The organism is Acidobacteriota bacterium, assembly GCA_026393675.1.
Lineage (GTDB): Bacteria > Acidobacteriota > Vicinamibacteria > Vicinamibacterales > JAKQTR01 > JBAXOX01.
In genome coordinates this window covers 288,357-346,027 of the sequence record JAPKZQ010000045.1, presented here as the reverse complement: position 1 = coordinate 346,027, position 57,671 = coordinate 288,357, and the positions used below count along the sequence as shown (strand labels likewise).

The following is a 57,671-nucleotide window of genomic DNA, read 5'->3' as shown; positions in this document are numbered from 1 at the left end:
TGATGAGCCCCATTATCGCTTCGCCCGCGATCAACCCCGATGCCGCCAACACGCCGGCATTCTCGACGCGCGCCTTCTGCGCCGCGTTGTAGTCGCGCCTGGCGGCCATCTTGTCGACGATGCCGCGGAGCATGCCGCCGATGAAGATGGCGAACGTCGTGCCGAGCGGCAGGTACATCCCGACCGAGAAGAGCATTGGGCTGCGCACCTTGATCAGGATGAGCGAGATGCCCATGGCGATGCCGACAATCACGAGGGGCCACGGCATGTCGCCGCCGACAATGCCTTGTGAGAGCGCCGCCATCAGGCCCGCCTGCGGCGCCGCCAGCACGCGGCCGCCGAGGCCGCCGCTCGCCACCTCGGAGTTGTGCAGCACGTAAATGGGGAAGAACATCACGAGGCCGGCCACCGCGACGCCAATCATGTCGCCCAGCTGCATCTTCCAGGGTGTGCCGCCCAGGATGTGCCCGACCTTGAGGTCCTGCAACATTTCGCCGGCCACGGCCGACGACACGCATACGACCGCGGCCACCGCCAGCACGGCCGCCACGCCTGCCGTGCCCTTCACGCCCACGATCACCATCGTCAACGCCGCGACAATCGTGGTGGCGAGGGTCAGGCCGGAGATCGGGTTGTTCGACGACCCGATCATGCCGACCAGATTGCCCGACACCGCTGCAAAGAAGAACCCGGTGATGAGCATGACGATGGCCGCGAAGATCGCGCCCGAAATCATGTTCGTGAAGTAGAAGTAGACCGCCGTCATCAGCAGGAACACGAGTGCGATGCCGAAGAGGACAACCTTGAATGAGAGGTCCTGCTGCGTGCGCTTGGTTGCGGCCGCGGCCACGGCCGACTTCTTCACATCCGCCACGCCGCGCTTGATGCCGAGGATGAGATTCTTCCGCATCTTGAAGAGCGTGTAGCAAGCGCCCACCAGCATGCCGCCGACCGCGATCGGGCGGACGATGAAGCGGTAGAGGTGGCCGACAAGGCCGCTCCAGTTCTGGACGCCCTCGGGCGACGTGTACTTGTCAATCAGGCTCGGCCCGAGGAAGAAGACGAGCAGCGGCACGAACAAGCCCCAGGCCAACAGGCCGCCGGCGAAGTTCAGCGCGCCCAGTTCGGGGCCGATGATGTAGCCGACGCCCATGTAGGCCGGCGTGACGGCCGGTGCCGCGATGGTGGTGAAGCCGCCGGCTGCGATCTCTCTGGCGTCCGTGCCGAGGCCCAGCTTGACCACGCTCTCCTTGAGCTTGCCCACCGCGAGTTCGAACGTGTTCCCCGAGAAGAAGATGCCCAGGCCGTCCTTGGTATCGACGTCGGTGCGTGAGATCAACCGGATGATCGCGCCAACGCCCATCGCCTGGAACAGCTGCAGGGCCGCGGCTGCCCCGCGCTGGCCGGCCTTGTGAATCTCGGCGGCGGCCACCGACTCGGGGAAGGGCAGGCCCTTGTCCTCGACCATCACGCGCCGGAGGATGGTGACAAACAGGATGCCCAGCATGCCGCCCAGCACCATCAGGGTCGAGGCCGTCAGGTACTCGGTGTACATGTTGGCCTTGTCGAACTTCCACAACCCGAGGATGACGAACGCCGGCATCGTGAAAATGGCGCCTGCCGCCACCGACTCACCGATTGAGCCGACGGTTCGGGCGAAGTTCTCTTCAAGGAGGCTGCCCTTCATCAGGCGGAGGACGGCCATCCCGATGACGGCCGCCGGGTAGGTGGCCGCAATGGTCATCCCGGCCCGGAGGCCGAGGTAGGCGTTGGCCGCTCCAAGGATGACGCACATGAGCAGGCCGAGAATCAGGGCGCGTACCGTGAACTCCCGCTGGTCGGAGTTGTCGGATACGAACGGCTTGAAGCCGTCATCGGGGGCGGTTTGTTTAGTCGGTTTCACACTCATGCGGCGCATCTTAGCATGACACTCAACTGCAACTGTTGATTCGAGCGCGGGGCCCGTCATTCCGGCAAACACGGGAATGCAGGACTGGACCCCGGCGAGAAAACGGATCTCACATCGAGGCAGAAAGAACTCCTTCGACGTCGATTGGGGTTGGAGGGCCGCGCAGGCGAAAACGAGACGGTGTACAGTAGGCCGGCGGACGTGGCCGGTGGATGCTCCCTGGAGGCGAATCGTGGGACGAACAGCGCTCAAACAGCTTGCGGCTCTTGTCATTCTCTATCTCGCGGTCGGACCGGTTCCGGTGCTGACCCAGTCGCCTTCGACACCAGCCCTGGCGCCCGTAAAGGCCGCGGACTACGGCAAGTGGGAGACGCTTGGCGGCGCCGTGCTCGCGGATAACGGGAAGTGGATGGCGGTGCCCATCACACGCGTGGAGGGCACGAGCGAACTGAACGTCTACCCCGTGCCGCAGGCCTCTGGCGCCACGCCCGCGAAGCCATGGCACGCGGCCGTCGAAGGGAGCGCGCCCGCATTTTCGGCCGATGCGCAGTGGCTGGCGTACCGGATCGGGTACTCCGAGGCCGATCGCGAGAAGATGCAGGACGACAAGAAGCCGGTTCGCGACAAGCTGGGCCTGGTTCGTCTGGATGCCGGCGCCGCCACTCCGGCCGAGCCCATCGTCGTGTCCGACATCACCCGATTCGCGTTCGCGCCCGCCGGGCCGTACCTCGCGATGCTGCGTTATCTGCCCGAAGGTGTGAAGCGCAAGGGCGCCGATCTGCTGGTGAGAAACCTCGTGACCGGCGGCGTCATGACATTTGGCAACGTGTCGGAGTTCACGTGGCAGGACGAAGGCCGGCTGCTGGCGCTCGTGATCGATGCCGAGGGCAAGGCCGGCAATGGCGTGCAGCTCTACGACCCGCAGACTGGCGGGTTGCGGTTGCTCGACTCGGGCGATGCCAGCTACACGGGCCTCACGTGGCGCGCGAAGAGCGACGACCTGGCCGTGTTCAAGTCGCGCACTGATGACGCTCGCGAGGAAGACACCAACACCGTGCTGGCGTGGCGCGGCCTTGCGGCGGCTGGCGAGAAACCGCCGCGGACCTACGATCAGGCTGCCGACAAGGTGTTTCCGCAGGATATGCGGATTGTGACGTTCCGGCGGCTGCAATGGTCGAAGGACGCCAAGACGCTCTACTTCGGCGTTCAGGAATGGGATCGCAAACCGGCGAAAGAAGGCGGCGACAAAGCCGGAGAGAAAGCCGGGGAGAAGAAGATTGTAAAGCCCGCAACCGTGGACGTGTGGCACACGAAAGACGAGCGCATCATCCCGATGCAGCGCGTGGACAAGAGCCGCGATCTTGAGCGGAACTACCTGTCGCTCTGGAACATCGACGGCGGGAAGTGGCTGCGCATCGGGACCGACAAGGACGAGCGCGTCGCGATCGTGGAGGGCGATCGATTCGCGACCGAGACCGATCGCAAGCCGTACATGTTCGACAACATGTTCGACCGGACCAGGCAGGACGTCTACCTCGTCGATCTGACGACGGGCGCACGCACGAAGGTCGTTGAAGGCGTGTGGTACTTCCAGGGCGACAGCCCGGCCGGCAATTACCTCCTGTATTTCAAGGGCGACCAGTACTGGACGTACGACATCCGGTCGGGCAAGGCGACCAACCTCACGGCGGCGCTCAAGACGAGCTGGACCGACCCGGACTACGACACCCCGGTTCGCGTGCAGAAACCGCCGTCGGGCGTCGGGGGCTGGCTGAAAGACGATGCGGCGGTCCTGCTGTATGACCAGCACGACATCTGGCGCGTGGCGCCGGACGGATCAGGTGGCGTCCGATTGACGCGTGGCGCCGAGGACTCGGTCGTGCACCGATACGTACGCCTCAACCGAGACGAGGAGTTCATCGATCCGGCTTCTCCGGTGTACGTGAGCCTCTATGGTCGCTGGTCGAAGAAGTTCGGCTACGCGCGCGTGCCGACCGCGGCGCTCTCCGCCGGGGCGGTGCCGGCCGTCGAACGGCTAGTGTGGTTCGACAAGAGCGTAGGGCGGCTCGCGAAGGCGAAGAAAGCCGATATCTATGCCTACGTCGTCCAGGACTTCGACGACTCGCCCGACTACATGGCGGGCGGGCCGACGCTCGCGGACGCCAGGCAGGTGACCGCCACCAACGCGTTCCAGGCGAAGTACGCGTGGGGCCGTTCGTCGCTGGTCGAGTACAAGAACGTGAAGGGGGAGCGACTCCAGGGAGCGTTGTACTATCCGGCCGGCTACGAGCCCGGGCGCAAGTACCCGATGATCGTGTACGTCTACGAGCGGCTGTCGCAGGGTGTCCATGGCTACGCGGTCCCGTCGGAGCGCTCGCCCTACAATGCGGCGGTCTTCACGGCCAACGGCTACTTCGTGCTCCAACCCGACATCGTGTTCCGGCCGCGCGATCCCGGCCTCGCGGCCGTCGATTGCGTGACTGCGGCCGTCAAGGCCGTGCTGGCCACGGGCGCCGTCGATCCGAAGCGCGTCGGGCTGGTCGGTCATTCGTGGGGCGGCTACGAGGCCAGCTTCATACCGACGCAGACCAACATATTTGCAGCGTCGATCGCAGGCGCCCCCATCACTGACTTCCTGAGCTTCTACGGCGCCATCCACTGGAATCAGGGATTGCCAGAGCCACAGCACTTCGAAACGGGGCAGGCCCGGATGGACGTGCCGTACTGGGTTGATCTGCAGGCCTACATCCGCAACTCGTCCACGCTGTTTATCAACAAGCTCGAGACGCCGATGATGATCTTCTTTGGCGACAAGGACGGGACCGTCGACTTCCGGCAGGGCGTCGAGATGTACAACTACGCGCGGCGTGCCGGCAAGCAACTGGTGATGCTGGTCTACGCGGGAGAGAATCACAGCGCGCGCGAGAAACCGAACCAGATTGACTACCACCGGCGCATCCTCCAGTGGTTCGATCACTACTTGAAGGGCGCGGTCGCCCCCGACTGGATCACGAAGGGCACGACTGTCATCGATGCCGAGAAGGCACAGAAGGCGGGGCGCTGACGTGCCGGCCACGAAGACGATCCGCCGGACCAAGAAGCTGTCGCACGTGGACGCCCGCGGGCGCGCCCGCATGGTGGATGTGAGCCAGAAACCGGCGACGGTGCGCGAGGCTTTGGCGCGCGGGTTCGTGAAGATGACTCCGGCGACGCTCAGGCTCATCGGCTCGGGCAGGATCGCCAAGGGCGATCCGCTGGGGGTCGCGCGGCTGGCCGGCATCATGGCCGCCAAGAAAACGTCCGAAATCATTCCGCTGTGCCATCCGCTGGCGATCAGCCACTGCGAGGTGGAGTTGCGCCGGCGCCGTACGGGATACCAGATCGAGGCTCGCGTGCAGACGGTGGGGCCGACCGGCGTGGAGATGGAGGCATTGACCGCGGTTGCGGCGGCGGCGCTGACGCTTTACGACATGGTGAAAGCCGTGGACCGTGCCGTCGTCATTGGCGACATCCTGCTGTTGGAGAAGCGCGGCGGCCGATCGGGCGTTTGGAAGCGCGGGGAATAAAGATGCAGGTTCTCGTCGCCATCTACAGCCCGAGTGAGGTGTGGACGATTCCGGCGTCGCAGGTCGACGTGCTGCGCCGGAGGTTTCCCGAAGTCGTGTTCTTGCACGCCCAGACCGACGCCGACGTGATTCGGCTGATCCCGGAGGCGGACGTCGCCTTCACCTCCGTGCTGACGCCGCAGGCTTTTGCGGTGGCGCACCGCCTGCGCTGGGTCCACAGCTCGGCCGCGGGCGTCGGCAGCATGCTGTTTCCCGCCATGCTGGCAAGTAAGGTCGTGATGACCAATTCGCGCGGCATGAGCGCGGCGTCGGTCGCGGAGCACACCATCGCGCTGATCCTGGCGGCGCTTCGACGGATTCCAGAGACGATCCGTGCGCAGGATGGGCGGCGCTGGATTCAGACTGAACTATCCGGCTTGCCGACGCTCGATGGACAGACGTTGGGCATTGTCGGCCTGGGTGCGATCGGGTGCCGGGTCGCCCGAATCGGTGCCGCGATAGGGATGAAAGTGATCGGTACCCGCCGCGAGACCGACTGGCCCGTGCCGGATGGGGTCGCCGAGGCGCTCGCACCGTCGGACCTTTCGCGCCTGCTTGAGCAATCCGACGTCGTCGTCTTGTCGGCGCCGCTCACAGCCGAGACGCGCGGGCTGATTGGCGCGCCAGAGCTTGCCCAGATGAAGCGCACCGCGTGGCTGGTCAACGTGGCGCGCGGGAAGCTCGTCCAGGAGGCGGCACTCATCGAGGCTCTGCGATCCGGGACGATTGCCGGTGCGGCGCTCGATGTGTTCGAGCACGAGCCGCTTGGTCCCGCCAGTTCGCTGTGGGCGATGCCGAACGTGCTCGTGACGCCCCACGTGGCCGGTTTCTGCGGAGACTACTGGGAGGCCGCCACCGATTTGTTCAGCGACAACTTACGGAGGTTTCTGGCGGGCCAGCCGCTCGTGAATCTGGTCGACAAAGGCGCCGGGTATTGACCGGCGCGCCGAACTGGTCTACGGTAAACACCTTACGGGCAAGAACGCTACTGCATGACCGCGCCATCAAGCGCATACGACGACGTTCGCACCCTCGCCGCCCTGCCGTTCTATGTCGCGGCTCGGTACGACAGGCCTGCGCACGTACGCCGGTGCGAGGGCGACCGGTTCGTTGAGCTGTCCAGCCGCGACATTCTCGAACAGATCCGCGCCTTCAGCCTCGGGTTGCAGGCGCTCGGCGTCCGCGCGGGCGATCGCATCGGCATCGTGTGCGAGAGCCGCCCTGAGTGGAGTCTGGCCGATCTGGCCATCCTGACGGCGCGGGCCATCACGGTTCCCGTATATCCGACGCTCTCGGCCACGCAGACGCGCTTCATCCTGAACGACGCGGGCGCCAGCGTGGCCATCGTCTCAGACGCCGTGCAGTTGGCGAAACTCCAGGAGGTCGCGGCCACGCTGCCGGGACTCCACTTGGTGATTGTCGTCGTCGCGCCGGAGCCTGTGCACGAATCGGCCGGTGGCGGACCGGCGATCCTGACGATGGCTGATGTCGTGGCGGACGGACGTCGCCAGCTGCAACAGGACCCCGGACTCGAGGCGCGATACGAGGCGCAGGCTCGCAGCGTCGTGCCCTCCGACATCGCGACCATCATCTACACATCGGGAACAACCGGCGCGCCGAAAGGCGTCGTGCTCACGCACGACAACATCATGTCGAACGTCGTCGCCACTAATGCCGTGCTTAAGATGAGCACCGACGATGTGGCGTTGTCGTTCCTGCCGCTCAGCCACACGTTCGAGCGTACGGCGACGTATATCTACCTGTTCGCCGGCGCATCGGTGGTGTTTGCGGAATCGCTGCAGACCGTCGCACGCGATCTCGCTCGCGTGGCTCCGACGGTCATGGCCGGCGCGCCGCGCGTGTTCGAGAAGTTCCATCACGCCGTTCTCGACAGCGTGGCCACGGCCACGCCGCTGAAGCGGCGCTTGTTCGGATGGGCGGTGGGCGTGGGGCGATCGATCAGCCAGGCCAGGTTCGACGGCCGGACGCCCTCGTTGCTTGCGATGATCCAGGCGCCGCTGGCAGATGCGTTGGTGTTGCGCAAGGTGCGGGCGAGGACCGGCGGACGCATCAGAGCGATGGTGTCGGGCAGCGCGCCGCTGGCGCGCACGACGGCGGAGTTCTTCTACGCGATCGGACTGCCGATTATCGAGGGCTACGGTCTGACCGAGAGCGCGCCTGTGATTACCGTCAATCCGCTGGACCGACCGCGGCTGGGGACCGTGGGCCGGGCCATCCCGGGCGTCGAGATCCGGATTGCCGACGATGGGGAGATACTCGTGCGTGGTCCGAACATCATGCGGGGGTATTACAACCGGCCGGCCGATACCGCCGCCGTGCTGGTCGACGGGTGGCTGCACACGGGCGACATCGGCCGGCTTGATGCGGATGAGTACCTGTCCATCACCGATCGCAAGAAGGACCTGATTGTCACGTCTGGGGGCAAGAATATCGCGCCGCAGCCCATCCAGATGCGGTTGAAGTCGAGCCCGCTGGTGTCAGACGCCATCATCATCGGCGATCGGCGCAAGTTCCCGGCCGCGTTGATCGTGCCAGACTTCGTCGCGGTCGAAGCGTCGCTCCGGGAGCACGGCGCGCCATCAGGCACGCGCGAACAACTGGCTGTACGTCCTGACGTGCAGGCGCTCTTCCAGCGGGTGCTCGATCAGATCAATCTGGAGTTGGCGCAGTTCGAGAAGATCAAGCGGTTTGCGCTGCTGCCATCAGAGATGACGATCGAAGGCGGCGAGCTGACGCCCACGCTGAAACTGCGCCGCTCCGTGGTCGAAGAGCGGTGGGCGGCTGTCATCGAGCAACTCTACGCGACCCGCGAGCCCGTGGCTTCTTCCTAGAACACCCTCGCGGCGGGGACGGGCCACCAGCGCACCTGCACCTTGCCGATGATGTACTTCTTCGGCACCAGGCCCCAGTGGCGGCTGTCGGAACTGTTGTTTCGGTGATCGCCCATCACGAAATAGTACCCCTCGGAAATCACCTGCGGACCCCAATCGTCGTGGCTCCGGAACTCCGAAAGCACGTAACTGTCGTCGAGGGGGATGTCGTTGACGTACACGCGGCCGTCGCTGATGCGGACGGTGTCGCCTTCCTCCGCGATCACGCGCTTGACGAACGACTTGTCCGGGTTGACGGGGTAGTAGAGCATGACGATGTCGCCACGACGGGGCGCGCTCATGCGGTAGACGAACTTGTTGACGATCAGGCGGTCCTGGTCGGCCAGCGTCGGCGCCATGCTCTGGCCCTCGACGCGTGCCACTTGGAATCCGAACGTCACAATCAGGGTGGCGTACACGGCCGCTGAGGCGAGCGTCCTGATCCACGCGAACAGTTCCTCGCGGAACATGGCGAGCTTGCCGGGCCCGGCCGGCCGCTGGCCGGGGACGGACGCCGGAGGCCAGACGGGGCCCGAAAACACCGGCGGGTCGATCGGCCGTGGGTCGTTGTAGAGATCTACAGTTTCAGGTATTCCCGAAGCCGTTTGGTCTGCGACCGGCTCACGGGAATCTCCGAACCCTTCGCGTCTCTCATCCTCAGCATGAAATTCCGGCTGAACCAAGGCACTATCTCCTTGATCTTGTTGATGTTGACCAGATGCGACCGGTGAACCCGCCAAAACACGTCAGGATCGAGGCGAGCCTGCAGCTCATCGAGCGTCCTATAGTTTGCCGTGCCGGAAGCCTGTCCGGTTGCAATATGAATTGTATCGCCTTCCACCGACGCGAAGATGATTTCTTCGGCCTGCACCAGCAGAAACCGGTCGTTTACCTTGACGGCGAGTTGGTGGCGCTGCCGCTGTCGATCCGCCACCATCCGCACCAGCCGTTCGAGTCCGTTGTCGCCGGCGGGGTCCGCGCTGACGCGCTGCCGGATCCGCTGGACCGCCAGCTCCAGCCTGGCCTTCTCGACCGGCTTGAGCAGGTAGTCGACCGCGTTCACGTCGAACGCGTCGATCGCGTACTGGTCGTAGGCCGTGACGAACACCACGTGCGACGGCGAGCGCTTCTCGATCAGCACCTGCGCGACCTCGAAGCCGGTCAGGCCGGGCATCTGGACGTCGAGAAACGCCACGTGCGGCTCGGCATCGCCGATGAGCGTGAGGGCGGTGACGCCGTTGTCGGCCTGGCCGACCACCTTGATGCCGTCCATGTGGTCCAGCAGAAAGCAGAGCTCTTCCCGGGCGGGCTGCTCATCATCGACGACTACGGCCTTGAGTTCCGGCGTCATGAGGTCACCCGATCCGGAACTGGTGCGACCGGCAGTTCGATGCGCGCCACCGTGCCGCGCCCGGGTTCGCTCGTAAGGGTCATCGTGAAGTTGGCGCCGTAGATCACCCGGAGCCGCTCGTTGACATTGCTCAGGCCGATGCCATCGGTCATCGCCGATCGCAAGCGCTCGTCCGACATCCCAAGACCATTGTCGTCGATTTCGATGATGGCCCTGCCGTTCTCGCGCCGCGTCCTGATGACGATACGGCCGCCGCCGATTTTCGGCGCGATGCCGTGCTTGATCGAATTCTCGATGAGCGGCTGCAGGATCATGCTCGGCACGAGCACGTCGAGCATGTCGGCCTGCAGCTGCTTCTCGACGGTCAACTGCGGGCCGAAGCGCACGACCTCGATGTCGAGGTATTCGTCGAGCGACGTCAGTTCTTCACGCAGCGGGATGAAGTGGTCCTGGCTGCGCAACCGCCGGCGCAGGATGTTGGACAGCTTGAAGATCAGCATCCGCGCGGTTTCCGGCTTCGTGCGGATGAGCGACGAGATCGAGGCGAGCGTGTTGAACAGGAAGTGCGGGTTGATCTGGCTCGACAGCGCGTCGATGCGAGCCCTGAGCAGCAGCTTGTCCTGTTCGTGCAGACGGTGCTCAATCCGCGCGTTGTTCCAGATCTTGAGCGGCGTGGCCACGCACAGCACCGTCATCACGAACACGACGGCGGCCGTCCACGGCGAGTCGGGCTCGAGACAGAACATCCTGAGCGGCCAGCGCCGGCCGAGCAGTTGGTGCAGCAGTTCCAGGCCAATTGGCGCCGAGAGCAGGACGACCTGCCATTCGAGGCCAATCGATCGGAGCATCCGCCACAGATAGCGGGGAAGGTCGGCGACGATGAACGGCGAGAACCGCCAGATCTCTTCCTTCGGACAGGCCTCGCGCAATCCGCCGCCCGCGAATCCGCAGCCCACGGCAAACGGCAGCGCGGCCCACTCGTAGTGCAGCAGCGCCGGCGTGCCGATCATCAGACCGACCAGCGCACCAGCCCAGGGGCCGGTGATGAGCCCGGCGAGAAACGCGCCCTCGAGCGTGAGGTCGGCGGCGTCGTAGTGCAGCAGGATGCGGGCCGTCACCCCGGCGGCGAGCGGAACGCCAAGGCCCACGGCAAAAAACAGCCGCGCCGGCCATTCCCGCCGCTCGCTGATGAGCAGGTCGCGGAACCGGTGATAGCGGACCAGCATCGTGGCCAGCACCGCCACGATCGCGACCCTCACGACCAGCGTCGTCAGCAGCTGTTGCGTCGACAGGAGATGTGCTTCCTGGACCACGGGTTACACGAGACAACTCACGAAGAGGACGCGGACTTCGCGCGTGGCACTTCGACTCGGATCGGGCTTGATATGCGGCAACGATACGACTATACCGGCCGCTCTCGGAGGCTGTCAAACCGCTGAGGATGAACGTGTTATGATGAATCGGCCTTTTCTTGGGGGCCCTCTCTGGCGCACCCCGGCGGGTGCGAAGGCAGGTCGAATGATTCGTCCGCTGATTGTCGGTTTCGCGACGACGCTGAAGCACATTTTCAAGAAACCCATCACCGTGAATTATCCGGACCAGAAGGTCCCGGTGTTTCCGAAATATCGTGGCAAACAGGTGTTGATGCGCGACGAGAACGGCCTCGAGAAATGTGTCGCATGCGGTCTGTGCGCGGTCGCGTGTCCGTCTGACGCCATCTACCTCGAGGCGGCCGAAAACGACGGGAGCGTCGCGGCCGGCCCGCGGTTCGCCAGCACGTATCAGATCCACAAGACGCGCTGCATCTTCTGCGGCTATTGCGAAGAGGCCTGCCCGGTGTCGGCCATCTTCATGGGCAAGGACTACGAGCTGGCCGTCTACAGCAAGAACGACTTCATCTGGGACAAGCAGGATCTGCTGGTGCCGGCCCAGGCGGCTCGCGCGGCGGGGCGCTAGCGACCGATCGGCCATGATATTGGGCGCTCTGGGCGACGTGCACGGCGATTTTGTGTCGGTCCGTGCGATTATGCACCGTCACCCCGACGTACGCTGCTGGGTGTCGGTGGGCGATCTCGCCGACGCCAGCGGCGTGTACGAGTCTCCACTCTCACCGCTCTACTGGATCAAGGGCAACAACGACAACCTCGAGTTCGTGGCCGGATTGGTGGCGGGCACGCTCGACCCGCTGCCAAATCTGCACTACATCCCCAACGGTATGGCGATTCAGGTCGGTCCCATCATCGTGGCGGGACTCGGCGGCACGATGGCGCCAACGTGGTACGATAGATTATCGGTTGATATCCCGCGTCCGAGGCTGGCGCCGTCACGGGGCGCCTTCCCGGCCATGGCGCGTGACGACAAGCGCCGGCACTTTCTCCGCGTCGAGGTGGATGCCCTGCGGGCGCTCGACCGCATCGATCTGTTCGTCTCGCACGAAGCGGCGAGACCGTTTTACATGGAGGTGCGCGGGCGCCGGCAGGATGTCGGCAAGACGCCGATCAACGAAGTGCTCGCCTCGGTCCGTCCGAAGATGCACCTGTCCGGACATCACCACGTCTATCACGACGACGTGCGGCAGGGTGTGCGGTCGATTGGACTGGGTCCGGTGGACGAGTCGTACCTGCTCATCGATCTCGACACCTGGAAGTACGAGCGCCTCGAGACATATCCGGCCAGCGTCGGCGCCGCTGGAGTGCTTGCCGGGAGTGGCCGAGCCACGCTATGATTTTCGGCGGTTATCGGAAAATATTGCCATGAGCTTATTCGACATTGACGGTCACCACGTCCATCAGGAACTGCTGACACACGGCGATGCTGCGGCACCGGCCTTATCGGCGACACCGGTCGAGAAGGCGTTCATGTCCGATGTGTACGCCAACATCGCGTCCTCGTACGACGTGTTCTTCGGACCCCCGCTTCATCCGGGACGCGTGCGCGCCATCGAACGGATGGACCTGCAGCCCGGTGATCGCGTGCTCGAAGTCGGCGTCGGAACGGGCATCAGCCTGCCGCTCTATCCGCGGCATGCGCACATCACGGCCATTGACTTCTCGGCGTCGATGCTGGAGAAGGCGCACGAGAAGGTGGCGAAGCACGACCTGACGCACGTCCGCCTGTGCGAGATGGACGCCAGCGCCATCCAGTTCCCGGACGACTCGTTCGACGTCGTGTACGCGCCCTACTTGATCAACTGCGTGCCCGATCCGATTACCGTGGCGCGCGAGATGCGCCGGGTCTGCCGGTCCGGTGGCCGAATCATGTTCCTGAATCACTTCCGGAGCGCCAATCCGGTGATGTCGACGATCGAGCGGTTCTTCACCCCGCTCACGCTGTACATCGGCTTCAAGGTCGACCTGGACCTGGAGGGGCTACTGCACCAGACGGGCCTCAAAGCCGTGTCGGCTGAGAAGGTCAACTTCCCCAAATCGCTGTGGCTGCTGGTGACGTGCGTCAAGTGACCGACGTCTGACCCCATTCAGTCTTCACTGCCGCCCGCGCAGGGGGGCCAGCTTGGAACTGCAGAATGTGTCGCGCGGCCTCGTCGGCGCCGTTAGTGGCGGGCCGGGTCGGCGGCGCAGGCTGCGCCAGCAGGCGATCGAGATGGGGCTGCCAGCGCCCCGAATAGAGATCGTCGTGATCGATGAACCGGCATCGCAGAAAACCGGGCATGGCCGCCACCATGACGTCGTACTCCACGAAATGGCCGCGAGAGGTGTAAAGCACCGCCGTGTCGTTGGCGAGGCATTCGGCCAGGATGCCGTACCCGGGCTTGGTGACGACGACGTCGGCGGCGCGCACGAGATCTTCGTAGCGCAGCCCGGCGGCATAGACGTCCGCGTCGTCGAGGAGCACGACGCGGTTGGGGAGGCTCCCCGCCAGTCCGAGCGCGTGCCCGGTGGTCACGACGGTGTAGCCATCCACGTGGGCGAGTGGTTCGAGATTCAGTCCCGCAATTCCGAGTCCACCGAACGAGGCGAGCACCATGCGGTCACCGTCTGGCACGCCGATCCTGGCGCGCACCTCTGATGGGTCGCGAGATGAGCACCGCGCCACAAACGGCACATCGACGACGGGGCAGCAGAACCCCTCGAAGCCACCCCACATCGGGAGGCGTACCACGAGCGACGCCAGGCCATGTGAACGCCTAATCGTCGGAACCAGATCCGGCGCGCCCGCCACGCCCTCCGGGTAGCCGGTGTAGATCCAGTCCCACGTGAAGTTACCCATCGCCACCGACGGGATGCCCGCCTTGTCGGCAGCGACAAACGCGAGCGGCGGCATGTCGGCCACGACCAGATCGACGCGTCGTTGGCGAAGGAACCTGGCTTCGTCCTCGGCCCGGCCGTCAAGGCCGGCGTAGAAGTGGGACGCTTCTCGAAACGTGCCCGGAATGTCGAGGTGCAGGCTGTCGGTCTGCAGGACACCGACGTCGCAGACGACGTGGTGGTATTCGGCCGCGGCGCGGAGCGTGACGTCGAAGAGCCACCTGGCGGCCGCGGTGCGGACGATGATGGTCGTCGATGGCGCCAGCGCCGCCACGGCGTTGATGACTTCGATCACCCGGGACGCGTGACCGAACCCGTGCCCGGAAATGTAGAACGCGATCACGCGTGCACCACGGGCTGTCAAGGGAGGCGGTCGTTCGCTCACTGGCCTGACGGATTCGGGCTGGCCGTTGGCACCAGATCCGGCACCGGTTCGGTTGCAGGGCTGGGCTGGTCAGTGGCCGCAGGAGCGTTTGCGTTCGCGGGAGTGGCCGCCGCCGCGTCGGGCTTCGGCGGAGGCGCTTCTGACGGAGGTAGCGCCAGCGCGAGCACTTCGTCGAGCGCGGTCACCGGCACAAATGTCATATTGCGGCGGACTTCTTCCGGCAGCTCGGGAATGTCCCCGGCGTTCTGCTCGGGCAGAATAAACGTCGTGATGCCGTAACGCCTGGCCGCGAGCGCCTTCTCGCGGATGCCGCCGACCGGCAGTACGGTACCGCTCAACGTAATCTCACCGGTCATCGCGACGTCGGATCGCACGGGTTGTTTGCGAATCGCCGAGAGGATCGCCGTGGCCATCGTCACGCCCGCCGACGGGCCGTCCTTGGGGATGGCGCCTGCAGGCACGTGGACGTGGAGATCGTTCTTCTTGAACAGATCAGCCGGCAGGCCCAGCTCCTCTGCCGCCGCGCGGAGGTGACTGACGGCAGCGCGAGCGGATTCCTGCATCACGCTGCCAAGCTGCCCGGTGAGCGTGATCTGGCCGTGGCCGGCGGGCATCAGCGTCGCCTCGATATAGAGCACATCGCCGCCGCTTTCGGTCCAGGCCACGCCCGTCGCGACGCCTGGGCGGGCGGTCCTGAACTTGACGTCGCGGCGGAACCTCGGCGGTCCCAGGTAGCCCTGCAAATCGTCGACGCCAACAGTCGCCAGCACCTCGCCCGGCGCGATCGCCGTCACGTCGGTATTGTCGGTGGCCACGCGCGCAGCGACCTTGCGCGACACGGTGCCCAGATGCCGCTCGAGGTTTCGCACGCCGGCCTCTCGCGTGTACTCGCCAATCACGCGCAGCAGGGCCGCGTCTTCAATAGTGACCGACACGGCGGGCAGGCCGTGCTCGCCAATCTGCCGAGGAATCAGGTAGCGCCGCGCGATCTGACGCTTCTCCTCGTCGGTGTAGCCGGTCAGTTGAATCATCTCCATCCGATCGAGCAACGCGGGATGGACGGTGCCCAACTGGTTGGCGGTGGCGATAAACAGCACACGCGACAGGTCGCAGGCGACCTCGAGATAGTGATCGCGGAACGTATGGTTCTGAGCTGGATCGAGCACTTCGAGGAGCGCCGAGGCGGGATCGCCCTGGTAGCCGACGCTGATCTTGTCGATCTCGTCGAGCATGAACACCGGGTTCACCGACCCCGCCTGTTTCAGGCCTTGCACGATGCGGCCCGGGATGGCGCCGATGTAGGTGCGGCGATGCCCCCGGATCTCGGCTTCGTCGCGCACGCCGCCAAGTGAGATGCGGACGAACTTGCGGTTCATCGCGCGGGCGATCGATTGGCCCAGTGAGGTCTTGCCGACGCCGGGCGGGCCGACAAAGCACAGGATCGGCCCCTTCATGTCGCCCTTGAGCTTGCGGACAGCCAGGTATTCGACGATCCGGTCCTTGACCTTCTCGAGATCGTAGTGATCCTCGTCGAGCACGCGCCGGGCCTCGACCAGATCAAGGCGGTCCTCGGTGGTCACCGACCACGGCACCTCGAGGATCCAGTCGAGGTAGGTCCGGATCATGTGGTACTCAGGTGAGGCGGGCGTCATCCGGTCCAGCCGCGTCACCTCGCGTTCGGCCGCCTTGACGACATGCTCGGGCAACCTGGCGCGCTTGATGCGATCGCTGACCTCGCTGGTTTCGGCGCCCTCGCCTTCGCCCAGTTCGTCGCGAATGGCCTTCAACTGCTGGCGCAGGTAGTACTCGCGCTGGGCGGCGCTCATCTCCTGCTGGGTTTCGGTTTCGATCTTGCCTTTCAGCTCGAGCACGGCTACTTCGCGACCGAGTTCCTTGGCCACTGTCTGCAGCTTGATCTCCAGCCGATCTTCCTCGAGCAGCTTCTGCTTGGCATCGCCCTTGAGGTCGAGCATGCCGGCAATCACGTAGCAGAGGCGCAACGGCTGGTCGATGGCCGCCACCATGCCTCTGATATCGGCGGACAGGCCCGTGGCCAGCGTCAACGCCTTCTCGCTCAGCTCCCGCAGGCGGCGGACGTACGCATCGACTTCCGGGCCGGCTGCTGGTTCCTCGGGAAGCGGTTCGATTTCGGCCTGCAGCGTGTTGTCGGTTCTGGTGATGAAGGTGGCACGTGCCCGCGCGATGCCTTCGACCACAATCTGGATGGCGCCGGGGTTTTTGGCCATCTGCCGGATGACGGCAACCGTGCCGACGGTGCGGAGGCCATCGGGGCCTGGATCCTCGGCGTCGCCGATCTGCTGCAGCAGAAGCACCATCCGGTCCCGCCCGAGCGCTCGATCGATCGATTCGACCGAGACGGGCCGGTTGACGGCCAGTGGCTGCAGCGTCAGCGGGAATACCACCGTGTCGCGCAACGGGACGACCGGCAATTCAGACGGCAGCAGTGGAACCGTGGTGAGCGAGGATTCGGACATGGATCAGGATCGCCTGGAGGCGCGTATATTCTCTCATATTCACGACGCTCGAATTGCGGATGGAGATCCCGGGGACGCCGTGCGGACCGGCGCTCCCCGGGCGACTGCCACTACTTCGTGGCTGCTGCGGGAAGCGTCCGTCGGAAGTAGGCCGTCAACGTCATGGTCTGGTTGCCGCGCACCACCGTGAACACTGCGGCGTCAGCCCACCGCTTCTCCGCCATCAGCGTGTTCATGACCTCGCGGCTCTTGAGGGGCGTGCCATCCATCGCCTGCATCACGTCGCCAACCTTGAATCCGGCGAGCGCGGCGACCGAGTCCTTGGGCACGTCGATCACATCGAGTGGTGCCTCGCCCTTGTTGTCGCGCGTCGACAGGCCAAGCGACGGATACACCGGATCGTCTTCTTTCGGCAGACCCCACAGGTAGTCGGCATAGGACGCCTGGACGTTGCCCATCGGCCGGCCCCCGCTATCGGCGATGGCCACGGGAATAATCGACGCCATCTTGCCATCGAACCAGAGCGCGGCCTGACGCTGGATGCCCAGCCCATAGGCCACGTGGCCCGAGCCGATCAACACGACCATCACGCTCTTGGGTCCCCCGAACTTCTTCAGCGCCTGCACGGCGTTGAAGCCCATCGAGGCATCCCACGTGCACTGCGCGGCAAACATGCCGTCGAACATCGCGCCGCTCATCGTGTGCATCATGCTGTCGTCGCTAGCGAAGAAGGCGCGAAACAACTGCTTGTGCTCCTCGTTCGACGTGTCGACCTTCGACGGGATGCGCGCGGCCTCTTCGGGCGTCAGGTTCTGGAAGCCCTTCTTGCGGACGGCCGTCACCACCTCGCGCGGCGTGTTGACGGCGTACATCTTCATCCCCTTGTCGCGGGCGAGCAGGAAGATGTCGCGGTAGTACTGCCAGTGGTAGCCCCAGTTCTTGTACCACTGCGACGCGGCGACGAAGTCGTTCTCGCTCTCCTTGCCCTGGTTCCAGATATCGAGTGACGCCTGCTGGGTGTAGGGGTACATCTCGAGGCCAACGAGGACATCGCGCCCGCGCTTCTGCAGTTCCTGGATGACCTGCAGTTGCACGCGGTGGAATGCAATATCGGTGTGGCTCTCGCCGATAAACACCACCTTCACATCGTCGAGCTTCGCCGCCAGTTCACCCGTCGTCAGCAGCTTGCCCGCCGCCGTGTCGAGGATGCCGTCGAGGACCAGGACGACGTCGCGGTCCTTGCGCGCCGGGTCGCCAATTTTCAGGCGCCACGATGAATCCTGGGCCGCCGTCATGGCCGGCACCGCGAGTGTCAGAACAAGAACCACCGCCGCTATCGATCGTCGTGACATGAATGCTCTCCTACCCCGAACCCCGAACCCCGACCCCCGAATCCCGTCTCTATCTTTCCACCAGCGTGACGGCCAACGTCTGCTCCTTGCCGTCGCGACTGATCACCACCTGCACCGTCTGGCCCGGCGCCAGCGTGCGAAGCACGTCTGAGAATCCCTGCAGGTTGGCGACCGGCTTGCCATCGATCTTCAAGAGTGTGTCGCCTTCCTTGATGCCTGCCTTCGCGGCGGGGGAGTCGGGCACAAGCCCGCTCACCTTGACGCCGGGGCCCTCGAACGCGAAGTCCGGGACCGTGCCAAAGCTGACGCGTCGCGCGGTTCCTGGCTGGCCTCCGGTCGCCGGCTGGGCGGGTGTTGACGAGGCTGCCGTCGCGGCCCCTGCTGCCGGACGAATCGTGTTGGTCAGGGGTTCCGGCCGCTCGGCCAGATAGACGATGCCTTCCTTGACGAAGGTCGCGACTTTCGCGAGACCGGCGACGTCGATCTTGTCCGGCGTGTCGGTGGTCCGGTGATAGTCAGCGTGGGCGGCCGTGAAGATCTGCACTGCGGGCACGCCCTTCTCGATGAAGCTCATCTGATCGGATGATTCGATCGATTCCGGCACGTTCCGGCTCTCGACCCCCGTAACAAACGACGCGCCACGGAAGATGTGCTGCCACTCGGTGGCGGTGCCCGTCCCGAGCGCCGTCAGCTTCTGCGTGCCAAGCCGTCCCACCGTGTCGAGGTTGATCACGCCTTCCATCTTGTTCAGCGGGAACAATGGGTGCTCCGCGTAGTACTTCGAGCCGAGGCGGCCGGCTTCCTCGCCGGTGAAGGCCGCAAAGACAATGGTACGCGGCGGTTTGTCGCCCGAGCCCAGCGCACGCGCCATCTCGAGCAGCACAGCCACGCCGCTTGCGTTGTCGTCGGCGCCCGGATGGACCTTGCCTTCGTCTCCCTTGCGGACGTCGGGCCAGCCGAGGCCCAGATGATCGACGTGCGCGCACAGCATCGCGCTCTGGTCCTTCCAGTCGGCGCGCGCACCCGGCAGCACGCCAATGATGTTCACGACCTCGTGCGGCTGCCCGTCCTCGCCTTTGGCGACCGTGAACTTCTGGAAGTACGTGCCGGCATCACCGCCCGGCGCCAGACCGTACGCCTTGAACTTGTCAGCGACGTACCTGGCGGCGGCGTCGAGTCCGGCAGTGCCGAGACCGCGTCCCTTGAGTTCAGGCGACGCGAGGTACGTCACGTGATCGCGCAGCGTCTGCTGCGAGAACACGGGCGGCAGTTCGGCCAGCGCCTTGCGCACCTCTGGCGCGAGCGCCGCGAGCGTGGCGCTCGACTGGCCGGCCGGCCGCAGATCGGCGCGGAGCGGAGAATCCGACTGTTGCCACTGGCCTTTGATCGTGTTGACCGGTTCGTCGCCCTCAAACCCGAGATACGAGTACTTGCCGTAGTGGGGCAGCTTGCGGCCCAGACCAGGCATGGCCGCCACCGGGTCGGCCACGATCCAGCCCACCGCCTTCTCGAGCGTGGCGGGATGGCGTGCGGTGACCACCAACGTGTGGCCGGCCAGCGCCATGTTCTCGCCGTCGAGATCGACCGCGTCGGCGGCCAGCTTCAATCCCTGCTGGTGGCCGAAGACCGCGTTGGCGAACCGATTGGTCCGACCGAGCAACCACACGGCCTTGGTGGCCGGAAGCGCCGTGACTGCGGCGTCGCTTGTGATCTCGATGGCGTGACTGTCGCTTTGCCATCCCTTGAGCAGCGCACGATAGCCGTCGAGTTCGGCCGCGCCGGCTCTCGACGGCAGGATGGCGAGGATGGACGATTCGCCAAAGATCTGGCCGATCGACGGCGGCGTTTCGCGCGCGTCGAGCCGGCGGAAGATGTCGAACCGGGGATCCACGTGCAACGCCAGAGGTCTGGCGTCGGTCGTCACGGAGAAGGTCTGCGCGGCCTTCTCCATACGCACGATGGACGGCGTCGTTCCCCGTTCGGTTTGCACCAGGACAGGCACGTCGACGACGAACGGCGCACCAGCCTGCGTCTGCCGCAGCATGCCTGAGACGACAAACTTGTCGCCCTCCTGGCGTACGGCCACAGTAGTGCCCGCGCCGGCCGGGCCGCTTACCTGAAATGTCGGCGCACCCACGCGCGTGATGAGATCGTCAAAGAGCCACGCGAGCGATTTGCCGCTCACCGCTTCGGCGGTGCGCTGGAAGTCGCGGAACGTCGCGCGCTTGCCCTTGAATTCGCGGTAGAACCGCGCCACCGTGCTCCGGAACGCCTCGTCTCCGATATGGCGCCGCAGCATGTGAAAGCCCATCAGCGCCTTGCCGTAACCCACCGCCTCGGTGGCTGCGCTGAAACGATTGCGAAATTCGGCCAGCGGGAAGTCGCGCCCGGTCTTCACGTAGTCCCGGTACTTCTGCAGCGTCGACCGGCGGTACTCATCGGCCGTGCCGCGCTGTTCCTGGATCAGGTGGTCGGCCATGTACGCCGTCAGGCCCTCGCACCAGTTGCCGGCGGCGGCGTCGACAAACACCGAATTGCCCCACCAGTTGTGCAGGATTTCGTGCGGGTACGACGAGTTGATGATGAACGGAAACCGGATGATCTGCGGGCCGAGCAGTGTGAAGGTCGGCATGCCGTAACCGGTCTCCCAGAAGTTCTCGACCAGCGCGAACTTGCCATAGGGATACGGGCCGATGAGCGTCCGGTACATCTCGATATACTGCGCGGTCGCGGCCAGGTACTTACTGGCGATCGAGGCGTCCCGTTCGTGCAGGTAGACAAGCGTCTCGACGGCGCCAGCCGAGTCCTTGAACACATTGAGCGGTCCGCCGACGAGGTAGATCTCGTCCATCGGTCCGTTCGAATCCCACCGCGCCCGGCCATCGTCTCCGCGCGAGGTGCCGTTGCCCTGGCTGATGAGGTGCCAGCCATCTGGTGTCGCCGCATCCAGCCGGAAAGTCACGAACTCCTCGTCTACGCGCGGATACCAGACCGAGCTGCCGGCAAGGTACACGCCCTCGGGGCCAACCAGCCCAGAGGTTTCGCGGAACCCGCGCGTGTATTCCTCTTTCGGATCCGACAGCGGCCGGTCGATGACGCCCTCGTAAGTCAGCTTGAGAACAGGCGAGCCGGGCGTGCGCATCACGCGATAGCGCTTGACCGGGACCGGGCTCCCCTGGTCAATGCCCACGGGACGCGCCGTCGCAGGCGCGATCACTTCTTCGACCTTCGGGTCAGACGCGGTGATCCGCAGCTTGCCGTTCAGCACGAAGGTCAATGGCGACGTCGTGTTGTCGGCTGGCCACGCGATCTCGTCAGTGACGGCCACGGTGTGCCGGGTGGGATCCAACCTCACGTTGAGCACGTGATGAATGAAAGAAACCGCGGCCGGCTTGGTCTGTTGGCCGCCGAGCGCCGCCACCAGGCACACGACGGTAATGAGGCTGAGCACCAGGGAAGTTTTTCTCATGAGGAATCCGGTCACCTGTGGCCTTCCATCCTACCCGAACTCAGACCCCGGCACGCGGGCCTGCCATCAGGGGTTCCACCATTCGACGCGCATGCGCTCGGGACGCTTGAGAAGGAATGCGGCAGCGGCTCCTGACGCGATTCCTGCGGCCAGCTGCACGAGCGCCAGACCGGGGGACCATCCAGACAGCATCGCGTTATGCGTCAGGCTGTTTCCCAGCTGGGCGACAACCCAGAGACCGGCCACCATGACGGCGGGCACATCGCCGACGTCCAGCCCGTGCGCCACCGGTATGAGCACGAGGATGCGCGCCTTCGGATAGAGCGCGGCGTGCGCGCCAATCACCCCGCCGACCGCGCCAGGCAGCAGCACGACGGCGGTGGCCGACAGCGTGCCAATCGCTGCCACGGTCGCCGCAGCCGCGGCCGCGCATCCGACGTACAGCACGACAAACCGGCCGTGTCCCACGCGGTCCTCGACGGTCGGTCCGAACAGCCAGAGTGCGACAGCGCATGCGACGCCCTGAAACCAGCCCGACGGTCGAACCAGCGAAAGCGTGGCCAGCAGCCATGCGACGGGGCCGGGAGCCACGCCAGCTCGGCCGATGTCGGCGAGCGCGGAGGTCCCGAGTTGACCCGTCTGCAGCAGGCTGAACAGGAGCGTGACCGCGGCGCTGGCCGCGACAAGCGCCAGCGTCACGATCGGGCGAGTGCGCGCGGGTACGGCATCCCGGATCGGGATCATGGCAGCAGTATACCGAAGGCCTGCTGCACCACGGGCTGCTAGCGCGTGCGGGCCGGGGGCACGTATAATCTGGCTTTTAGACCCTGAGCTCACCTGGGCGGCGAAACGTCGCACCCTGCTGGGACGGCTGCGATAAGGCGGTGCGGTGCGCCACACAACTCGGGTCGAAGGGCAGGATTCACACGACGTGACGTGCATACATTGCGGGACGCCAATCGCCGACAAGGCGTTGATCTGCTACCGATGTGGTCGATCCACGACTGAGCCGCAGGGGCCGGGATCGTCGAGCCGGCGAACCACGCGGCGGCCCTTGTGGCTGGCGGCGCTTGGCCTGGCGGTGCTGGTCGGCGCCGGATTGTTCATGGCGAGCGCGGCCGCTGGCCGCGTACCGGAATGGCTGCGTTGGACCATTGCCGGCTGCGCGGTCATCGTGCTGGTGTCGCGCCTGGCTCGGAGGATCAGACGATGACGGCACGTTTGGAAGTGATCGATCCGACCGGCCGTCGCGTCGTCAGCATCGAGGACGCGGTGACCACGCTCGGGCGGCGCACCGAATGCCATGTTCGCCTGTCCGGCACCGACGTGTCGCGCGATCACGCGGAAATCGTCAGCGACGGTGAGCGATACGTGATTCGCGACCGGGGATCGCGCTTTGGCACCTTCGTCAACGGCGAACAGGTCGCAGGCGATCGCGAACTGAAGAACGGAGACACGGTCCGCCTGGGGCAGAGCAACGAGAGCCAGGTGATTTTCCAGATCGACTCCGGCAGCACCGCGTCGGTTGATCGGGCCACCTCGGCGGCTGGTGACCTGCGACAGGTGGCCACACTGCTCGAAGGTCTCCGGGCGCTCGGGAGCGGCCGCGTGCTCGACGAGGTGCTGGCGATGGTCATCGATTCGGCCATCGACGTGGCGAGCGCCGAGCGCGGGTTCATCATGCTGGCCGGACCCGACAACCGACTCGAGTTCAAGATGGGCCGGGCGCGCGGCCGCGTGACGCTGCCGGGCAAGTCGTTCGAAACGAGCCGCAAGATCCCCGAGCAGGTGTTCGAAACCGGCGAGGCGCGCATCGTCGCCGACCTGCTCGATGGCGATTTGGCCAACTCCCACGTGGGCACCGTCGCGCTGGGCATTCGCCACGTGCTCTGCGTGCCCCTGGTATTGGTCCGCTACGTTGAACAGGCTGAGGCCGACCTCGACCAGAAGCGCATCGGCGTGCTGTATCTCGACAGCCGGGAGCGCGGGTCGATCCTGTCGCCGGTCACGCGCGGTGCGCTCGAAACGCTGGCGACCGAAGCGGCCGTGGCCATCGAGAACGCCCGCCTGTACCGCGAGGCGGCCGAGAAGACGAAGCTCGAACAGGAGCTGAAGATCGCCGCCGAGATTCAGCAGGCGTTGATGCCGGAAGGCGAACGTCGCGGCGGGTTCTTCGAAGCCACGGGCACGTCGGTTCCGTGTCGCGCGATTGGCGGCGACTTCTTCGAGTACCTCGACCTGCCCGACGGACGGTTGGGCTTTGCCCTTGGTGACGTGTCGGGCAAGGGCGCTCCGGCGGCGCTGCTGACGGCCATGGTGCAGGGGATGTTCACGGTGCAGGCGGCGGCCAGTTCCGGGCCGGCCGAGGCGCTCGCGCAGATCAATCAGGCCTTGAAGCGCCGGTCGGTCGAGTCGCGTTTCGTGACGATGTTCTACGGTATCGTCGGCGCCGACGGGACGCTCAGTTACTGCAACGCGGGGCACAACCCGCCGGTGCTCGTGAAGAAGGATTGCGTGGTGCGGCTCGAGACGGGCGGCATGATCCTGGGGCTGTTCGATTTCGCGACTTACGATCAGGAGACCGTCCAGCTGGATCAGGGCGACACGCTGGTGGTGTTCAGCGACGGCATCTCCGAGGCACAGAATACGGCCGGCGACGAGTACGGCGACGATCGGTTGATCGATTGTCTGACAGCCAACCGCGGCGCGACGCCAGCCAGTATGCGCGAGGCGCTGCTCGCTTCAGTGCGCACCTTTACCGCGGGCGCCAGTCAGAGTGACGACATGACGGTGCTCATCGTCCGCCATGGCCAATAGCCGGCGGTGGATCATCGCGCGCCGGGCGGCCGTTGTGTTGTGGTTCGTCTTCGGATTCGTGCTGTGGAACGATGTCTTTGACGCGACCGTCGCCCAGGGCGCACGCGACTACCTCACCCGGCAGATCCTCCACGAACAGGGCAAGGGGCCTGGCGCGACCATTCACGGGGTGATGGACGAGGCCGTGGTGCGCGGCGCGTGGATGGCGACCGCCATTGGCGGCGGCGTGTGCGCTGTCGGCCTCTCGCTGGTCTGGGTGGCGGCGAGCCGCCGCCGGGCCGGCTCACTACCGCGCGGGACCGAGTAGCCTCGATTCAATCTTCGGCAGCGCGGCCACCAGCGTCCGTCCCACCGCTTCGATGTTGCGCGCGCTCACCTTGTCCAGCGTGTCGTCGGGCGTGTGCCAGGGCGCGTAGTCCAGGTCGATGATGTCGACGGCGGGCAGCCCGGCCTGCAGAAACGCCATGTGATCGTCTTCGACCGCCATGCCGTCGGACGGGAAGTTGTCGCCGTATCCGTTGGCACGAGCGGTTGACCAGATGATGTCGGTCATCCACGAGGTCGAATACGTTTCGCGGCGGATATTCAGATTGCGGTCACCGATCATGTCGACCAGGATCATCGCCTTGATGCGCGTCAGGTCGTTCGTGCGCTTTGCCTGATCCACGTAGTGGCGACTGCCGTACGTGTGGTCGTTGCCGGTCCAGTCGGGCAGCGTGGCTTCTTCGCCGTCGAAGAAGACCAGCTCAATGGTCAACGGGTTCTTGCGTCCCTTCAGCACCCGCGCCAGTTCGATCAGAAAGGCCGCGCTCGATCCACCGTCGTTGGCGCCCACAAACCGGAATTGTCGGAAGAACTTCGTATCGTAATGCCCTGTGATGAGCAGCCGTTCGGGCCGCGTCCCCGGGATCGTGGTTCGGAGGTTCACCATGTGGATCTTGCCGATCGGCGTCTCGACGTCGAAGGCCTGGTCCTCGGTCTTGAACCCGAGCGCCGTCATCTGCGCCCGGATGTACTTGCGGGTTTCTTCGAGCGCGGGGGAGCCGGCCGGCCGCGGCCCAAAACCGACCATCGCCCGCACATGCTCGTAGGCTTTCCCGCCGTCAAAGGCTGACAAGTCGGTGGGCTGAACGGCCATCACCGAGCAGCCAGTCAGGGCGATCAGGCACGGGAGCAGGGCGAGTCGAAGCGTCGTGGTCATGAGTCGTAGTATACGCCCGTGCCGGCTGCCGGTTACCGGCTGGTGGCCGCGCCGCTCTGGCGAATTGCGCGGCGTCGCGCTCGCGCGCCCGCAACGAGGACCGGCACGCTCAGTTCCTCCGCCAGCGGTCCGATGTTGCGCTGGGCCGCCCAGATTTCAAGCTCGAGGTCTCCGCGCCCGATGACGCGCATCCTCCACCCGTCGTCGTGTTCCGTGAGCGTCAGGCGTTCGACCAGTTGCGCGCGGCTGCGGTCGAGGCTTTCGGCCACCCGCAGCATCGCCGAGAGCCAGCGGACCGCCCGGCGTACGGGCCGCGGCAGGCGCGCGAAAGTCGGATGGCTCTTCTTCGGCGTCCCGCGCCGGTGGTAGCGGGTGAGCAGGGCAATCACTTCGACCTCGTCTGGCTCGAACCCGCGCAGATTGCCGTTCTTCACCATGTAGTACGAGTGGCGGTGGTGGTCTTCGTAGCTGATGTGTTCGCCGATGTCGTGAACGATCGAGGCGAGTTCCAGCCACTCCCGCGCCCGCTGGTCCAAACGATGTTGCCGCTGTGTCTGGTCGAAAATGGCGAGCGCCATGCGCGAGACCTGCTGCGCGTGCTCGGCGGCGTGCGTGCCCCGTTGCGCCAGCTCCATCACGCTGCGTCGGCGGATGTCCGGGTACCGTTCGATACGCTCGATGGCGACGCGATTCCGACGGACGTAGTCGAGCACCGCGCCTTCCCGCAACGACAGTCCGCACAGCGTGATCTCGACGGCTCCGAGCTGCCGCAGGATGATGTCGAGCAACACGGCGCCCGACACCGCCAGATCCGCGCGCTTCGGATCGAGGCCGGGCAGGGCCAGTCGACGATCGAGCGACAGGCCCGTCAACTGGTCCCGCACGCGCCGGATGCCGCGTGCCGGCACACGCCGGTGGTGAAGCGTGAACTCCGCGGCCGTACCAGGCGTGCCGAGGGCCAGCGCCCCGAGACTCAGAATCGTGCCCGACGTGCCAATAACGCGCGCAAAACCCCCCTTGGCCAGCGACTTGAGGTACCCGCCGAGTTCTCCCCGGATATGCCGCACCATCCGCCGCTCGTCAGCCCGGCTGAGCGGGTCGCTTGTGCCGAATCGCTCGGTCAGGCGGATGACGCCGAGCCTGAAGCTGCGTGCCTGTTGCGCACCGGCTGCCGTGCCATACGTGATCTCGGTACTCCCGCCGCCGATGTCGATGACGACGGCCGTGCCGGCGCCGACGTCGACACCGTGCACGGCCGCTCGATGAATCAGCCGCGCCTCTTCGATGCCGGTGATGACGCGGGCCTGGATGCCGGTGTGTTGCCGAACGCTCGCGAGGAAATCGCCCCCGTTCGGCGCTTCCCGCACGGCACTGGTCGCCACGGCAATGATCTCGTCCACGGCGCGGGAGTCGGCCAGCCGCTTGAATCGGGAAAGCGTTTGCAGGGCCGCCGTCATGGCCGCGTCGCCGAGCGGGCGCCCCTCCAGGCCGCCGGCCCCCAGGCGCACCATGTCCTTTTCGCGCCCGACGACGGTGAACGATCCATCCGGCGCCACCTGGACGAGGATCATGTGGAGCGAATTGGTCCCGATGTCGATGGCGGCTAGCTGCATCGTGGTCCGTTTTCCGCGCGGCTGACGACTCAGCCGCTCTGACTGGAGGCAGTCACTATAATAGGCTCATGCGCGTTTTGGCACGACCAGGTCTCCTACTGCGGCGGCGCCTGAACGCGATCGAGCGGCAGGTGCTGCCTGCCGTCAATGGCGAGATCGAGGGCGTCCACCAGGCCCGGGTGGCCAGTCGCCGCCTGCGGGAGATGCTGCCGCTGCTGGTCGCTGTGGCCGGCGAGCACGCCACGCGCGCGCTGCGGCGGAATATTCGGACCATCACCCGGCGGCTCGGACCGCTGCGCGAGATCGACGTGGCCCTGGCGACGCTGGCCGACCTGGAAACCAGCGCTCCCGAGCATGCGGCGGCTATCGCGTTTGTCAGAATCCGGACCGCGCTCGAACGCGAGCGGATGTGGCCACAAGTTGGGCGCGCGCTCGCCAGGATTCACGTCGGTCACCTCGTCCGGCGCGTTCGCGACCTGGCGACCAAGCTCGACTCGCCAGAGGAGATGGCCCGCTGCGCGGCCCAGTCCGCGGCCCGCCTGGAGGAGCGAATTGCACGACTCGACGAGGCGGTCGGAGCCGTCGGGGCGGTGTATGCGCCAGGGCCGCTGCACGAGGTACGCATCGCGCTGAAGACGTTCCGGTACGCCCTCGAGATTGTCGCGGAGCTCGGGCGATTTCGATTGGACGGGTCAATCAAGCGACTGAAGTTGTTGCAGGACCTGCTGGGCATCCTGCACGACCTGCAGGTGCTGGCGAGCCGCGTGCGCGATTGTGAGGCGGAAAGCCGCACGGCCCGCACCAGACGCCAGTTGCGCGCGCTGGCCGACGATCTCGACGAGCGCGTCCGCCAACTCCACAGCCGTTACCTCGACGAGCGCGTGGCGCTGGTGCCGGTGGTCGGCCGGGCGCGGCATACGGCCGTCACGCTGGGCTTGATGGGCAAACCACTCCCGGAGTGATTGTGCCGGCTCGAAAACTGTGCCGGTACGAGAACTGTGCTGGCACCATCACTCCGGGAGTGGTTAACACATGATGTCGCCATGCGCGCTGTACCTTATTCGCCACGGAATCGCCGCCGACCCGAGCTCGGCCCTCCCAGACGACCCGGCACGGCCGTTGACCGATGAGGGAACCCAACGGTTGCGCGTCCAGTTCAAGGCCTTGCGTCGGCTTGGCGTCGAGATCGAGCATATACTCACGAGTCCGCTCGTGCGAGCGATCCAGACTGCGGCGCTGCTGAAGGAGGCCTTCAGGAACGCGCCGGCCGTCTCTGTCGTGGATGCCCTGCGGCCTGGCGGGCGGTTTGACGGGCTGATGGCCGAACTAGCGCGGTTGCCCAACGTGCATGGCGTGGCGCTGGTAGGTCACGAGCCGTCGATGGGGATGGTCGCAGCCCGCCTCCTCGGCGCGCGCGATGCGATTCCGTTCAAGAAGGGCGCCGTGTGCCGCATCGACGTGGCCACGCTGCCGCCAACCGAGCCCGGCCAGCTCCAGTGGTTCCTGCCGCCACGAGTGCTGCGCGGCCTGGTCGGTTAGACGACGGTCCCGTCCTTGATCACGGCGCCTTTCGGGATGACGATGATGCCGTTGCGGATGGAGTAGTTCTCGCCATCCGCGTTCTCGACGTGGCCCTGGTTCACCAGCCGCACGCCGCGCCCGATCCGGGCGTTCTTGTCGACGATCACTCTGTCGAGGATGGAATCCTGGCCGACGCCGAGCGCCACCGACCGATCGCCCGCTTCATCTTCGTCGGCTTCGTAATAGTCTGCGCCGAGCAGCACTGATCGCAGAATCCGTGCGCGCTCGTCGATGCGGGTCCGGATCCCGACAATCGAGGTTTCCACCGTGCAGCGGTTGACGTAGCACCCTTCCGCCACAAGCGCGTGGTCGACGTGCGCGTCGATGAAGCGTGACGGCGCCAGGAATCGCGCCCGCGTGAAGATCGGCTTTTTCGGATCGTAGAAGCGGAACGGCGGGTGATCCCGCGTGAGCGTCATGTTCGCTTCGTAGAACGACTCAATGGTCCCGACGTCGGCCCAGTACCCGTTGTGGAGAAACGCGTTCACGCGGTGGGTGGAGAGCGACGCCGGGATGACTTCCCGTCCGAAATCCGTCGCGGTGCACTCCTCGAGGGTGTCCAGCAGCACTTCCCGCGAGAAGACATAGATGCCCATCGAGGCGATAAAGGGCTTGTCGGGCTGGTACCCGCCGAAACTCGACCCGGTTGGGATGCTACGCCCCATTTGATCGAGCCGCTGCGCCGACGGCTTCTCCTCGAAGCCGACGATCTGGCCGGCCCGGTCGAACAGGAAGATCCCCATGTCGCCGGCGATATCGGGGGCGACCGGCTGCGCCGCGATGGTGATGTCCGAATTGCGATCGATGTGCGAATCGATCAGCCGGGCAAAGTCCATCCGGTACAGGTGGTCGCCGGCGAGGATCAGGTAGTAGTCGGCAGCATAGGCGACGAAGTGCCGCGCCGCCTGGCGCACGGCATCGGCCGTGCCCTGGAACCAGTTCGGATTGTCGGGCGTCTGCTCGGCGGCCATGATATCGACAAACCCACCCGAGAACAGATCCATCCGGTACGTCTGCGAGATGTGCCGGTTGAGCGACGCCGAGTTGAACTGCGTCAGCACGAACATCCGCCGCAGCCCGGCATGGAGGCAATTGCTGATCGGGATGTCGATGAGCCGGTATGTTCCGCCAATCGGGACCGCCGGCTTGGAGCGCATCAGCGTGAGCGGGTACAGGCGATTTCCCCGGCCGCCTCCGAGGATGATGGCAAGTACGTCCTGCATGGCGAATAGGGTAGGCGATGGCGCGGACCGGGGCAAGCAAAAGCCGTGTGGAAGCTGCTACAATCACTCTTCCGGAGTGCTGAAGGGAGCGTCTGTCGTGCGATTCCGATTAATCCCGCGTGAAGAGAAGTTTTACCAGGATTTCCTTGCCGCCGCCGACAATCTGGTCGCCGCCGCCAAGTTGCTCGACGAGATGCTGTCGTCGGACCCGCCGTCGGTCGGCAAAGCCGCCGAGATCAAGGAACTGGAACACCGGTGCGATTACCTGACGCACGAGATCTTTCAGCGTCTCCACAAGACCTTTGTCACGCCCATCGATCGTGAGGACATCCACGCGCTGGCCAGTTCGCTCGACGACGTGATGGACGCGATCGACGCGGCGGCCCACCTGTTTGAGCAGTACCGGATCACGCACGTGCGCGACGGCGTGCGGCAGTTTTCCCGGATCATCGTGATCGCGTGTGAGCAGATCCGGCTGGCTCTCAAGCACATGGAACAGCACGAAGCCGTCACGCCGAGCGTGGTGGAAATCAACCGGCTCGAGAACGAAGCCGATCGCATCCACCAGGAGGTCATCAGCGCGCTCTTCATTGACGAGAAGGACCCGATCACGCTGATCAAGTGGAAAGAGATCTTCGATTACCTCGAAGGGGCGGTGGATTCGATCGAAGATGTGTCCGACGTCATCCAGGGCGTCGTGTTGAAGCACGCATAATCCAGCCATGGAACTCGCTATCGTCATTGCCCTGGTCGGGGCGGCCCTGATCTTCGACTACATCAACGGCTTCCACGACGCCGCCAACTCGATTGCCACCGTCGTCTCGACGCGGGTGTTGTCGCCCGGGAGGGCGGTGATCTGGGCGGCGTTCTTCAATTTTGCGGCGTTCTTCCTGTTCGGCACGGCCGTCGCGAGGACGATCGGGTCGGGGATGATCGACATCCACGTCGTGACCTTCGCGGTGATCTTTTCCGGCTTGTTCGGCGCGATCGTGTGGGATCTGATTACGTGGCACTTCGGGTTGCCCACCAGTTCCTCGCACGCGCTCATCGGCGGCTACGCCGGCGCGGCCATTGCGGAGGTCGGGTGGGGCGCCATCATCCCCTCGGGCTGGACCAAGACACTCGTGTTTATCGTCGTGTCGCCGGTGGTCGGTCTGGTCTCGGGGCTGATCCTGATGACGGCGATCTACTGGCTTCTGCGTGACGTGACGCCCGGTCGCGTCGACCACTGGTTCCGGAAGCTCCAATTGGTATCGGCCGCGCTCTTCAGCATCAACCACGGCGCCAATGACGCCCAGAAGACGATGGGCCTCATCGCCGGCGTGCTGGCGACAGCCGGATACATCGACAAAGGCCACTTCAGCATCCCGACCTGGGTGGTCTTCGCGGCCTACACGGCGATCAGCCTCGGGACCCTGTCGGGCGGCTGGCGCATCATCCACACGATGGGTTCGCGCATCACGAAGCTGGAACCGGTGCACGGATTCGCCGCCGAAACGGGCGCGGCCGGCGCGATCTTCCTGGCCACCGCATTCGGCATTCCCGTCAGCACGACGCACGCCATCACGGGATCGATTGTTGGCGTCGGGTCGACGCGTCGCCTGTCGGCGGTTCGATGGGGCGTGGCGGGCCAGATCCTCTGGGCCTGGGTGCTGACCATCCCCGCCGCGGCGGCCCTGGGCGCCGGAATGGGGCTGATTCTCCGCACGTTCGGCATCCGCTGACAGCCGGATCCCGAATCCCGAACCCCTTATTGTTTCGGTCGCCACTCGGGCCCGGCCACGCGCTCGGCGACGAACCCCACCGGTTCGCCCTCGTTGATGGGCGGGGTGGCGACCACGTAGAGCACTTCGCCGGCGTACGGCGATCGGATCTCCTGCAGCAGTTTGCCGTGGAAATCGGTGACCCGCGCGATGAGCGCGCCCCGCGCCACCGTCTGCCCGGGCTCGACGGCCGGGTAGATCAGGCCCGTGAACTTGCTGCGGAGAACCTCATTTGGTCCTAGCCACACGGCGCTTGCGATCGGGTCCGGGCCATCGGCACGCATCTGCAGGTGCTTCAGGACGCCGGCCACGCCGCGCTCAATCCTCGCGATCGACGCCTCGTCGGTCTGCGCCCAGCCCCCCGACTCAATCGTGAGGCCCGACTTGCCGCGCGTCTCAGCCGTGTTCGCGAGATAGACCGATTCGCCCGGGCTGGTCGGTCGCTCGGTGTCGATGAGGATGTGATCGAGTCCGAAGGCGAGCGCCATCTGTCTGCTGGCCTCGACGACGGCAGGTGCGCTTGTCACCACCCAGTAGCTGTAAGGGCGCAGCCACTCGTTGCCATCGCCGCAGTGAATGTCGACGACGTGCGTCGCGCGATCGATCACCTCGCGGGTGATGACCTCCGCGATGCGCTCCGAGAGCGTGCCATCCTTCTTGCCCGGAAACACGCGATTCAGATTCTTGCCGTCGGCCGGCCCATAGTAGATTGTGCGCTTCAGGAACGACGGCATGTTCGCCACGTGCACCATCAGCACCGTGCCGCTGAGCGTCTTCGGATCGATGGCGGTGCGCAACCGCTGCAAGGCCAGGACCGGCGGATACTCGGAGCCGTGGGTGCCGGCTACCAGCGCGAGCACCGGGCCGGGCTTTGTGCCGTTGATGATCGAGAACGGGATGATCGTTCCGTCATCACCGGGACGGGACGGCACCTTAAACTCGCCGGAGACCAGCGTGCCCGGCGCGGCTGTCACCCCGCCCATCGTGACTGGGGACTGCGCCTGGGCACGAGCGTCAGTCGCGCCAATCAGCAGAGGCATCAGCGTGAGTAACCCAACGATGTGTGACGTGCGGACATGCATATGTGTCTCCCGTGTGTGTCTCTTTGACGATTCGTGCGATCCCGGCGTGTCCCGCCGCCAGGACTCGGGCCGGGCTGGAGCCCGGCGATCCCAGGGGTGTCACGTCCACAGGACAGTAGGCTCGGCTGACCCGGGGTGTCACGTCCACAGGACAGTAGGCTCGGCTGACCCGGGGTGTCACGTCCACAGGACAGTAGGCTCGGCTGACCCGGGGTGTCACGCTGTCCCAGGGTCCGACCTGTATCGAGCCTGGGATCGCCACGCTCCAGCGTGGCCTCGCTCCTAAAACTCCCTCACCGTCCGTCCACGCATCATAAACAATGTCGCGACCACGCTCAGCAATATTCCGGCGGCGGTGAGCGTCGCCGGGGCCGACGTCACGTGGGCGGCGTACCCGGCCGCCAAGCTGCCGAGCGGCATGCCGCCGCGGAACGCCACCATGTAGATGCTGACCACGCGCCCGCGCAACGCGTCGGGAGCGGCCAGTTGCACCAGCGACATCAGCAACGAGAAGCTCATCATCAGGCCGAAGCTTCCGACAAAGAGCAGCGCATAACTCAGTGGCAGGCTTCGAGACGAGGCAAAGGCGGCGAGGACGAGGCCCAGGCCGATTTGCACGCCGAGCACCGTCGATCCCATCCGATTGAACCGTCCGAGCCAGGCGACGCCCAGCGCACCGACGATCGCACCGGCGCCCGAGAACGCCAACAAGCGGCTGTAGCCCGCTGCGTCCAGCAGGAAGACCTTCTGCGCCATCACCGGCAGGAGCGTGAGCACCGGCGAGGCCAGCATCGTCGTGCAGAGCGCGAGGAACGTGAGCGTCAGCATCAGGCGACTGCCGCGAACGTAGGCGAGCCCGCTCCGCATCTCGCCGGCCATCGTCTGCGTGCGCGCGGGCAGCGTCTGGACGGTCCGCAGGGCCAGCAGCGATCCAATGACCACCAGGAACGACAGGCCGTTCAGCCCGAAGCAGGCGGCTGATCCCCAGGCGGCGAATGCCATACCGGCCAGCAGCGGTCCGACCATTCGAGCGATATTGAACTGCATTGAATTGAGCGCGATCGCGTTCGGCACGTCCTTCTTGTCGACCAGCGAGGGCAGCAGCGATTGGTAGGCTGGCCCGCCAAACGCCTGCGCCGTGCCGGTGATAAACGACAGCGCCAGCACGTGCCACACCTGCACCACCTGCCAGTAGACCAGGGCGGCGAGTGCGAACGCCGTGGAGAGCTGGACGCATTGCGAGATGAGCAGGATGGCGCGGCGATTGTGCCGATCGGCGACGACGCCACCGATCAGGGTGAAGAGCAGGATGGGCACTCCGCCGAGGAACGCGTCGAGGCCGAGGTAGAACGGCGACCCGGTGATGGTCAGCACCAGCCAGCTTTGCGCCACCGCCTGCATCCACGTGCCGATGCTCGACACGCAGGCGCCGGTCCACATCACGCGGAAGTCGCGGTAGTGCAGGGCGGCGGCAATGCGCTGGATCGACGGCGGAGTGGCCACGCCCGCTCATGTTAGCAGGATCGCGCAGACGGTTGGATCTGTTACCTTTATGCTTGATTCATACCGCCTGGGCCGCCAACGCGCGGATGAGGCCGACGGCGGTCGGCATCTGGGCGGCGAAACGAACGCGGTCTCGCCCGGCCGATGTGCAGGGCGGTGGAAGCGACTATTTGCCGATGCTTGACTCTATCCAGCCGCCCGCACTCGTCATCTTTGATCTGGGCGGTACCACCATCAGGGACCGCGGGGAGGTTCCCGCCGCCTTTGCCGGCTCTCTCGAGGCATCTGGCCTCGCCGTCGAGCCCGGCGCCATCACGGAATGGCGGGGTGCCTCCAAGCGGGAGGTGCTCAGCCATCTTGTTGCCGATCAACGTCCGGCACTTGAAGACACCGAGCGCGAGGCGCTCGTGGCCATCATCTACCGGCACTTCTGCACGATGCTCACGCAACGGCTGCGTACCACCCGCGACCTGGCGTTTCCCGACGCTCGTGTGGCGTTTGAGCGGCTCCATGATGCAGGAATCTGCGTGGCGCTCAACTCGGGATTTGACCGAAGCATCGTGGACGTGATCCTCACGGTGGCGGGCTGGCCCAAAGACCTGGTCGATGCGGTGGTCTGCGGTGACGAGGTCTCGGCCGGGCGCCCGGCCCCGTTCATGATCTTCCGCAGCATGGAACAGACCGGCGTCTATGACGTCGGTCGCGTGGCCGTGGTCGGGGACACGCGGCTGGATCTTGAAGCCGGGGCCAATGCCGGCGTGGCCTATCGAATCGGCGTGCTGACTGGGGCACACGATCGGGCGACGCTCGACCGTGCCCCGCACACTCACCTCCTTGAGTCGGTCGGTGTCGTCCCAGACCTCTGGCTCTGAACGCCAGGGAGATGGGTCACGGTCACGGATCATCTGGACGAGTACACGTCCTTGTGCCTATACTGATCCCGCGTCACGATCGCGGCGTGTCAATCGGCCCCCGACGCCTCCTCGCACACTCGAAACCGCATGCCCATCGACGCGGCGCCGTTGCGGTCAACGTTCTTCTCGCGTCATAGCGCACCTGCAGACCAGGGGCTGCAAGAACTTCGACGATTGAGATGAGCGCTGTGGATTCATTAGGACAGTAGGTCAAGAGTCGGGCGAGCCGGCTCCCGGCGGTCTTTTGATAGGGGGGACTGAATGCGTAGCAGAACACTGATGGCTGTGCTCATGGTGCTGGCCGTGGCGGCAAGTGCCTGGGCTCAGGGCAATCCAACCGGTGTCATCAGAGGCACGGTCACCGATCCTTCCGGACTGGCGATGCCTGGCGTCACGGTCACCGTCTCGTCGTCCGCGTTGCAGGGCACGCGCAGCGTGGTGACGTCAGCCAACGGCGACTTCATGATTCCGTTCCTGCCGCCGGGCGAGTACGCCGTGAGCTTCGAGTTGCAGGGGTTCGCGCCGCAGAAACAGACGATTGGCGTGGCCATGGCGGAAACCCGGGCGCTGCAAGTCAAGCTTGCGCTGGCCACGGTGACCGAGACGGTCACCGTCACCGGGTCGACGTCGACCGAGATTCTCAAGACGGGCACGATTGCGCAGACGTACACCGCGGCGAAGATCGAGAACCTGCCGGTCGGCCGGACCCTGGAATCCGCGGTCCTGCTCGCGCCCGGCGTGAGCGGTAACGGGCCGAGGGGCGGCATCGTGCTCGCCGGCGCGCTGTCCTACGAGGGCCTGTACCTGATTAACGGCGTGAACGTGAACGAGAACCTTCGCGGCCAACCGCGGACGCTGTACATCGAAGACGCCATTCAGGAAACCAAGATCTCGACCGGCAACATCTCGGCCGAGTACGGCCGCTTCAACGGCGGCGTCGTCAACATGATCACGAAGTCGGGCGGCAATCGCTTCAGCGGGTCGTTTCGCGACTCGTTCTCCAACGACGCGTGGCGGGCGCTGCGGCCGATGAGCGACGTCACGACGGACCAGATTGTCCCGGCGTACGAGGTCACCTTCGGTGGTCCGATCATGAGGGACAAGGTCTGGTTCTTCGCCGACGGGCGCTACCAGAACAACAAGCAACAGCGGGTGCTTCCTTACACCGGCCTCTCCTATCCTTATGCGCAGAGCGACAAGCGCTACGAGGGGAAAGGCACCTACGCGATCAACTCTCAGAATACGGTGAAAGCGTCGTTTACGAAGAAGTGGATTTGGACCACGAACAACACGTCCAATAGCCCGATCGACCTCGACAGCCTGTACAACAACGGCACCACTGACACGCTGACGGCCTTCAACTATACGAGCATCCTCTCGTCGAAGCTGTTTCTCGAGGCCCAGTTCTCGAGAAAGACCATGGTCACCGAGGACACCGGCGCGCAGTTCATCGACGTGGTGAAGGGCACGCTGATGTTCGACCGTTCGCGTGGCAGCGCGCGCTTCAACTCGCCAACCTTCTGCGCCGTCTGCGGCACGGGCTGGCACGAGGAGCGCAACAACTGGGATTGGTTCGCCAAGTTCGGCTACTTTCTCTCGACTGATAAGACCGGGTCGCATTCGTTGGTGCTCGGCTTCGACAACTTCAAGGAATCGCGCAAGGTGGATAACTATCAGTCGGGCAGCGGGTACCGCGTCTACGCGACCAAGACGTATATCGTGGATACGCCCGACCACACCATCTACCCGGTGATCGACGGCAGCAGCTACATCCAGTACACCCCGCTGGTGGCGCCGAGCGTCGGCAGCGATATCCGTACCTACTCGCTGTTCGCGAACGACCAGTGGCGCTTCAACCACAGGTTGACGTTCAACATCGGGGCCCGCTACGACCAGAACCGCTCGAAAGACCAGGGAGGCGTGCCGGTCCTGAGAGACTGGCAGTGGAGCCCGCGCCTGGGCTTCAGTTGGGATATCAGGGACGACGGGAAATGGATCGCCAACGCTGGTTACGCCCGCTACGTCATGGGCGTCAACGGCGCGGTCGTCGATGCCGGCTCGTCGGGCGGCCGCACGGCGTCCTACTCATGGACCTACACGGGGCCGAAGCTGAACTCCACGTGCTCGGGGGCAGACTGCCAGAAGATTGCCGATATCCTTCCGCAGGTGTTCTCGTGGTTCAACAGCATCGGCGGCATCAACAACACGACCTACCGGAGCGCGCCGTCGATCCCCGGCGTCACCGCCAAGGTCAGCGGCAGCACGAAGGCGCCTAGCGCGAATGAGATCACGGTCGGCATCGCGCGGGAACTGGGCAAGAACCGTGGGACACTTCGCGTCGACTACGCCTACCGCAAGTACCGCGACATGTACGGCAGCTTCACCGACATGACCACCGGCAAGGTCACCGATCCGACGGGTCGCACGTACGATGCTGAACTCGAGAAAAACACGCCTGACGCAATCCGTTGGTACCACGCGGTGACGGTGGCCGCAGACTATCGTCTCAGCCGGCTGACGTTCGGCGGCAACTACACGCTGTCGTACTCCAAGGGCAACAACGACGGCGAAAACGTGGGCAGCGGGCCGATCATGGCCAGCATCAACACGTTCCCCGAGTACCGCCAGGAGGCGTGGAACTGGCCGACCGGCTACATGGGGAACGACCAGCGGCACAAGGCGCGCGCCTACGCGTCGTATCTGGTGCCGGTCAACCCGAGCTTCGGCCAGTTCACGCTCGGCCTGGTCCAGCGCTTCGACTCGGGCACGCCCTACGACATCGCGTTGTCTGTGAACCCATCGACATACGTCACAAATCCCGGCTACATCACTCCGCCCACGAGCGTCACGTACTACATCTCTGGCCGTGGCCCGCTGCGGAACCAGAACGTCTCTAATACCGACCTGTCGCTGACGTGGACCAGGAAGATCCATGGCTCGGTGGAAGTGTTTTTCCGCGGTCTGATCTCCAACGTCTTCAACAATCTGGCCGTGACGAGCGTCGACACGACGGTGTCTTCGAACGCGTCGCCAGGCACGTACACCGCCGCCAGCCTGCCGGCGTTCAACCCGTTCACGGCGGCGCCGGTCGCCGACGTCAACTACCGGTACGGCCCGCTGTTCGGGCAGCCGACCGGCCCGACCAGCTACCAGTTCCCGCGAACGGAGAGCTTCTCGGTGGGGATCCGCTTCTAGATTCTGTTCTCCGCTCGTGTCAACCTCATCAGGGGTCAGGCATACCGCCTGGCCCCTTACTTTTTCGGCCGGAGGAGCGCCGAACAGGCACCAGGACCCCGGCCATTGTCCTGGACGGGAGCGCCAACAGAGTTGAGCGTTCAGTTTGCCTGCGCTCACTAACAATCTGCTTCTGACGTGCTGGGCGTCGATTTCTTGGGCGTCGATCCCCTTGCATCGGTTCGCCCAGGCGCGCTATAGTCTGTGAGGCGAAGATAAAGCGAAACACTGAGAATGCCACACTGGAGGCCCAATGCCTGCTGCCTGTCGTGCTGATGTGGAAGCGTTGCTGCGGAGTAAGAAGCTCGATCGGACGCTGGTGCCGATGGCAACAGCCGGGGCGCCAGGCGTCATGTTCCAGGAAACGGTGAAAACAGGTTTATTCGAGTTGGATCAACAACTTGGAGGCGGCCTCCCGCTCGGACAGATGTCCGAGATTGTCGGGCCGCGCTCCTCGGGCCGCACCAGCCTGCTCATGGCGATTCTAGCGGCGGCGACCTCCAGAGGTGAGATGGTCGCGCTTGTCGACACATTCGATCTGTTCGATCCGGAGTCGGCGGCGGCCGCTGGGGTCGATTTGCATCGGATGCTCTGGGTGCGCGGCGATCCTTGCGCGCCGGCCTTTCCGCTCATGGCCAATCGCCAGGCCGGGGCGGATCGCGCCATCGCGCGGGCGTTGAAAGCCACCAACCTGATCCTGCAATCAGGCGTATTCGGCGTGATGGCCCTGGATCTGGCCGACGCGCCCACGCAAGCGCTGCGGCGTGTGCCGCAGACCTCCTGGCTGCGATTCCAGCGCGTGCTGGAAGGGCAGGAGGCCGTGGGGGTGATTGTCGGCAGCGCGCCGATGAGCCGGAGCGCGGGAGGCGTCAGTGTGTCGCTGCGCCCTCGAAACTCGGGATTAGGGATTAGGGATTGGGGATTGGGGGAGCCGGAAACCGGGGTTCCCGCCTCCGCTCTGAGCGAGGCCGAAGAGCTACGGCGGGGCAAGCGGGATTCGGGACCTTCCCTGGGATCGCCGGGCTCCCCTTCGATTTCCCTCAGGGCTGGCAGCCCGGCAAGCGGGATTTGGGATTCGGAGCGGGTGTTTCGCGGGTTCGAAAGCGACGTGCGGACCGCGCGCGCGCGACTGGTTCCGGGGGTGGACACCTCGCCGGTGCGCCTGCGGGCCAGTGCCTGAGTGCTTCGCCCGGAATACGTCGGCGAACTTCGGCATCGGGGCATTTATACCGGAATTCATTTGTCTCGACGGGCAACCCGGGGTCTGCCTTCGACTTCGCTCCCTTCGACAAGCTCAGGGAGTCCCGAGCAACGCCGAGGGGCTCAGGCCAGGGAAGACCCCGGGCTCCCCATCAGAAAAGACGCATGATTGCCATCAACTCAAGCGATCTCCGAGCTTAGCATCGCTCGAAATCAGACATGCGAGGAGCCGTTCATGTTTGCTTGTCTCTACAAGCCGGATCAGGGCGTTCGCGCAGCCCATGCCAGGCTGTCTTCGACTCGCGCCGATCCGGGGCGAGGGGCTTCGGTGTCGTCGGATTCGCTCGGAACAGGCAGGGGAGGCCAGTCCCGCGCGACGCCAACGGGCTCGGATGTTCGGAGCGACACAGGATCGCGATTGCTGGACGTGGCGCGTCTGTTTTCGCCTCGCGTGGATGCGCGCTCCGATACGGTGATCACGCTGGAAGTGGATGGCCTCACACGATTGTTCGGCGACGACAAGGCGGTTGGTGACCAACTGCGACGCACGGCGGCTGACGCCGGACTCGGGTCGGTGCACGTGGGCGTCGCGGCGACGCGCACGACGGCCATCCTGTGTGCCGCAGCCCGTGCTGGTGTGACCGTGGTGCCCGCGGGAGAAGAAGCCGCGGTCCTGGCGCCGTTGCCGCTGCGCATGCTCGAGATCTTTCTTCCGGCTCCCGGCTCCCGCTCGCCACGCCGAAGCCCTCAGGCGGATTCGACAGGCTCACCGCAGGCAGGCTTCCTGGGATCGCCACGCTCCAGCGTGGCCGGGGCGCGTGCCGGGCTGCCAGCCCTGAGGGAAATCGAAGGGGAGCCCGGCGTTCCCAGGCAATCGCCCGTCAGCGGCCTCCCGAATCCCGCTGCTCTTCTCGTCCTGTCCCGCTGGGGCATTCGCACGCTTGGGCAACTCGCCGCACTGCCCGCCGTCGAATTGTCCGAGCGCATCGGGCAGGAGGGGTTGGCGTGGCAGCGCCTGGCGCGCGGCGAAGACGCCGGCCCGCTGGTGCCCACGCGGGAAGACGACCCGTTTGAAGCGACGGCCGAACTGGAATGGCCCATCGAGGGACTCGAGCCGTTGTCGTTCGTGCTCGGCGGCCTGCTCGATCCGCTCTGCCAGCGGCTCGAACGGCGCGATCGCGGGGCGGCCGTGCTGCACCTGCATCTGCGGCTTGTCACCAAAGACACGCACACCCGCAGCCTGCAGTTGCCTGCGCCGATGCGCGACGCGAAGGTGCTGCGCACGCTGCTGCTGCTGGATCTCGAATCGCACCAGCCGCCAGCCGGCGTCGACCGCGTGACGGTGGTCATCGACCCGACACCCGGCCGCATCGTACAAGAGTCGCTCCTCACGCGGGCGCTGCCGGCGCCCGAGCAGGTGTCGACGCTGCTGGCGCGGCTCTCCGCGCTGATGGGCGACACGCGATGCGGATCGCCGGCGCTGGTCGATTCCCATCGTCCCGGCGCGTTCACGATGGCGCCGTTCCGCGTGCCCAGCAACACCCGCGTCGATGCTCCGCATGTACGTGCCGCTCTGGCGCCGAGTTCTCCATTTCGTGTCTCCCCAGGACCTGATTCTCCATCGTGTAGTCCCGGGGCTTCCCTTCGACTGCGCTCAGGGCAGGCAGCCCCGGGGGCACCGCAGGCACAGGCCACCCCGAGTGCGTGCCTCCGTCGCTTTCGTCTTCCCATTCCGGCGCGCGTGCTGATTGATCACAACTGCCCCATCGTGGTCAACACCGATCGGCCGGGACTGCCGGGCGGTCGCGTGCACGCCTGCACCGGACCCTGGCGCACGTCGGGCGAGTGGTGGAAGACGAGTACGACGCAGGGCGCATCCGGAGTGGAGGCGTTGCGCGGACTATCCGGCTGGAACCGTGACGAGTGGGACGTGGCGCTGGCCGACGGCGGCCTCTACCGCATCTTCGAAGACCGCGAGAGCGGACGATGGTTCGTTGAAGCGATCGTGGATTGAAACAATAGTCAGAAGCAAGAAGCAAGGAGCTTCTTACTTCTAACAGAAATCAGCGAAACCTGTGTCCATCGAACTGCACTGTTCCTCCGCTTTCAGCTTCCTCGAAGCCGCCTCGCTGCCGGAGACGCTCGTCGAGCGTGCGGCGGCACTGGGATATTCCGCGCTTGCGCTCATCGATCGCGACGGCGTGTATGGCGCACCGCGTTTCCACAAAGCCGCCCGCGCCGCCGGCATCAAGCCCATCATCGGATGCGAGCTGACGATGACAGCGACGGGATCCGGTCCCGGCTCCCGCTCGCCTCGCCGAAGCCCTCAGGCGGATTCGACAGGCTCACCGCAGGCAGGCTTCCTGGGATCGCCACGCTCCAGCGTGGCCGGACCGCGTGCCGGGCTGCCAGCCCTGAGGGAAATCGAAGGGGAGCCCGGCGTTCCCAGGCAATCCCCCGTCAGCGGCGGCCCGAATCCCGAATCCCCAATCCCTAATTCCGAATTTTGGCGCCTGCCTGTCCTGGTCGAAACCCGCGAAGGCTATCAGCACCTGTGTCGTCTGCTCACCCGGATGAAGCTCCGCGCGCCAAAAGGCGAGGGCGCGCTCACGCTCGACGACCTCGACGGCCACACCAGCGGCCTGATCGCGATCGTGGGGCGCGAGGCACTGGTGGCCAGCCGCCATGGCGTGGGCGGCCTGGTCGATCGGATCACGGGCCTGTTCGGGCGCGCGAGCGTGGCCATCGAACTCCAGCGCCACTTTCTGCGTGACGAAGAGACCGCCAACCAGATGTTGCGCGGCCTGGCCGCCGCGTTCCATGTGCCGCTCATCGTGTCAAACGGCGTGCGTTTTGCCGATCCGGCCGAGCGCCCACTGTTTGACGTGCTCACCTGCATCCGTCATAAGACGACGATCGAACAGGCAGGGCGGAAGCTGGCACGCAACGCCGAGCGGTATCTGAAGCCGCCCGCCGAGATGACGGCGCTCTTCGGCGACGAGCCCGCGGCGCTCTCCGCCACGCGCGCCCTGGCCGAGCGCATCCAGTATTCGATGGCCGATCTCGGCTATCGCTTTCCGGACTTTCCGGTGCCGGCAGGCGAGACGGCCAACTCGTTTCTGCGCGCCATCACGCTGGTGGGCGCGCGCGAGCGCTACCGGCCGTTCCACGACAAGGCCCGCGCGCAAATCAGCCGCGAGCTCGATCTGATCGAGAAACTCGATCTCGCCGGCTACTTCCTGATCGTCTGGGACATCGTCAACTTCTGCCGCGAGCAGCAGATTCTCGTGCAGGGACGCGGCTCGGCGGCCAACAGCGCCGTCTGCTACAGCCTGGGCATCACGGCCGTGGATCCGGTGGGGATGGAACTGCTCTTCGAGCGCTTCCTGTCGGAGGAGCGCGGCGAGTGGCCGGATATCGATCTGGATTTGCCGAGCGGCGATCGACGCGAGCGCGTCATCCAGCACGTCTACGAGAAGTACGGCCGCTTTGGTGCGGCCATGACGGCCAACGTCATTACGTACCGCGATCGCAGCGCCACGCGCGAAGTGGGCAAGGTGCTGGGCTTCGACCCGGGCGCACTCGATCGCCTGTCGAAGCTTGTCGGGCGCTTCGAGTTCACCGACACGGATGTGGACGCGTCGCTGCTGCGCGATCTGCGCGCTGCAGGCCTCGATCCTTCGCAGCCGCGGATCGCGTTGTTCGCGGATCTGTGGCGGCGCATCCAGGATCTGCCGCGGCACCTGGGCCAGCACTCGGGGGGCATGGTGCTGTCGCGCGGCCGGCTCGATGACGTGGTGCCGCTCGAGAACGCGAGCATGCCGGGACGAGTGGTCGTGCAGTGGGACAAGGACGACTGCGCCGACATGGGGATCGTCAAGATCGACCTGCTGGGGCTGGGCATGATGGCCGTGCTGCAGGACGCGTTCGGCATCCTGAAGGATCGCCACCAGGCTTGCACGCCGCGGCTCGAGATGTGGAACATCCCGCCTGACGATCCGGCGGTGTACGAGATGCTCCAGCGCGCCGACACGGTGGGCGTCTTCCAGGTGGAGTCGCGCGCGCAGATGGCCACGCTGCCGCGTCTCAAGCCCGCGAAATTCTACGACCTGGTCGTCGAGGTGGCGCTCATCCGGCCGGGACCGATCGTGGGGCAGATGGTGCACCCGTATCTGGATCGACGGGCGGGCCGGGCCGAGGTCGTGTATCCGCATCCGTCGCTCGAGCCCATCCTGGCGCGCACGCTGGGCGTGCCGCTGTTCCAGGAGCAGTTGCTGCGGATCGCGATGGTTGCGGCGGGGTTTACCGGCGGCCAGGCCGAAGAGTTGCGGCGTGCCATGGGATTCAAGCGATCGGAGAAACGGATGAAGGCCATCGAGGGGCAGCTTCGTGAGGGCATGGCACGGCAGGGCATCACGGGTGAAGCGGCCGACGCGATCGTCAAGTCGATTGCGTCGTTCGCGTTGTACGGATTTCCCGAATCGCATGCGGCCAGCTTCGCGCTGATCGTGTATGCGAGCGCGTACCTGAAGGCGCATTTTCCGGCCGCGTTCTACACGGCCCTGCTCAACAACCAGCCGATGGGGTTCTACCACCCGGCGACGCTCGTCAAGGATGCGCAGCGGCACGGCGTGCGGTTTGCGCCGGTTGACGTGCAACATTCGCGCTGGGAGTGCGAGGTGGAGGAGGACGGCACCATCCGGATTGGATTGCGGTATGTCGTGGGGCTTCGTCGACAGGTGGGCGAAGCAATCGAGCGCGCGGTGGGGGAGCTGTGTGAAGAAGGGATTAGGGATTTGGGATTAGGGATTGGTTCTGCCCCAACCCCCAATCCCCAACCCTCAATCCCCAACCCCGAGCGTTGTCCCAAGTGCGGATGCGACGATCCGCGCATGCTCGAGCGTGTGCCGGCAGGCCACGCGATGGCGTGGTTCTGCAACACGTGCGCGCACGACTGGATGGTCACGCCAGCCCCGGTGCGTTTCCGCTCGCTCGAGGATTTTGTCCGACGCACGGGCGCGAACAAGGAGGAGTTGGCCGTGCTGGCCGAGGTCGGGGCGCTCAACGCGTTCGGCTATCATCGGCGCGAGGCGCTGTGGCAGATTGAGAAGGCCGTGCGGCCGGCGGGGGAGTTGTTTGAAGAAGGGATTAGGGATTTGGGATTAGGGATTGGTTCTGCCCCAACCCCCAATCCCCAACCTCTAATCCCCAATCCCCAATCCCCAATCCCTGATCCCGATCCCTGTCCGTTACCCCCCATGTCTCTCACCGAACGCCTTGTGGCCGATTATGCCGGCACACGTCTCACCATCGGCCCGCATCCGATGGCCATGCGGCGTCGCGAACTGGCGCTGCGCGGCGTGCTGCGCGCCATCGACCTGCCGCGCGAGCGCCAGGGCCGCCGCATCCGTGTGGCCGGCACGGTCATCACCCGGCAGCGGCCGGGGACGGCGAAGGGATTTGTCTTCCTCACGCTCGAGGACGAAACGGGCATCTCGAACATCATCGTGCGGCCCGACCTGTTCGCGCGGGATCGACTGGCGATTCTGGAAGAGCCGTTTCTGCTCATCGAGGGGTTGCTGCAGAACCAGGAGGGCGTGACCTCGGTGCGTGCCGAGCGCGTTGAAGGCATTGCGGGTGTGCCCATCGACGTCGAGTCGCACGATTTTTATTAGCCGCCTTCGCCTCCGGCTACGGCGAGCCAAGGGCGCGTACCCCGGGGTTGACGCTTTCGGGCGACGAGGCGCTGGGTCCTGTGCAAGAATGGGCCTGTTGGAGCGCCATGACCAATTCGCGCGGTGAGAAGCCGGACCACCAGACTGCAGAGGTGTCCCGCCCGGACGAGACCGCGGCACACACTCGATGGAAGGGCCGTGGCGACACCGGACCCACCGACGAGAACGACACGCCGGCGTCCCACCTTGTCGGGCTGGAGGAGCGGGCCAAGGAACTGCAGTGCCTCTACGCGATCTCCGATGTGTTGGAGAATCCTCAGCTGTCGCCCGCCGAGGTCTTCCGCGACGTTGTCGGGAAGATCCCCGACGGCTGGCAACATCCTGAGCGCTGCCGCGCGAGGCTGTCGTTCGACGACAGTCGCTACGAGACACCGGGCTTCCAGCCCACTCCGTGGGTTCAGCGCGCGAGCATCATGGTGGAGGGGCGGCCGGCGGGCGCGATCGAGGTCGCGTACGTCGACTATCCCGCAACGGACCCGGATCCGTTCCTGTTCGAAGAGCAGAAGCTCGCCAACACGATCGCCAGTTGGGTCGGCCGCTACATCCAGGCACGCCGGATCGAACCGACCGGCAACCAGCCGCTGTTGCCCGGAGTGCGGCCGGGTCCCCCGCGCAAACCCGAGTGGGAGGTCATTCTCGACCTTCTGAAGGACACGGATGCGATTTTGTGGAGGCGCATCCTCCGACGGTTGATGAACTACCTGTCGAAACTCGGTGTTCCCGGCGTCCAGAAGCTGATTCAACGCATCGACCCTGCCACCTACGTGGCGCGCGATCGCGAGTCGACGGGGAACCAACCGCTGCCGAAACAGGATCTCGAGATCGTCAACCGACTCTTTGACGAGATCATCCGCATCGCCTCCATCGTCGTTTCTGCCGATGACATGACCGTCCTGCTAAAGCAGTGGATCCGGCAGGACAAGATGGGCTTCCTGGCGTTGGCCACCGAGCAGCGGGATCTGCCGTTGGCGGAACTGTCAGAGATCATCGATCGGTTCTGCCGGTCGGCACGCGAAGGAGAAGCGGCGCTCTCGCCGTCCGACGATCTCAACGTCCGCGCTGCGCTGACCCAGCGCTTCATGACCGAGCGACTCCCGGTCGTTGGGGCCGCGAAGCGTTACCTGACCATCCACGATTTCGGCCGGCTGCTGAACCATGTCATCGGCCGACCACAGGGGACAGGGAAGATCGGAGGCAAAGCTGCGGGGCTATTCCTCGCTGAACACATCTTGCGAAGGGATGGCCGGGGCAACCCACTCATCGAGACGATCCGCGTTCCCCACACCTGGTACATCCTGTCGGACGGCGTTCTCGACTTCATTCGGTACAACAGCCTGGAGGACATCCAGAGCGTCAAGTACTCCTCGATCGAGGAGATCCAGCAGGGCCACGCCTATCTGGAGCAGACGTTCAAGCATTCGTTCTTTCCGCCCGAGTTGACGAACGGGTTGAAGCTGGCGCTCGATGATCTTGGCGATTGGCCGCTCATCGTGCGCTCGTCGAGTCTGCTCGAAGACAACGAGGGCGCATCGTTCTCGGGGAAGTACCGCAGCCTCTTCCTGCCGAACATGGGATCGAAGGATGAACGGCTCGCCGCGCTCACCGACGCGATTGCCGAGGTCTACGCGTCACTGTTCGGACCCGATCCGATCCAGTACCGCAAGGAACGAGGCCTGCTCGATTTCAACGAGCAGATGGCGGTGCTCATTCAGCGGGTGGTCGGCACGCGCGTCGGTCGGTACTTCTTCCCGGCCTTCGCGGGCGTTGCCTTCAGCCACAACGAATTCCGCTGGTCGCCGCGCATCAAGAGGGACGATGGCATGATCCGGCTCGTGGCTGGGCTCGGGACCAGAGCCGTGGATCGCGTTGGCGACGACTATCCCGCCCTTCTGTGTCCCGGGCAGCCTGGGCTCCGCGTCAACGCCACCGTCGAGGAGACGCTTCACTACTCCCAGCAGTACCTCGATGTGATCAACCTGACGACTGGTCAGTTCGAGTCGAAGAGTTTCAGGGCGCTGCTCCAGGAGGTCGGCGCAGCGTTCCCTCTGCTGGACAAAATCGTGTCCGTGCATGCCGACGACATGCTGCGGCGGACGTCGAGCGTGCTTCTCCGCCCAGACACCGACGACACGGTGATCACGTTCGCCGGTCTTGTCGAGACCACTGGTTTTGTGAAGCAGATCAGGGAGATCCTGGGTATTCTGTCACGCGCGCTTGGTGGTCCCGTCGACGTGGAGTTTGCACACGACGGCAGGGACCTGTACCTGCTCCAGTACCGCCCGCAGAGCAGCTCCGGAGACGAAAGACGAGTACCCGTCCCGGGGCACGTGCCTGCCTCGGGCAAGATCTTCTCGGCCAACCGGTACGTCACCAACGCACAGATCAGTGGTATCCGCTACGTGGTCTATGTCGATCCGATCGCGTACGGTCAACTGGGGTCGATGAGAGAGATGTGTGCCGTTGGCGACGTCGTCAGTCGCCTGAATGGGCTCCTGCCGCGGCGCACGTTCATCCTGGTGGGACCAGGACGCTGGGGGAGCCGCGGCGACCTCACGCTCGGCGTGCGGGTGACCTACGCTGGCATCTGCAACGCGGCGATGCTGGTCGAGGTCGCCAGGAAGACCGGAAGCTACGTCCCGGATCTGTCGTTTGGGACACACTTCTTCCAGGATCTTGTCGAGGCCCGGATCCGCTACCTGGCGCTCTATCCGGATGAGGACGGCATCGTGTTCAACGAGTCGTTCTTCCTGCGATCCCCAAACGCGCTCGCCACGCTGCTCCCCGAGTACGCGTACCTCGCCGAGGTGGTGAGGGTCATTGACGTGGCCCAGGTTGCCGACGGCCACGAACTCCACGTCGTCATGGACGGCGAGAAGGATGAAGCCCTCGGCTTCCTGGCCAGGCCCTAGCCCGACCTACTCATGAAGGCCGATAATAGGTCCGCCCTCTTAAACGAGCGCCGGCGAGCAGGCACCTCCGATAATCCGCTCCGTCTCGTGCCGGTCCACGTCCATCACGTACGAGATGCCGCTCACGCGGCTTGCCTCGGGCGTCAACGACGCGATGTCGTCCCGCGAGATGTACGCGGTCGTGAACTTGCGGCTGCCAGCCATCAACTGCCGCAGTCCCTGGGCGATCCGTTCGTAGTACGTGTAGAGACCGATGGCACCAGCCGGCAGTTTTTCAAAGGCGTCGTTGCCAATCTCCTGCCGCAGGCTAGCGGCTGTCACGAAGATCTGGTCCCTCGTGTTGCCGAACCGCTCAATATAGACGGGCAACTGGTCGTCCTCGATTGCCCGGCCGATGGTCTTGCCGACCATTGCTGCGGCAATCGGCGCGCGAGCCATTCCTACCAGTTTCACAAACGGGGCTCCCATCGCGAGGCCCTTGAAGATCGCATCCTCGAACACGAACCCGCCGGCCACCGCCACCGCCGGCAGACGACCTCCCGCGTCCGCGATGCGCTTCAGGTACTGGTACAGGAGCGAGTGAAGCTCCACGGGCGGAACGCCCCACTCGTTCATCATGTGCCAGGGACTCATGCCCGTCCCGCCGCCGGCCCCGTCGACGGTGAGCAGGTCGATGCCGTACTTCGACGAAAACGCGACCGCGCGCGCGAGATCAGCAGGTCGGTACGCACCGGTCTTCAGGAAGACGTACTTGGCGCCCGCCTTGCGCAGTTCCTCGACGCGCTGTGCGAAGCCTTCCTCGGACACCATGCCGACGCGGGAGTGGCGCTCAAACTCCTTGAACGCTCCTCGTTCGAAGGCCTCGATCACTGCTGGATCAATCGGATTCGGCAGTACGATGTAGCCGCGCTCGTAGAGCATCTGCGCTTTACGCAGGCTCGCGATCTTCACCTCGCCGCCGATGTCCTTGGCACCCTGACCCCATTTGAGTTCGACAATTTCAACGCCAAGTTGTTCGATTGCGTACTCCTGGACGCCTAGACGCGTGTCTTCGACGTTAGCCTGAACGATGATCGCGCCGTAGCCGTCCCGCTGATAGTCCTTGTAGAGTCGTACGCGACGCTTCAAGTCCGCGGTATCGACGACACGGCCGTTGCGAAGAACGGCGTCGGGATCCATGCCCACAACGTTTTCGCCAATCGTCAGCCCCGTTCCCGCGATCGCAGACCCGATGGCGAGTCCTTCCCAGTTGTTCTTCGCGATGTTGGTCGATCCAATGCCGGGAATGATCCAGGGATACCGGAAGCGGATCCCGTTGTCGTGGCCGATGACCACCCCGAGATTCACCGCAGGGAAGATGGCCTTGTCGCTGTCGGCCTCGATGCCGTAGGCGCCGACTGCGGTACCCATGATGTTGAAGTGTGAGTAATCAACCGGGTAGTGTTTCTCGCCAGCGGTGGTAATCACGCCGAAGGGCTGCGGGTAGATCACTTCGTGGCCCCGGTATGCCGACTTGCCGATCTCGCACATCCCGATGCAGCCGTCGACACATGTCACACACATGCCGGAGGTCGGGACGACAGAGTGTTCGGTCCGGTTCTTGGTCAGGGTCGCCGCCGACGCATTCACGATGGACAGTGACATTTGAGTCTCCTCATTCTCCGGTCAGTCTTTGCGGATCTCACAGGCGACGCAGGGGGACATGTAACACATCATGTCGTCGAACGTCGGTTTCTCGAGGCACGGCGGGCCGAGATTGGCGCACCCGCCACAGATTGCGCGTTCGGGCTCGTTGAACGTGCAGCGCAACTGGCAGGTTGGGCAGACATACATGCACCCGCCGCACAGCCGACACACCTCTGAGGTCTTGTCAAACGGCGTGCCGAGCGTCCGCCGCTCGCCTCGGCCCCTGAAGCCAATCGCGCCAGCCCCCATCTGTTCTTTGCACATCCGGGCGCACAACCCGCAGAGGATGCAGTCCTCGTGCTCCTGGCGGAACCGCTGCTGCCGAACGTCGTGGGCGGAGGCGAGATCCTGGATCACCTTTGACTGCGGGCACGAGGCCAGCAGCAGTTCTATCGTCATCTTCCGTGCGCGCACGACCCGCGCCGACGCGGTGCGCATGCTGAGTCCTTCCTCTGATGGGTAGGTGCACGACGAGACCAGGCGCGCCTTCGGCCCTTCTCCGATTTCCACCACACACAGGCGGCACGCGCCGTATGACGAGAGCCCCTCCATGTGGCACAAGGTCGGAATGGGAAAACCCAGGAACTGCGCCGCCTCAAGAAGTGTTGTGCCCCTCTCGACCGAGACGGGTAAACCGTTGACCTTCAGCGAAATCATGTGTCGTTCCCTCCCCCAGGCGGCTAGACCCGGGTGAACTCGAGGTCGCATCGCAAGCAGCGCCGGGCTTCGCTTGTGGCTTCTTCGGCTGACAGCGAGAACTCGACCTCCGCAAAACTCCGTTTGCGCACCTCGGGCGGCAGTGTGGGTGGCAGGGCGCGACTGGTCGTCGCGCCCTCGGCGTCGGTGGCCTCCAGCGGCTCGACGTACACCTTGGGGAGATTCGGCGTCGCCGGCCTTCGCAGTTCCTCCCCTCTCAAGTAACGGTCGATGACCGCCGCCGCTTTCTTGCCGGCAGCAATCGCCTCCACCACCGTGTTTGGTCCGGTGACCACGTCGCCGCCCGCGAACACGCCAACCCTGTTCGTCGCAAGTGTCTCGGGATCGACGGCGAGCGTGCCGCGCTCGGTGATTGTCAGGCCCATCGACGACATGTAGTCGATGTCAGGTTCGTCGCCGATGGTCACAATCAGGTAGTCGAGCGGTGTCGTGAACTCGCTCCCGGGAATGGATGTCGGATGCCTCCGCCCGCTGGCGTCCATTCGCCCGAGCGTGTTGCGCACGCACTCGATTCCCGTCAAGCGGCCGTCCCGAGAGAGGATCTTCACCGGCGAGACCAGGCACTTGAGCGTGATGCCCTCGACGAGCGCGGCCCCGACCTCTTCCTTCAGCGCGGGCATGTCGTGCCGCGTGCGGCGGTAGAAGATCGTGACGCTCTCGACGCCTTCCTGGCGCAAGGCGACTCGGGCCGCGTCAACCGCCGAGTTGCCACCGCCAATGATACCGACGTGTCCTTTGGCCAGTGTCTCACCGCGCAGGTTGAAGGCCTTCAGGAACTGGATGGCCGGAATGACGCCGTCGACATTCTCTCCTTCGATGTTGAGGCGACGGCTCTTGTGGGCGCCCAGCGCCACAAACACCGCCTTGAAGTGGTCCGCAAACAGGCTGTCGAGGGTGAAGTCCCGGCCGAGCGCCGTCTCGCACCGTAGATCGATGTGCCCGTCAACCAACGAGTCGATTTCTCTGCGCAGCGTGTCGCGGCGCAGCCGGTAAGCCGGAATCCCGCTGACCAGCATGCCGCCAGGTCGATCGTCCGCTTCGAATACGGTGACGGCATACCCATCGAGGGACAAGTAATGGGCGGCGGTCAGTCCAGCCGGCCCCGAGCCGACGATGGCGATCTTCGGCATGGCCATCGCCGCGCCAGCCCTCCGAACAGGCCGGTACACGGCCGGATCGACGCGATCGGTGACGAACCGTTTCAACGCGCGAATCGCAATCGCCCGGCCCCCGGTTGTGCCGAGGCGGCATCGTTCTTCGCACGGGTGGTCGCACACTCTGGCACAGACCGACGGGAACGGATTGGCCTCACGAATGACCCGATACGCGTCTTCGTACTCACCTCGGGCCAGGTGGGCAACGTACCTCCAGGCCTCGGTGCCGATGGGGCACGCGGACTGGCAGGGCGCGCCAACCAAATCCTTGCAGACAAAGGCGTCGCACTTCCGATCCAGAATGTGACGTTCGTACTCGTGCCTGAAATACCGCAGCGTGCTCAGCACGGGATTCGCCGCGGTCTGGCCAAGGCCGCACATCGTCGTGTCCTTCACGACGACCGCGAGTTCTTCGAGCAGCGCAAGGGCGTCGAGGGTTCCCTTTCCCGTCGATATGTCGTCCAGGATCTCGTGCATCCGCTGCGTACCCTTGCGGCACGTGAAGCACTTCCCGCACGACTCGTCCTTGAGGAAGCGCATGAAGTACTTGGCGATGTCCACCATGCAGGTGTTTTCGTCCATGACGATCATGCCGCCCGACCCCATGATCGACCCCGCTTGTGCGAGGCTCTCGTAGTCGATGGGCAAGTCGAACATCCGCGATGGGATACACCCCCCCGAGGGACCACCTGTCTGCACCGCCTTGATCCGTGCCGTTCCTGAGGGCCCGCCGCCGATGGTGGTGACGATGTCCTCGACCGTCGTGCCCATGGGCACTTCGACGAGCCCGGTGTTCCTGATCTTGCCGACCAGGCTGAAGATCTTCGTGCCCGTGCTGCTCGCGGTGCCCGTGGCTGCGTAGGCTGCCGCCCCTTGCCGGAGGATGGCTGGGATGTTGGCCCAGGTCTCGACATTGTTGATGGCCGTCGGCTTGCCGTCGATGCCCTTCTGAACCGGGAACGGCGGTCGCTGCCGCGGTTCCCCCATCTTGCCCTCGACCGACCGCATGAGCGCCGTCTCTTCTCCGCAGACGAATGCCCCGGCACCCTTGACGAGCGAGATGTCGAAGGAGAACCCCGCGCCAAGGATGTTCTTGCCAAGCAAGCCAAGCTCGCGAGCCTGCCGGAGCGCCACCTTGAGGTGCTTGACCGCCAGCGGGTACTCGCTCCGCACATAGATCACGCCTTCGTCCGCCCCCGTCGCGTACGCGCCGATGATCATGCCTTCGAGTATGCTGTGCGGGTTGCCCTCGAGCACGCTGCGGTCCATGTAGGCGCCCGGGTCGCCTTCGTCGGCGTTGCACACGAGAATCTTGCCGCGCCCGTTTCGCTGCGACGCCAACGCTTCCCATTTCACGCCAGTCGGGAAACCAGCACCGCCGCGTCCGCGCAGGCCGGATGCCTTGACTTGGGCGAGCACCCACACCGGGTCGCCCCTGCTCAGGGCCGATTGCAGAGCCGCGTACCCGTCGTGCTCGATGTAGTTGTAGATCCGGATCGGATCGACTTTCTCGTTGAGGCTGAGGATCGTCCGCACCTGACTCGCGTAGAAGGGCAAATCGTGCTGTTTCTCAATTGGCCGTCCCGTGAGTGGATCCTGGAACAACAGATCATCGACGACCGCTCCTCTCCGAATGGCATCGATAATCCGGGTGACGTCCGTCGGCCCGACCTTCGGGTAGAAGGTCCCGCGGGGCTCGACAAGGACGGAAGGCTCCATCTGGCAGTAGCCGTGGCACCCCGTGACGCGCAACCCGATTGCGCCGGTCAGGCCGCCAGTGAGCAGCTCGCGCTTGGCCGCACGAATGACGTCGTTTGCTCCGCTGGCCTGGCCGCACGTGCCGGCCGGAATGACGATGACGGGTCGAAGCGGGTTTCGGGCTGTCGCGAGACGCGCTCGCAGGACGCCCAACTCGTCAATGGATTCGAGTGGTTCCATAGCCGTTTCCCTTCATGCAGTGGCTCTCGAGCCCTGAGGTCTGAGTTCCGCATTCCGTGTCTCGAGCAACCCGCGACTCATCCCTCACGACACACCACTGATCAGCTGTTGACCCCGCCGAGGTCGAGCCAGTGACCTTTGCAGCCCAGGCGCGAACACACCTGCAGGATTGCGCCGCCCTCCACGATCAGGGGTACAAAGGGCGCCTCGCAATCCGGACAGACCGTGCCACCGCGGAGTTCCTCCATGCAGTGGGGACAGAACACCCGCGTCACGCTTCCCGCTGCGACTCCGTTCTCCGTCTCGAAGGTATGCGTACCGTAGAGGGCGGACAGACGAAGCCACCCGTGCCTGTGCCCGGATGACATCGAGAGCGCGATGGAGGCGTGACCCTCGATCGGGTGCTCTGCATCCATCAGGGTGTGGTTGCATCGGGGACACCTGACGCCGAGCGGGAAGACGCCCTCGTCGCAGACGCGCTCAGCGTCCAGCCCGGCCTGGGCCTCCTGCACGATGTCTTTCACGCGGCCCGTTGACACGTTCGAGAAGTAGTGTCGGTCGACGACGACGATGGGGCCGAGCGCGCAGGCGCCGAGGCAATTCACCGTTTCGAGCGTGAACTGCCCGTCGGCGGTCGTCTCTCCGCGCGCCACATCGAGCCGCTTCTCGAATTCCCCGGCGACGGCTGGTGCTCCACGCACATGACAGGCCGTGCCGAGGCAGACCGTGCACACATGTTTGCCGCGAGGCTTCAGACTGAACGCGCGGTAGAAGGTCGCGATCCCGTACACGTCCACGAGCGAACGCCCCGTTGCGTCGGCCACCGCCTCGATGGCATCAGCGGGCAGGTAGCCGCACTGCTCTTGCACGTCCTCAAGGATGGAGATCATCGACCCCCGCTGCCCGCTGTGTTTCTGAACGATCGAGCGGACATCCTGAACGTCCATTCTCACACCTCCTGATCCCCGGCCGCTGCCGAAGTGGGCGACGCGCCCCTCACCTCAACCGAGAAGACACCGTCGAAACGCCGCTACGCCGAACGAATTCTCCGACGACCGCAGCCCGCCGACACCGGCTGACACGTGGACAGTAATGACGAAGGGGACTGAGAGCGTGAACGAACGGACACCACAGAGATGCGGGAGGACTGGCGTTCCGCCGCGCAGCGGAACAGACACCAAGGGTGATCGCGAGACGTCATACGCCTCGCAAGATCCCGCCTGTGAGGTTTGCCGCCGAACCGTTTTCATCTGCAATCGCGCGGGCAGGTAGCAACTCGAATGAACACAACTCGCACGGGTGCGGTGGGCAACACCCGGGGGGCGGGACAATCAGGGCTGGCACTGTATATCACAAACGAGAACAGGATGGGAGCCTTTTCAAGCGGACTGTGGTTAGTTAGTACGTCATCTGTCCGGGGGATAACCCAGGTTTGGCGCGACGATACATCCCCTAATCACACTCTGCGTGGCGCGATCCGGCGCGATCCGGCGCCTTGACACGCGGCGGCGGGCGGCCCACGATTGATCCACGCGTCGCACTTCATCCAACAGTGTGGCGAGCGCGTGGCATTGGAGGCGAACCCGGCCCCTGTCAAGTCTTGAAGTAGTGCACCTCCTTGTGGTGCACGAGGAGCGTGGCGGTGGATTGCTCGGGGATGAGCTGGCCGGCCGAGGTCAACGTCATGCCCAGCTCTCGCTCGGCGGGCAGCAACTGGAACACCTTGCGATGCTCCTCGACATCCGGCAGGGCGCCAAAGCCCCACGCGAAACGAAGGCCGCGCGACTCGGCCAGCCCCAGTTCCCCGCGGATCTGATCGAAGATCATCTCGGTGGCGGTCTCGGCGGTCTGAACCGCGAGGCCGTGTGAGAAGTAGGCCTCGCTGTACTCGTTCTTCGCATCCATCACATCGAAGCGCTCAGTCGCCGCCGGACCGACGGTTACCACCTGCAGGGCGACGAGATCGCGCGTCGCCGAACCGACGGGGAGGAAGAAGTCCGAGAGGCACAAGCGCTCATCGTCTTTCTGCCGCGGAAACGACAATCGCACCAGCACCTCGTCCGGGGCCTCGGGATTGAACACGAGCAGGTCGTGGCCCTCCGAGAGCGCCGGGAAGTATCCGTAGACCGCCTGCGGCGCGAGCCAGCCCTGCTCGATGGCTTCCTGCTTCATGCGATCGAGGCGTTCCGAGAAATCCTCGCGCACCTGCTTCCATTCCACGCCGCGCTTGTTGGCGCCGCCCCACGACACGCGGAACAGTCGTGTCTCACTGAGGTGTTGGAAGACCTCGCCGAGCGGCATGGCCCGGACGACCCGCGCGCCCCAGAACGGCGGCTGCGGCACGTCCTCGGGAATCGCCACCACCGACGAACGCGCGCCGACCCCCGTCGTGTCGGCCGCCCTCGGCCTCCGGCGTTCCTCAGCGATGTGACGCTCGCGGTCGAGCAGTTCCTTGCGCGAATCCGGAACGACGAGGCGACCGACCGTTTCGAGCCCTTCGAAGGCGTCGCGGCAGTAGAACACGCCGCCCTTGTAGATCCGGTCGTCGTCCACCACGCTGATATCCCGGCCAAAGTCGCGGTTGATGGCGGCGCCGCCCACCAGCACGGGAATCGAGAGGTTGCGCCGGTCGAGCTCGCGCACGACCAGCGGCATCTGGCGAGACGTGGAAACGAGCAGCGCCGAGAGGCCAACCACGTCCGCGCGAAGATCAACGGCCTGGTTGACGATCTCGTTGACCGGCACCTGCTTGCCGAGGTCGTGCACGGTGTAGCCGTTGTTCGCCAGGATGGTCTTGATGAGGTTCTTGCCGATGTCGTGGACGTCGCCGTACACCGTGGCGAGGACAATCTTCCCCTTGGTCGCGCCCTCGGTCTTGTCGAGATACCGCTCGAGGTGCGATACGGCTTTCTTCATCACCTCGGCCGACTGCAGCACGAAGGGCAGGATCAGCTCACCCGCGCCAAACTTGTCGCCGACCTCCTTCATGGCTGGCAGCAGCACCTGGTTCAGGACGCGCAGCGCCACCTCAGAGGTGTCGGCATTCGGATAGCGGTAGCCGGGTTGGCGCGTGAACTCGGCGATGCCGGTGATGTCGCGCACGCCGGTCGAGACCAGCGTGTCCACGTCGGCCTCGCATCCATCGGCCTGGCGGTGCAGGATGCGCCACTGCAGACGTTCGGCGGGGGCCATGCCGGCGGTCGGATCGCCGACGGTGGCCTGGCGCGCCTTCGCGCCCTCGAAGTAACTGATAAACCGCGCGGCCGCATCGGGCCGGCGATTCAAGAGCAGGTCCTCGGCCAGTTCGCGCTGCGCCGCCGGGATTTCCGGGTACGGCGTGACTTGCTTGGGATTCACGATGGCCATGTCGAGACCGGCCTCGACGGCGTGATGCAGGAACACGCTGTTGAGCACCCAGCGCGCGGCCGGCTTGAAGCCATACGACACGTTCGACACGCCAAGCGAGGTGAACACGCCGGGTAGCGCAGCCTTAATGCGCCGGATGCCCTCGAGCGTGTCCACCGCCGTGTTCGCGCTCTCCGGATCGCCGGTGGCGAGCGTGAACGTGAGCGCGTCGAAGATGAGCGCGTCGGGCAACAGGCCGTACTCGCGCGTGGCGATGTCGTAGATCTTTCGCGCGGCCTCGAGCTTGCGGTCCGCGGTGCGCGCCATGCCGTGC

The 57,671-nt window shown here is 65.1% G+C and carries 39 protein-coding genes and 1 pseudogene (2 of these 40 cut by a window edge); 20 read left to right on the top strand and 20 right to left on the bottom strand.

What is annotated here, in order from left to right; genetic code table 11:
- On the bottom strand, positions 1-1,909 hold the 5' portion of the coding sequence (locus NT151_12935) for an oligopeptide transporter, OPT family (GenBank protein ID MCX6539820.1). Its footprint begins 179 nt before the window's first position; only the first 1,909 of its 2,088 coding nucleotides appear in the window; it begins with the start codon at positions 1,907-1,909; the stop codon falls past the left edge of the window.
- Positions 1,910-2,141: 232 nt separating this feature from the next.
- On the opposite strand from NT151_12935, the gene NT151_12930 reads away from it, so the two are divergent.
- The 4 genes from NT151_12930 to NT151_12915 are packed head-to-tail and all read left to right on the top strand — an operon-like array spanning position 2,142 to position 8,366.
- Positions 2,142-4,973, top strand: a complete 2,832-nt coding sequence (locus NT151_12930) for a prolyl oligopeptidase family serine peptidase (protein ID MCX6539819.1) — start codon at positions 2,142-2,144, stop codon at positions 4,971-4,973.
- Between the two features lies 1 nt (position 4,974).
- Positions 4,975-5,475: a cyclic pyranopterin monophosphate synthase MoaC gene (gene moaC, locus NT151_12925; GenBank protein MCX6539818.1), complete on the top strand. Its 501-nt coding sequence runs from the start codon at positions 4,975-4,977 to the stop codon at positions 5,473-5,475.
- A gap of 2 nt (positions 5,476-5,477) precedes the next feature.
- On the top strand, positions 5,478-6,452 hold the full coding sequence (locus NT151_12920; protein MCX6539817.1) for a D-2-hydroxyacid dehydrogenase: 975 nt from the start codon (positions 5,478-5,480) through the stop codon (positions 6,450-6,452).
- Positions 6,453-6,506: 54 nt separating this feature from the next.
- Complete coding sequence (locus tag NT151_12915; GenBank protein MCX6539816.1) at positions 6,507-8,366, top strand: long-chain fatty acid--CoA ligase; 1,860 nt, start codon at positions 6,507-6,509, stop codon at positions 8,364-8,366.
- Here NT151_12915 and lepB read toward each other — a convergent pair.
- From lepB to NT151_12900, 3 genes are all read right to left on the bottom strand, one after another.
- The gene (gene lepB, locus NT151_12910) at positions 8,363-8,875 is read right to left on the bottom strand and encodes a signal peptidase I (GenBank protein MCX6539815.1); all 513 of its coding nucleotides are present in this window, start codon (positions 8,873-8,875) and stop codon (positions 8,363-8,365) included. The genes NT151_12915 and lepB overlap by 4 nt on opposite strands.
- Before the next feature lie 107 nt (positions 8,876-8,982).
- Positions 8,983-9,756: a LytTR family DNA-binding domain-containing protein gene (locus NT151_12905; GenBank protein ID MCX6539814.1), complete on the bottom strand. Its 774-nt coding sequence runs from the start codon at positions 9,754-9,756 to the stop codon at positions 8,983-8,985.
- Positions 9,753-11,069: a histidine kinase gene (locus tag NT151_12900; protein MCX6539813.1), complete on the bottom strand. Its 1,317-nt coding sequence runs from the start codon at positions 11,067-11,069 to the stop codon at positions 9,753-9,755. The genes NT151_12905 and NT151_12900 overlap by 4 nt, the downstream gene beginning before the upstream one ends.
- 205 nt (positions 11,070-11,274) lie before the next feature.
- Between NT151_12900 and NT151_12895 the strand changes: the two genes are divergently transcribed.
- From NT151_12895 to NT151_12885, 3 genes are read left to right on the top strand one after another with little or no spacing between them, the layout of a single operon-like run.
- Positions 11,275-11,712, top strand: a complete 438-nt coding sequence (locus NT151_12895) for an NADH-quinone oxidoreductase subunit I (protein ID MCX6539812.1) — start codon at positions 11,275-11,277, stop codon at positions 11,710-11,712.
- Between the two features lie 13 nt (positions 11,713-11,725).
- Complete coding sequence (locus NT151_12890; GenBank protein ID MCX6539811.1) at positions 11,726-12,481, top strand: hypothetical protein; 756 nt, start codon at positions 11,726-11,728, stop codon at positions 12,479-12,481.
- A 28-nt stretch (positions 12,482-12,509) separates the two neighbouring features.
- Positions 12,510-13,214: a methyltransferase domain-containing protein gene (locus NT151_12885; GenBank protein ID MCX6539810.1), complete on the top strand. Its 705-nt coding sequence runs from the start codon at positions 12,510-12,512 to the stop codon at positions 13,212-13,214.
- On the opposite strand, the gene NT151_12880 is transcribed toward NT151_12885, so the two are convergent.
- The 5 genes from NT151_12880 to NT151_12860 all read right to left on the bottom strand — a co-directional run bounded on the left by NT151_12880 (position 13,207) and on the right by NT151_12860 (position 22,466).
- The gene (locus tag NT151_12880) at positions 13,207-14,364 is read right to left on the bottom strand and encodes a hypothetical protein (GenBank protein ID MCX6539809.1); all 1,158 of its coding nucleotides are present in this window, start codon (positions 14,362-14,364) and stop codon (positions 13,207-13,209) included. The genes NT151_12885 and NT151_12880 overlap by 8 nt on opposite strands.
- Before the next feature lie 38 nt (positions 14,365-14,402).
- Positions 14,403-16,901, bottom strand: a complete 2,499-nt coding sequence (gene lon, locus NT151_12875) for an endopeptidase La (protein MCX6539808.1) — start codon at positions 16,899-16,901, stop codon at positions 14,403-14,405.
- A 110-nt stretch (positions 16,902-17,011) separates the two neighbouring features.
- Positions 17,012-18,253 carry a ChaN family lipoprotein gene (locus tag NT151_12870; GenBank protein ID MCX6539807.1) on the bottom strand — a complete coding sequence of 414 codons (1,242 nt, stop codon included), beginning with the start codon at positions 18,251-18,253 and terminating at the stop codon, positions 17,012-17,014.
- A 49-nt stretch (positions 18,254-18,302) separates the two neighbouring features.
- Positions 18,303-21,722: a M20/M25/M40 family metallo-hydrolase gene (locus tag NT151_12865; GenBank protein ID MCX6539806.1), complete on the bottom strand. Its 3,420-nt coding sequence runs from the start codon at positions 21,720-21,722 to the stop codon at positions 18,303-18,305.
- Positions 21,723-21,788: 66 nt separating this feature from the next.
- Positions 21,789-22,466 carry a rhomboid family intramembrane serine protease gene (locus NT151_12860; protein MCX6539805.1) on the bottom strand — a complete coding sequence of 226 codons (678 nt, stop codon included), beginning with the start codon at positions 22,464-22,466 and terminating at the stop codon, positions 21,789-21,791.
- A 145-nt stretch (positions 22,467-22,611) separates the two neighbouring features.
- On the opposite strand from NT151_12860, the gene NT151_12855 reads away from it, so the two are divergent.
- The 3 genes from NT151_12855 to NT151_12845 are packed head-to-tail and all read left to right on the top strand — an operon-like array spanning position 22,612 to position 24,846.
- A complete protein-coding gene (locus tag NT151_12855; GenBank protein ID MCX6539804.1) occupies positions 22,612-22,935 on the top strand; it encodes a hypothetical protein in 324 nt (107 codons plus the stop codon).
- On the top strand, positions 22,932-24,539 hold the full coding sequence (locus NT151_12850) for a SpoIIE family protein phosphatase (GenBank protein ID MCX6539803.1): 1,608 nt from the start codon (positions 22,932-22,934) through the stop codon (positions 24,537-24,539). Before NT151_12855 ends, NT151_12850 begins: the two co-directional genes overlap by 4 nt.
- The gene (locus NT151_12845; GenBank protein ID MCX6539802.1) at positions 24,529-24,846 is read left to right on the top strand and encodes a hypothetical protein; all 318 of its coding nucleotides are present in this window, start codon (positions 24,529-24,531) and stop codon (positions 24,844-24,846) included. The genes NT151_12850 and NT151_12845 overlap by 11 nt, the downstream gene beginning before the upstream one ends.
- Here NT151_12845 and NT151_12840 read toward each other — a convergent pair.
- The gene (locus NT151_12840; protein ID MCX6539801.1) at positions 24,826-25,740 is read right to left on the bottom strand and encodes a M28 family peptidase; all 915 of its coding nucleotides are present in this window, start codon (positions 25,738-25,740) and stop codon (positions 24,826-24,828) included. The genes NT151_12845 and NT151_12840 overlap by 21 nt on opposite strands.
- Positions 25,741-25,772: 32 nt before the next feature.
- A complete protein-coding gene (locus tag NT151_12835) occupies positions 25,773-27,353 on the bottom strand; it encodes a Ppx/GppA phosphatase family protein (protein ID MCX6539800.1) in 1,581 nt (526 codons plus the stop codon).
- A gap of 68 nt (positions 27,354-27,421) precedes the next feature.
- On the opposite strand from NT151_12835, the gene NT151_12830 reads away from it, so the two are divergent.
- Positions 27,422-28,315, top strand: a complete 894-nt coding sequence (locus NT151_12830) for a CHAD domain-containing protein (protein MCX6539799.1) — start codon at positions 27,422-27,424, stop codon at positions 28,313-28,315.
- A 70-nt stretch (positions 28,316-28,385) separates the two neighbouring features.
- Positions 28,386-28,892 carry a phosphohistidine phosphatase SixA gene (sixA, locus tag NT151_12825; GenBank protein MCX6539798.1) on the top strand — a complete coding sequence of 169 codons (507 nt, stop codon included), beginning with the start codon at positions 28,386-28,388 and terminating at the stop codon, positions 28,890-28,892.
- Here the strand turns inward: sixA and NT151_12820 are convergent.
- A complete protein-coding gene (locus tag NT151_12820) occupies positions 28,889-30,157 on the bottom strand; it encodes a glucose-1-phosphate adenylyltransferase (protein ID MCX6539797.1) in 1,269 nt (422 codons plus the stop codon). The two genes, sixA and NT151_12820, sit on opposite strands and share 4 nt — an antisense overlap.
- Before the next feature lie 97 nt (positions 30,158-30,254).
- Here NT151_12820 and NT151_12815 point away from each other — a divergent pair, with 97 nt between their 5' ends.
- Positions 30,255-30,872, top strand: coding sequence for a DUF47 family protein (locus tag NT151_12815; protein MCX6539796.1), 618 nt, complete (start codon positions 30,255-30,257; stop codon positions 30,870-30,872).
- A 7-nt stretch (positions 30,873-30,879) separates the two neighbouring features.
- Positions 30,880-31,881 carry an inorganic phosphate transporter gene (locus NT151_12810; GenBank protein ID MCX6539795.1) on the top strand — a complete coding sequence of 334 codons (1,002 nt, stop codon included), beginning with the start codon at positions 30,880-30,882 and terminating at the stop codon, positions 31,879-31,881.
- A gap of 26 nt (positions 31,882-31,907) precedes the next feature.
- Here the strand turns inward: NT151_12810 and NT151_12805 are convergent, their stop codons facing one another.
- Both NT151_12805 and NT151_12800 read right to left on the bottom strand, forming a co-directional pair.
- Positions 31,908-33,002 carry a succinylglutamate desuccinylase/aspartoacylase family protein gene (locus tag NT151_12805; GenBank protein MCX6539794.1) on the bottom strand — a complete coding sequence of 365 codons (1,095 nt, stop codon included), beginning with the start codon at positions 33,000-33,002 and terminating at the stop codon, positions 31,908-31,910.
- A 282-nt stretch (positions 33,003-33,284) separates the two neighbouring features.
- A complete protein-coding gene (locus NT151_12800) occupies positions 33,285-34,505 on the bottom strand; it encodes an MFS transporter (protein ID MCX6539793.1) in 1,221 nt (406 codons plus the stop codon).
- Between the two features lie 176 nt (positions 34,506-34,681).
- On the opposite strand from NT151_12800, the gene NT151_12795 reads away from it, so the two are divergent.
- The 6 genes from NT151_12795 to NT151_12770 all read left to right on the top strand — a co-directional run bounded on the left by NT151_12795 (position 34,682) and on the right by NT151_12770 (position 48,497).
- The gene (locus NT151_12795) at positions 34,682-35,377 is read left to right on the top strand and encodes an HAD hydrolase-like protein (protein MCX6539792.1); all 696 of its coding nucleotides are present in this window, start codon (positions 34,682-34,684) and stop codon (positions 35,375-35,377) included.
- Positions 35,378-35,680: 303 nt separating this feature from the next.
- Positions 35,681-38,614 (top strand): TonB-dependent receptor, encoded by a 2,934-nt coding sequence (locus NT151_12790; protein MCX6539791.1) that lies wholly within the window; start codon positions 35,681-35,683, stop codon positions 38,612-38,614.
- A gap of 292 nt (positions 38,615-38,906) precedes the next feature.
- The gene (locus tag NT151_12785) at positions 38,907-39,833 is read left to right on the top strand and encodes a hypothetical protein (protein MCX6539790.1); all 927 of its coding nucleotides are present in this window, start codon (positions 38,907-38,909) and stop codon (positions 39,831-39,833) included.
- 447 nt (positions 39,834-40,280) lie between these two features.
- The gene (locus NT151_12780) at positions 40,281-41,867 is read left to right on the top strand and encodes a hypothetical protein (GenBank protein MCX6539789.1); all 1,587 of its coding nucleotides are present in this window, start codon (positions 40,281-40,283) and stop codon (positions 41,865-41,867) included.
- Positions 41,868-41,928: 61 nt separating this feature from the next.
- Positions 41,929-45,528 (top strand): error-prone DNA polymerase, encoded by a 3,600-nt coding sequence (locus tag NT151_12775; GenBank protein ID MCX6539788.1) that lies wholly within the window; start codon positions 41,929-41,931, stop codon positions 45,526-45,528.
- A gap of 107 nt (positions 45,529-45,635) precedes the next feature.
- Positions 45,636-48,497, top strand: coding sequence for a PEP/pyruvate-binding domain-containing protein (locus NT151_12770; GenBank protein MCX6539787.1), 2,862 nt, complete (start codon positions 45,636-45,638; stop codon positions 48,495-48,497).
- A gap of 39 nt (positions 48,498-48,536) precedes the next feature.
- Here the strand turns inward: NT151_12770 and NT151_12765 are convergent, their stop codons facing one another.
- From NT151_12765 to metH, 6 genes and pseudogenes are all read right to left on the bottom strand, one after another.
- A complete protein-coding gene (locus NT151_12765; GenBank protein MCX6539786.1) occupies positions 48,537-50,141 on the bottom strand; it encodes an FMN-binding glutamate synthase family protein in 1,605 nt (534 codons plus the stop codon).
- Positions 50,142-50,162: 21 nt separating this feature from the next.
- Positions 50,163-50,840, bottom strand: a complete 678-nt coding sequence (locus tag NT151_12760) for a 2Fe-2S iron-sulfur cluster-binding protein (protein ID MCX6539785.1) — start codon at positions 50,838-50,840, stop codon at positions 50,163-50,165.
- A 23-nt stretch (positions 50,841-50,863) separates the two neighbouring features.
- Positions 50,864-52,030 carry an FAD-dependent oxidoreductase gene (locus NT151_12755; protein ID MCX6539784.1) on the bottom strand — a complete coding sequence of 389 codons (1,167 nt, stop codon included), beginning with the start codon at positions 52,028-52,030 and terminating at the stop codon, positions 50,864-50,866.
- 60 nt (positions 52,031-52,090) lie between these two features.
- Positions 52,091-53,473, bottom strand: a pseudogene (locus NT151_12750) (SLBB domain-containing protein).
- Positions 53,474-54,093: 620 nt separating this feature from the next.
- The gene (locus NT151_12745; GenBank protein ID MCX6539783.1) at positions 54,094-54,939 is read right to left on the bottom strand and encodes an NAD(P)H-dependent oxidoreductase subunit E; all 846 of its coding nucleotides are present in this window, start codon (positions 54,937-54,939) and stop codon (positions 54,094-54,096) included.
- Positions 54,940-55,585: 646 nt separating this feature from the next.
- A protein-coding gene (metH, locus tag NT151_12740; protein MCX6539782.1) for a methionine synthase crosses the window boundary here: on the bottom strand, positions 55,586-57,671 show its 3' portion. Its footprint extends 1,433 nt past the window's final position; only the last 2,086 of its 3,519 coding nucleotides appear in the window; its start codon lies off the right edge, out of view; it ends in the stop codon at positions 55,586-55,588.

Coding starts and splice junctions, on each gene's coding strand:
- NT151_12840 (MCX6539801.1), bottom strand. CDS start 25,740: ATGACCACGACGCTTCGACTCGCCCTGCTCCCGTGCCTGATCGCCCTG.
- NT151_12810 (MCX6539795.1), top strand. CDS start 30,880: ATGGAACTCGCTATCGTCATTGCCCTGGTCGGGGCGGCCCTGATCTTC.
- NT151_12865 (MCX6539806.1), bottom strand. CDS start 21,722: ATGAGAAAAACTTCCCTGGTGCTCAGCCTCATTACCGTCGTGTGCCTG.
- NT151_12870 (MCX6539807.1), bottom strand. CDS start 18,253: ATGTCACGACGATCGATAGCGGCGGTGGTTCTTGTTCTGACACTCGCG.
- NT151_12890 (MCX6539811.1), top strand. CDS start 11,726: ATGATATTGGGCGCTCTGGGCGACGTGCACGGCGATTTTGTGTCGGTC.
- NT151_12905 (MCX6539814.1), bottom strand. CDS start 9,756: ATGACGCCGGAACTCAAGGCCGTAGTCGTCGATGATGAGCAGCCCGCC.
- NT151_12845 (MCX6539802.1), top strand. CDS start 24,529: ATGGCCAATAGCCGGCGGTGGATCATCGCGCGCCGGGCGGCCGTTGTG.
- NT151_12820 (MCX6539797.1), bottom strand. CDS start 30,157: ATGCAGGACGTACTTGCCATCATCCTCGGAGGCGGCCGGGGAAATCGC.
- NT151_12790 (MCX6539791.1), top strand. CDS start 35,681: ATGCGTAGCAGAACACTGATGGCTGTGCTCATGGTGCTGGCCGTGGCG.
- NT151_12860 (MCX6539805.1), bottom strand. CDS start 22,466: ATGATCCCGATCCGGGATGCCGTACCCGCGCGCACTCGCCCGATCGTG.
- lepB (MCX6539815.1), bottom strand. CDS start 8,875: ATGTTCCGCGAGGAACTGTTCGCGTGGATCAGGACGCTCGCCTCAGCG.
- sixA (MCX6539798.1), top strand. CDS start 28,386: ATGATGTCGCCATGCGCGCTGTACCTTATTCGCCACGGAATCGCCGCC.
- NT151_12915 (MCX6539816.1), top strand. CDS start 6,507: ATGACCGCGCCATCAAGCGCATACGACGACGTTCGCACCCTCGCCGCC.
- NT151_12805 (MCX6539794.1), bottom strand. CDS start 33,002: ATGCATGTCCGCACGTCACACATCGTTGGGTTACTCACGCTGATGCCT.
- NT151_12920 (MCX6539817.1), top strand. CDS start 5,478: ATGCAGGTTCTCGTCGCCATCTACAGCCCGAGTGAGGTGTGGACGATT.
- NT151_12835 (MCX6539800.1), bottom strand. CDS start 27,353: ATGCAGCTAGCCGCCATCGACATCGGGACCAATTCGCTCCACATGATC.
- NT151_12830 (MCX6539799.1), top strand. CDS start 27,422: ATGCGCGTTTTGGCACGACCAGGTCTCCTACTGCGGCGGCGCCTGAAC.
- NT151_12895 (MCX6539812.1), top strand. CDS start 11,275: ATGATTCGTCCGCTGATTGTCGGTTTCGCGACGACGCTGAAGCACATT.
- NT151_12760 (MCX6539785.1), bottom strand. CDS start 50,840: ATGATTTCGCTGAAGGTCAACGGTTTACCCGTCTCGGTCGAGAGGGGC.
- NT151_12785 (MCX6539790.1), top strand. CDS start 38,907: ATGCCTGCTGCCTGTCGTGCTGATGTGGAAGCGTTGCTGCGGAGTAAG.
- NT151_12755 (MCX6539784.1), bottom strand. CDS start 52,030: ATGCCGAAGATCGCCATCGTCGGCTCGGGGCCGGCTGGACTGACCGCC.
- NT151_12745 (MCX6539783.1), bottom strand. CDS start 54,939: ATGGACGTTCAGGATGTCCGCTCGATCGTTCAGAAACACAGCGGGCAG.
- NT151_12765 (MCX6539786.1), bottom strand. CDS start 50,141: ATGTCACTGTCCATCGTGAATGCGTCGGCGGCGACCCTGACCAAGAAC.
- lon (MCX6539808.1), bottom strand. CDS start 16,901: ATGTCCGAATCCTCGCTCACCACGGTTCCACTGCTGCCGTCTGAATTG.
- NT151_12770 (MCX6539787.1), top strand. CDS start 45,636: ATGACCAATTCGCGCGGTGAGAAGCCGGACCACCAGACTGCAGAGGTG.
- NT151_12885 (MCX6539810.1), top strand. CDS start 12,510: ATGAGCTTATTCGACATTGACGGTCACCACGTCCATCAGGAACTGCTG.
- NT151_12850 (MCX6539803.1), top strand. CDS start 22,932: ATGACGGCACGTTTGGAAGTGATCGATCCGACCGGCCGTCGCGTCGTC.
- NT151_12795 (MCX6539792.1), top strand. CDS start 34,682: ATGCTTGACTCTATCCAGCCGCCCGCACTCGTCATCTTTGATCTGGGC.